Below are 56,126 nucleotides of genomic sequence, written 5' to 3'. Positions count from 1 at the left end.
CATCAGCGGGATGGTGAAGGTGCCGGTCGTCACGACGTTGGCGATGGACGAACCCGAAATCAGGCCGGTCGCGGCCGAACCGACGACGGCGGCCTTTGCCGGACCGCCGCGCAGGTGACCCAGCGCGCCGAAGGCCATCTTGATGAAGTAATTCCCTGCCCCGGCCTTATCCAGCAAAGCGCCGAACAGAACGAATAGGAACACGAATTTGGTCGAAACGCCCAGAGCGATGCCGAACACACCCTCAGACGTGATCCACATGTGGCTCATGGCCTTTTTCAGGCTGGCGCCCTTCCACCGGATCACTTCGGGCACCCACTCGGACGAGCCGAAGAACACATAGGCCAGGAAGATCGTCGCGATGATCGCCATGGCGGGGCCAAGCGCGCGACGCGCGGCTTCGAACAGCAGGATCAAGCCGCCGAGGGCGATCCATTTGTCGACATCATCCGCCAGACCGCCCGCATTGACGATCTTGTCATAGAAGAAATAGCCGTAAAGGGCGACACCGGCCCCCAGTACACCCATGATCCAATCCTGGATCGGAATGTAGTTTCGCGGACTGGATTTCAGCGCTGGATAAGCCGCGAAGGCCAGGAACAACGCGAAGGCCAAATGAAACTGACGCGCGTTGTTCACAACGCTGCCGGGCAGGACGTAGTTGGCAATCGGTGACGCCAGAACGACTTGAAAGATCGACCAGATCGCGGCCACGATCGCCAGGAACAAGCCGACATTTCCAGCCGGGTCCCGGGCACCCGCATCCGAGGATGCGACCAGTTCCTGTAGTTCTTCTTCGGATAACGGACGATTGCCCTGTTGATCAGCGCTCATCAAATGTCTCCCCGTCCAACGGCCGGTTTCCGGCGCAGCTTTGGTCTTTCCGGCGTCTCACCGGTTGAAAACGAGGCGCGAACAGCGCCTCGTTTCTGGACTTGAAGGTGGATTACTGGATCCAGCCTTTTTCCTTGTAGTACTTCTCGGCGCCCGGATGCAGCGGGGCCGACAGACCGTCCTTGATCATTTCCTCAGGCTTGAGGTTGGCAAAGGCCGGGTGCAGCTTTTTGAAGTCGTCGAAGTTCTCGAAAACCGAGCTGACAACCGCGTACACCGCATCGTCAGACACGTTTGCCGAAGTCACGAAGGTCGCGCCCACACCGAAGGTCTGAGTGTCAGCGTCCGAACCGCGATACATGCCGCCGGGGATGGTGGCCGTACGGTAGAACGAGTTGTCGGCAACCAGCTTGTCAACGGCTTCACCGCTGACGTTCACCAGAACCGAGTCGCACGCAGTGGTGGCTTCCTGGATCGAACCGGACGGGTGGCCGACGGTGTAGACCATCGCATCGATCTGGTTGTCACACAGCGCGGCCGACTGTTCTGCGGCCTTCAGCTCGGTTGCCAGTTCGAAGTCATCCGTGGTCCAGCCCAGGGCTTCCATCAGAACTTCCATGGTGCCGCGCTGACCGGAACCGGGGTTGCCGATATTGACGCGCTTGCCCTTCAGGTCTTCGAAGTTCTTGATACCGGAATCGGCACGGGCCACCACGGTAAACGGCTCGGGGTGAACAGAAAATACGGCGCGCAGCTCTTCGAACGGGCCGTTTTCCTCGAATTTCGAGGTGCCGTTGTAGGCATGGTACTGCCAGTCGGACTGGGCCACACCGAATTCCAGTTCGCCTTCGCGAATGGTGTTGATGTTGTAGACCGATCCACCCGTCGATTCGACCGAGCAACGCACGCCATGTTCTTTGCGGCCCTTGTTCACCAGGCGGCAGATCGCGCCACCGGTGGGATAGTACACGCCGGTCACACCGCCGGTGCCGATGGTGATGAATTCTTCGGCATAAGCCGCCGGAGCCATGAGGGCAGCGGTCACGACCGCGCCGAGGCTGAGCTTGCTTTTCTTGATCATTTAGGAACTCCCAAGATTCTTATTGTGGACGGAAGACAGGCCAAAGGCCCCTTGTCCGGGGGACGAGCCATTATGACAATCCGCATGAGCAGGCAACGGATGAGCTCAAATTTTCCCGAATTCTCCCAACAGTCACGATGGTTTGTTGCCAGTACCTCTGTTGTCAAGCGTTAAGCGCCCGACCCCGGCGTCGGGACGCACATATGACGTGGAACCCAAAAATTTCCCCGGCTTGACCCCGCAACAAGGGGTGTCGCACCGTGTTGACCGGTCTGTGGCGCGTCAAGTATGATCTCTCAGGTCGCTGAGTTCGAAGATTTCTTGTTTTCTGACAATCGGTTATTTGTTTTTTTCCTGTTCGTGTGAGTTCACAGCGTGATTGGTTATTCTTCATTGCAAAGCAAATCGTCATCAATCAGCGAGTTCCGCTGGCATTTGTTTCTGGCGCTGGTCTTCACGGTCGCCGCCGGTGAGATGTTTTTCGACACATATCGCGTCGTTTACTTCGGCGCGGTCTCTTTCGACGACTATTCCCACTACCTGCTGTATCTTCTGGATGAAGAGCGTGGCCGGGTTCCCCCTTCGCCGCATGTTTACCGCATAGGCTCGGTTATACTTGCGCTGCCGTTCTACAATCTGCCGTTCGTCTCGCTGTCCACCGGGTCAGGAGAAGTCTTTCTTCCTGACAGCGTTGCTGATGCCAAGGCATTGGCCGCGATGTGTGCCGCCAACGTCTTCTACCTGGTCCTGACGGCGCTTATGGTTTACGCCTATTTGCTGCGGCGTGTTGGAACCAATGCGCAGTGGGCATTCATCGGCGCCGCGTCAGTTCTGTTTCTGGGGCAGTTTCTGGCGCTGGAAGGCAATGACGGCATCTCGGTCTTTCCATTGACAGTGGCCCTTCTGTTGGCTGCCGAGAAGAAATGGAAGTGGTTTCTTCTTACCGTGTTTCTTGGCGCGTTCATCAATGAAAAGATCATCATCGTGACGCTGCTGATCTTTGGTCTGCGCGCATTGGCAATAATGTCCTTGCGCAGCGACGAGGCCAAGGTCACGGCCGCCCTGTTTTGCCTGTTCGTTGGATTTCTGGTTGTCATTACCGCATTTCCGTTTCCGGGCGTGAACGACAATCAGAGAGAGATTGGGCAATTCATCTCCAGCGCGCTGTCCACTCTAAAAGGCAGCACAAGTGTCAAAGGACTGTATCTGAACGTCTGGCCGTTGTTGGTTCTGACCGCCTGCTGGTGGATTGCCGTGACTGGTCAAGCTGAACATCAGGTCCTGCGGCGGACGGACGTTTTGGCGCTGCTGGCGTTTTTCTCGCTCATCGCCATGTTGAACGTACAGTTCAATATCGGTCGGCTGGTCATGTACTTCATGCCGTTTTTTGTCGTGGGCTGCATTCAGGCCCTCGCAGCCAGCGACAACTCGCGCGCTGCTACGTCCAGAGACGGCAATGAGTGACGAGGCCACCCGGCAACGCGAGGTCAGATGCTGAGCTTCTTGAACACCGGCTCGGGGATGTTTCGGATGATCGCCATGATCAGTTGCCAAATCGGCTTAACGTAGATCACGTTCCGACCGCGCTCGACCGCCCGGGCCGTTGCGGCGGCAACCTCGGACGGTTGCGCGGTCAGACGCTCGGGCAAGTCCATTCCTTCGGTCATCTGTGTGTCGACGAATCCTGGAAGAACCGTCACGACATGCACGCCTTTCTTGGCGAGCCGGTTGCGCAACCCGGACAGAAATGCGGTCAGGCCGGCCTTGGCTGATCCGTAAACATAATTGGTCGCCCGGCCCCGATCACCTGCCACGGAACTGACACCCACGATCGTGCCCGATCCGCGCTCTTCGAACCGGTTGGCAAAGGCTCCGAGGATCTGAGCCGGCCCTTCGAAGTTGCTACGCATCACCAGAGAAGCTGCGGCGGCGTCCTTTTCGTTCTCGGTCTGCTCGCCCATGTACCCGACAACGCATACAACGATACCCGGCAATTCAGGCAACGCATCGATGAACCCATCGAAGCTGTTGGCTTCCAGAACGTCGAACTCGTGCAACGTTGCCCCTACACCATAGCGCAGTTCGATATCGGCCTTGTCGGCCTCGAGCGTCTCAGCATTCCGGGCGGCCAGCTGGACCGGGTGGCCCCGCTCGGCAAACTCATGAGCGATGGCCTTGCCGATATCCGACCGGGCACCAAGAACGAGAACGTGTTCCATTGTCATATTTCAAGCCTTTCTGACTGGGCCGAGCGGAACCGGTCCCGCCACCCATTGACGTTGCGCGCCTCGCGGAATCGGGTCACGCGATCGTCTGATCTGTTCAAAGTATTGGCCGACATCCTGCTGTCTTTGGCCAGGTAGAACCGTCCACCATGTTCCAGGGTGATCCGATCCAGCTTGTCCATGAGAATGAGCGTTTTGTCGGAAATCGGGAAATCAAGCGCCAGCGTGTATCCCTCCATGGGGAAGGAAAACGGACTGTCTTGCGGTCCGAACCGTTTCAGCACGGACAAAAACGAACCCATGCCCTTGCCGGCGATAGCTTGCAAAAGCTCGGTCAGACCGGCACGTGAACGATGAATAGGCAACGCGCATTGAAACTGGGCAAACCCGCTGCGACCGTAGATACGGTTCCATCCCAATATGGCGTCCAGCGGATAAAAGAACGTATCCCAGTTCACCAGCTTGGTGTCGCCGTTTCGAACCCCCATCCAATAGTAACCGGCGTTGAATGCCCGAACCGTATGGCGGTTCAAGGCAAACGACGGCAGATCCATCGGCACGGATTTTTTGCGCTTGGTCGGGCAGATCAGGGGTTGCCTGGCATACCGCCCCGGCAGGTCCGAGACCGCAGCGTGTTCTCCCAGCATCACCAGAGACCGCCCCAGGTTTCGGCCAGTGGACAAGCAGTCGATCCACGCGACCGAGTATGTTGCATCCTGTGCGGCCTCGAATGCATTCATCGCATCCTGAAGGCTGGGTGCGGCTATGGTCTTTTGCTTGATCCAACCTGTCTCGACCGGCTGCAGCCGAACCGCGGCCCGTACGATGATCCCGGTAAGGCCCATGCCGCCCAAGGTGTGGTCGAACAATGCGCTGTTCGAGGCGCGGCTGCATCGGGTGATTTCCCCATCATCGCCCATGACCTCAACCCATTCGACGCAATGGCGGAAACTACCGACACGGTGGTGGTTCTTGCCATGAACATCTGCGGCGATGGCACCGCCGATCGTGACGAATTTGGTGCCCGGTGTAACGATCGGAAACCAACCCCGGGGCAGAAACGCTGCGATCACGTCGCCCAGCAGAACCCCCGCCTCGGCAACCAACACTCCGGTCTGGTTGTCGAAGGACACCATCCTGTTCAGATGCCGGGTGTGTACGGTTGTCGTGCGCCCAATTGCGCTGTCTCCATAGGCGCGCCCATTGCCGCGCGCGATCACATCTGGTCCTTCCCGCACGACCGATCGAAGGCTTTCGACGCTGCGCGGCGCGATCACGCTGGTCTCTAGAACGGGGTACCTGCCCCAGCCGGAAAGCCTCATGCCCGCGCCTCCGCCGAGCCGGCGTTGAATACGAAGCGCTTATCCAGATGGTACTTGATCACGTAACCCACTGTCAGCCCGATAACCGCGCCAACCTCGCGCATGAGATCGGTTTTCCAAACCACCCAAAAGGCCGTCTCGGTGCCCCAAAAAATTGCAGTGGTGACCACACCCATCGCCGTATACAGCGAAAATTTCTGACCATGGGCCTTCAGCCCCGTCTGCCGGTCATAGAAAATCCAGTGCTTGTCGAGGGTATACTTGACCACAAGGCCGACCAGAGTACCCGCAAACACTGCAGCCGCGAAGTACCAGCCACCCTCGCCAAGCGACAGGACTGCGCGCTGCGCGGTCAGGTTCAAGGCCATCGCCACGATGGCAAAGGCGGAATAGCGCAGAATCAATCCCTGAACCGTCACAGCATTGACCCCGCGACAACGAACAGCAGAATTATGGCAAAGCAAAGCAGGCTGACCGGGTCCTTGGCCGCATAGATCACGGGATCATCGTGCATGTTGCCACGATGCGTAATCATGACGGTCCGGGTGATCCAGAACAGCAGAACAGCACACACGCCCCACAGGGCCTGCGGGTAGGAGTAGAGCTGCACCACCACCGGCGAGCTGACATAGAGTGCCATAACCAGAACTGCGACATAACCCGCGCTGACGGCGATCATGGAGATAATCGGAAGGTCATCCACGTGATAGCCGCGCCCGGTTGCCGACAATTTACCGCGTGCCGCATAGTCCACCAACTCGGCCTGCCTTTTGACCGCCGCAAGCGACAGGAACAGAAACATCGAAAATGCCAGGAGCCAGACTGAAAGCTCCAACCCTGTTGCCGCTCCACCCGCCACGATCCGGGTCGTGTAAAGGCCGGCCAAGACACAGATGTCGATGACCAACTGGCGCTTAAGATACAATGAGTACCCGGTCGTCAGTGCATAATACGCCACCATCACCAGGAAAAACTCCAGCCCGACCATGGCCGCAATGACCGAGCCTGAAATCAGCAGACCGGCAGCCATCCACGTTCCAGACGAAATCGGAATGTTGCCCGAAGCAAACGGCCGCGCGCGTTTGCGCGGATGCGCCCGATCTGCTGCAAGGTCCAGCAAGTCATTCAGGACATAGACACTGGATGCGATCAGGCTGAACGATATGAAAGCCAGCAACGACAACCAAAACACCTGCCCCGTTAGTTGATGGGCCGCCAGCATCGGCAAAAAGACCAGAAGGTTCTTCATCCATTGATGCGGACGCAGCGCCTTGAGGTAGGACTTGGCGGTCACTTCGTGTGTGTGCAGATGCTCGACCTTGGGTGCAACCGCTTCCGCTTGTTTCGCCAGTCCCGGCCCCGCGTTCACGGAAACCGCCAGATTGGCCCTTCGCCACACCGCAAGGTCGGCGTGGGAATCGCCCATATAGGCGTATCCGCCCGGACCAAAGCGTTCGTCCAGAAACTCGGCCTTGTTTTCACCTTTCAGGTTCAGCGACCCGTCGGAACCATGAACCTCGTCAAAAATACCCAAATGGGCTCCGATGCTTTGGGCGATACCCTCATCCGAGGCCGTCACAAGGGCGGTCTTGCCGCCATCTGCGCGCCACTTCTCGATGTATTCCAACACCTTGGGATCATAGGGCAACGAGGTGACGTCAATTTCGGCCTCTGCGGCCAGGTAACGTTTCAATGAAGCGCGTCCCCCCAACAGAGCCGCAGCTGAGTGAAACGGGCTACGCCAGTTCCGTCCGAAAGCCGACCAAAAGCTTTCGTACAGCATGTCACTCTTCAAAAGAGTGCCATCCAGATCTACCACAAGGATTTTGCACATAAATCAACCAACTATAATCATTACCCGGGACGGGGAACTATGAGGTCCGTTATTGCAAAGCTCAAAAGGCATGGCAACTGCACAGCTGTGCCCGCCAACCCTTCTCGTCATAGCCTGCTTCGATATCACGTCAGTGCCTGTCACGGCTCATTGTTTCACCAATTTCTATGGCCAAATGATGGCGTCACGGCCTATCCCAGTGACGCTGTACCATAATCGCGTTCTTTCAATTATTTGAAAGCCCTTCACCCAATGCGGCCGCATTCATATTGCACGAGCTTCAAGGGTCATATCACTCTGGAATGTGCCCACTTCAGCGCCCAGTCGCGCGCGGATACGCTGTCAGAGACACCGTCCAACGGAGACACAGACAGCCTCTGCGTTGGCTATAGTTGCCGATTTGGAAACTCTACCGTTGCTCGTGATACCGCATCAGACAACGGTCCGGATCCCACTGTTCCGCGTAGAGTTTCCTCGCTCAATTCGAGGCTGGATGCTCGAGCTGAAGCCAGCCGAGCACGCGAGCTTTGACAGCTCAAACGCCCTGGGGACTATACGATAACGGTTGCGGTGGTGGTGCCCAAGGAGAGACTCGAACTCTCACGCCCGTGAAGGCGGGGGATTTTGAATCCCCTGCGTCTACCATTCCGCCACTTGGGCCACGCGCATTGAATTACCGCCCATCTTGCCGAACGTCCAGAGGCAAAAATCGGTCAATCGACGATCAGCCCGGGACAGATCGGTTGACGCCCCGTCGGACGCGTGGTTTGCCTCGTCATGACAAAGCTTGGGAACACGCGCTGATGCTGCAATCGCTTTATGATCGGACGATCCGACTGGCTGACCACCCACACGCACTGTGGGTGTTGGCATTTGTGGCATTCATCGAAAGCTCGGTCTTTCCGATTCCACCCGACGTGCTGATGATCCCGATGATTCTGGCACGCCCATCGCGGGCATGGCTGATTGCCACCGTTGCGCTTGTATTCTCGGTTCTGGGCGGCCTTTTGGGATACGCAATCGGCGCGTTCTTCTACGACAGCATCGGACAACCCATCCTCGAAGCGATGGGCAAGGGTCACGCGATGCAGGAGTTCAACCAGCGGTTCAACGATTTCGGGTTCTGGGCCGTTCTGACCGCCGGTGTCACGCCTTTCCCGTACAAGGTCATCACGATCATGTCCGGTTGGACGGGAATGCCACTGGGGACGTTCATCGCCACTTCGATTCTCGCCCGCGCTTTGCGGTTCTACATCGTCGCCGGGTTGCTTTGGGGCTTTGGCGAGCCTATCCGGGACTTCATCGAAAAACGGCTTGGGTTGATGTTCACTTTGTTCATCATTCTTCTGATCGGCGGATTTCTGGTGGTGAAATACATATGACGCGGAAACGGACACTCATTTTGCTGGCTGCGGGTGGGTCTGCAGCTTTGCTTCTTGCGGCTTGGGGGTTCCAGTATCTGGGCGGCATGGCCCCGTGTAAATTGTGCATCTGGCAACGCTACCCGCATGGTGCGGCTGTATTGCTCGGCGCGCTGGCCTTTGCACTTCCGGGCGTGCGCCTGCTGCCTCTCCTCGGCGCAGCCGCTGCCGCCGCCACGTCCGGTATCGGCGTCTATCACGCCGGGGTCGAGCGTGGTCTTTGGGAAGGTCCGTCCAGTTGCACATCGGGCAGTATCAGCGGCCTGTCTGCCGAGGAGCTGATGGAACAGATCATGGCGGCCCCGTTGGTGCGGTGCGATGATATCCCGTGGGAGATGTTCGGGTTGTCCATGGCCGGATGGAATGCTCTGCTATCCGCTGGGCTGGTTCTGGTCTGGCTGGCCGCCTGGCGCGCGCGTTGAACCTACTGGGCGTCCAGTTCTGCGTCCCAATACAGAAAGTCGATCCAGCTTTCGTGCAGGTGGTTCGGCGGAAACTTCCGTCCGATATTCTGCAGCATGCTGGCGTCAGGCTGCCGAGGTGGCTTGCGCAGGCTCATCCCGGCCTGACGCAGCGATTTCGACCCCTTGCGCAGATTGCACGGACTGCAGGCGGCCACCACGTTCTGCCAACTGGTGACACCCCCTGCCGCACGCGGCACGACGTGGTCGAAAGTCAGTTCGCCCCGGCTGCCGCAGTACTGGCAGCGGAACTCATCCCTCAGAAATAAATTAAAGCGCGTGAAGGCCACGCGCTTTCTGGGTTTCACATAGTCTTTCAGGACAACCACCGACGGTATTCGGATCACCGTACTCGGGCTGCGGACCACTTCGTCATACTCGGCGACGATATCAACCCGGTCCAGCCAGGCGGCCTTTATCGCCTCCTGCCAGGGCCACAGCGACAGCGGATAGTAGGAAAGCGGGCGATAATCGGCGTTCAAAACCAATGCCGGATGGTGCTTGAGGGCACCTGGCTCCCTGACAAATTCGGTCCTGAAATCTCCGTCCATGGCTGAATCGCTCCTCGCTCTCGGCTGCCTGTATGGGACACCAGAGCGGGGAGCACCCGCCCCGGTCTTAACTTAACTATATATCGTGTCAAAACTCTGACAAGTCCTGTTTTTCCACAACATCTCGGTAACGAACTACCCCGAATCCGTAACAATCACGTGACAGTTATCCACAGCTTGCGCAGGTCCGGAACTGAGAGTAAGGCGGAGCTCATGTCATGGTTCATCCGCTTCAACAAACCCTTTGACGTGCTGCCGCAGTTCACCGACCGGCAAAATGCCGAGTCGCCCCGCAGCACCCTGTCGGATTTCATCGACCTGCCGGGGGTCTATCCGGCCGGGCGGCTGGACCGTGACAGCGAGGGGTTGATGCTGCTGACCGACAATGGGCGGCTGCAATCCCAGATCTCGGACCCCAAGCACAAAATGCCCAAAACCTACTGGGTTCAGGTCGAAGGAATCCCGGATGCGGCGGCCATCCGGGCCCTGCGTGACGGGGTCGAGTTGAATGACGGCATGACCCGCCCAGCCAAGGCGCGGCTGATTGACGAACCCCAAGGCCTGTGGCCGCGCACGCCCCCGATCCGCGAACGCAAGTCGGTGCCGGATTGTTGGCTGGAACTAACACTGCGCGAGGGGCGCAACCGTCAGGTGCGCCGCATGACGGCCGCCGTGGGCCACCCCACCCTGCGCCTGATCCGCGCCCGGATCGGAGACTGGACCTTAGACGATCTCGCCCCCGGCAGCTGGGACAGCCTGCCGATGCCCGTTCTGGAAACCGCCCCCCAACGCAAGCGGGACCGGCGTCCGCGGCGGTGACTTTTTCAGCGATGTCCGTTATGATAGCGTCATGAAAGTAACAGCCGGAATCCCGTCGCCTTCGGGCATTCTCGAGGCCGCGCTGTATGTCGATGATCTGGACGCCGCCGAACGGTTCTATGGCGGGGTTCTGGGCTTGGAACGCATTCAGCGCGTCGAGAGCCGGCACGTGTTCTTCCGGGTCGGCACCTCCGTGTTGCTATTGTTCAACCCGGACCAGACGGAACAGCCTCCGACCAATCCTGACCTGCCGGTGCCGCCGCATGGTGCGCGCGGTCCGGGGCATGTGTGCCTCATCCTGACCAGCGACCAGATCGCGTCGATGCGCAAGCATCTGCTGGACTGGAACGTCCCGGTCGAGGCCGAATTCGACTGGCCCAACGGGGCTCGGTCGCTCTATGTACGCGATCCGGCCGGAAATTCGGTGGAGTTTGCGGAGGGGCACCTGTGGGGGTGACCCAGCCGCATTACAGGCTCAGCTTGTCCCGCATGAAGGCCAACGCGACGCCCAGCCCGTCGGGTGCGATACCGTGGCCAGTGCCCTTCATGATGTGGGCATAAACTTCCTTGAAGCCCGCGCGCTGCAGGGCCTCGGCGGCCTCGGGCAGCGATTGCGGCGGCACCACGTCATCGGCATCGCCATGGACCAGCAGCACCGGCATCCGGCTGACCACCTCGTCGGCCAGCAGGTCAGGCTCCAACAGGCGGCCGGAAAACGCGATCACGCCAGCCACCGGATCTTCGCGACGTGGGGCCACGTGCAGGCTCATCATGCTGCCCTGGGAAAAGCCGAACAGCACCACCTGCTCGGGCAGCACGTCTTCGTCCACCATCAGGGCGTCCAGGAAGGCGTTGAAATCCTCGACCGCCATTTCCATGCCGCGCCGGGCCTCCTCCTCGGACGAGCCGTCGATCCACGGGATCGGAAACCACTGGAAGCCGTTGGGCATGCCGGGGATCTGCTCGGGCGCGTCGGGGGCCACGAACAGCGTGTCGGGCAGGTGTTCGCCCAGAACATCCGCAAGGCCCAGCAGATCGGCCCCGTTGGCGCCATAGCCATGCACGAACACCACGACCGAGCGCGTGTCGCCCGAAACCGGCTCTTTGCGGAGCGCGTTCAAAACCCGTGTCATCTGATCCCTTCCCTATCCTTGGCCACGCGGTAATAGGCCCACAGAACCCGGGCTGCAACCGACCGCCACGGCGACCACGCCTCGGCCATCTGCCGCAACGCCTTGTCGGTCGGCCGATCCGGCAGGTCGTATAGCATCCGCGCGGCCTCCTGCAGGGCCAGATCACCCGGCGCGATCACATCCGCCCGCCCCAGCGAGAACATGGCATAGATCTCGGCCGTCCAAACCCCGATGCCCGGCACCTGTGTCAGGGTCGCAATGACCACGTCATCGGGCGCCTCGCGCAGGCTCTTGTAGTCGATCCGCGCCTCGGCCAGCGCCCGGGCATACCGGATTTTCTGACGGCTCAGCCCCACTGCGCGCAGATCGTCGTCGGTGGCCCATTTGATCTTGCGTGGCCCGGTCAGGCCCGCCTGCTGCATCCGCCTCCAGATCGCGTTGGCCGAGGCCACGCTGACCTGCTGGCTGACGATGGCGCTGAGCAGTTGCGCGAAGCCGTCGGGCCGACGGCGCAAGGGCAACGGGCTGGTCAGTTCGATTGCGTGCGCCATGCGTGGACAGGCGTCAGACAGCCACTCGGCCCCTTCCGCAACGCATTCTGGTGTCTCGATAATTCGACCAACGGTCATGGCGGCTCCGGGTGGCGGTTCGGGGCGCAGGTTAGGCTGCTTTGTCGCATATGCAACCCGCTTGTATGTCTGTCGGTTCGCCGATACCCATTTGCGCATGACGATGACCAGCACCGCCCCCGACGATACCCGCGCCAAGCGCAACGTTGCCGTTCTGGTGGCGGCGCAGGCGATTCTGGGCGCGCAGATGCCGATGATCTTCATCGTCGGTGGATTGGCGGGCCAGTCGCTGGCCAGCAACGCTTGCCTGGCCACGCTGCCGATTTCGTTGATCGTTCTGGGTTCGATGCTGGCGGCCACGCCGGTCTCGGCCATCATGCAGCGCTGGGGCCGCCGCGCTGGGTTCCTCGTCGGCGCCACCGCCGGAGCGGTGGGCGGCGCCGTGGGCGCCTATGGCCTGTACCTGGGGTCGTTTCCCGTGTTCCTGTTGGGCAGCCTGCTGACCGGCATCTACATGAGCGCACATGGCTTCTATCGCTTTGCCGCCGCCGATACCGCGTCGGACGCGTTCCGGCCCAAGGCGATCTCGTACGTCATGGCCGGCGGTCTGGCCGCGGCCATCATCGGGCCGCAGATCGTCAAACTGACCTCGCAGGCCTATGTCATTCCGTTCCTGGGCACCTATTTCGCGGTGATCGCGGTGAACGTCATCGGTTCGGTCCTGTTCCTGTTTCTGGACATTCCGACCCCCGACCGTCCGTCACAGGATGCACCCAAAGGCCGGTCGCGGCTCGAACTGCTGAAAACTCCGCGCATCGCCGTGGCCATCATCTGTGCCATGGTCTCATACGCGCTGATGAACCTGGTGATGACCTCGACGCCGCTGGCGGTCGTCGGCTGCGGCTTCTCCGAAGGTGATGCGGCGGATGTGGTCACCAGCCACGTTCTGGCGATGTATGTTCCCAGTTTCTTCACCGGCCATCTGATCGCCCGGTTCGGGGCCGAGAAGATGGTCGCCATCGGTTTGGCGGTTTTGGGCGGTGCGGGCGTTGTGGCTCTGCAAGGCGTTGAGATCGAGAACTTCTTTCTGGCCCTCGTGCTGCTTGGCATCGGCTGGAACTTCGGCTTCATCGGCGCCACCAGCATGCTGGCGGCCGAGCACGAGGTGCATGAACGCGGCCGAGTGCAGGGCCTGAACGACCTGCTGGTGTTCGGCGGCGTGACGATTGCGTCGTTGGCCTCGGGCGGATTGATGAACTGTTCGGGCGGATCCCCGGTCGAGGGATGGACCGCCGTCAACCTGGCGATGGTGCCGCTGCTGACCTTGGCGGGCGGCGCGCTGCTGTGGCTGGTGCTCAGACCCCGCGAGGCCAAACTCTCCTGATCACCACCGACCGGTCGAAGCCGTCCAGATCAGTGACACGCGTCGTCGGATTTCGCCCACGTTCAGCGCACCAGCAGCGACCCGACCGGGCTCAGCCAGCACATGACGCAGGACGCGGTCTGCCTGCCAGCCGACAAAAAGCGCAGGGCGCGCCTGATCCGAAACATCGGCCCGCCGTGCTCGGGCCGCGGCCATCCTGTCCAGCGCGCGCTCGGCCAACTGGCGCACCCCGTCCGGCGTCCCGTCCAACAGGGGAATGCGCCCGCGGGCTTCAAGCTCGGGGATGGCGCGGAACCAGTTCGCCACACCGACCGCATAGCCAAAATCGCGCAGGACCGTTTCGTCGGCGGCACCCAGGGCTTGCGCCGAGGCGACCATGAGCGACCCTGCGCTGTGGGTGAGGTAGGCCTCGAAGTGTTCCTCATCCTCGAACGGATCCCGGTAGATATCCCAACGCCTTACGGCCACGAATTCATCCAGAATCGCCGCCAGATGCGGGGACAGGACGCGCGACAGGGGCGTGACCACCTCGTGCCGCCGCACGGAGGGTCCTTCGGCGATCTCCTGCAGCGCGTCGCGCCACCATTGCAGGCGCATTTCCGCGATCATCGGCTCTTGGGTGACCCACGGCGCGCGGGCGACCTCGATGTTCATCGCATAGATCGGAAACAGCACGGCCCGCGCCGGCACCGGCGCCGCCATCGCGGCCATGAACCGATCGGGGTCGGCCCGGTGGACCAGCGCCGCGCAGGCCTTGACGTCGTCGTCGAAGGGCACGCTCACTCGGCCACCACCGATTGCGGGCTGCAATCGCGCACCAGCTTCCACTGGATCGCTTCCAGCAACGCCTCGAACGAAGCATCAACGATGTTCGCGCTGACCCCAACCGTGGACCAGCGCCGCCCCTGTCCGTCTTCGCTGTCGATGATGACGCGGGTCACGGCCTCGGTCCCGCCCTGGGTGATGCGTACCTTGAAGTCCACCAGATGCATATCGTCCAGGATGGGCGAGTACTGCCCCAGATCCTTGGCCAAAGCTTTGGCCAGCGCGTTCACCGGGCCACGGTCGCTGCCGTTTTCGTCCATCGACTCGCTGACCGACAGCTTCTTCTCGCCATCCACCTTCACCACGACGACCGCCTCGGACAGGCTGACCATCTGGTTGTACTTGTTCTTGCGCCGCTCGACCGTGACCTTGTAGCGCTTGACCTCGAAGAATTGCGGCAGCTGGCCCAGTTCATCGCGGGCCAGCAGCTCGAAACTGGCCTGCGCAGTGTCATAGGAATACCCCTCGGCCTCGCGCGCCTTGATCCGTTCCAGGATGCGCCCCAGCGCCGGGTCGCCCGACTCGACCTGCAACCCAGCCTCGGTCAGGCGTTTGCGCAGGTTCGACTGGCCCGCTTGGTTCGACATCGGAATGATCCGCGCATTGCCCACGGTGGCCGGATCGACATGTTCATAAGTCGACGGATCCTTGAGGATCGCGCTGGCGTGCAGCCCCGCCTTGTGCGCAAAGGCCGAGGCCCCGACATAGGCCGCCTGTTTGCTGGGCACCCGGTTCAGGACGTCGTCCAGCATGCGGCTGATGCGGGTCAGACCGGTCAGCGCGTCGCGGCTGACCCCGATCTCGAAGGCCGAGGCATAAGGCTCCTTCAACAGCAGCGTCGGGATCAGGGCGGTCAGGTTGGCGTTGCCGCAACGCTCACCCAGCCCGTTCAACGTGCCTTGGATCTGGCGCGCGCCGGCATCCACGGCCGCCAGGGAACAGGCCACGGCATTTTCGGTGTCGTTGTGGGTGTGGATGCCCAGCCGGTCGCCGGGAAAACCCGCCGCGATCAGCTCGGACACGATCCGCCCCACTTCGGCCGGCAGCGCGCCGCCATTGGTGTCGCACAACACTACCCAGCGGGCCCCGGCCTCCAGCGCCGCCTGGCAGACCTGCATGGCATAGGCGGGGTTGTCTTTGTAGCCGTCAAAGAAATGCTCGGCATCGAACAGCGCCTCGCGCCCCTGCCCCACGACGTGCGCGACAGAGGCGCGGACGTTCTCGACATTCTCCTCCAGCGAGATCCCCAGCGCGTCCGTCACGTGATAGTCATGCGACTTGCCCACCAGACAGACCGCCCGCGTGCCTGCGTTCATGACCGCGGCCAGCACGTCGTCATTCTCGGCCGAGCGCCCGGCCCGCTTGGTCATGCCAAAGGCGGTCAGGCGGGCGCGCGTCTTGGGCGTGGCGTCAAAAAACGCGCTGTCGGTGGGGTTCGCACCGGGCCAGCCGCCTTCGATATAGTCCACCCCCAAAGCATCCAGCGCCTGCGCGATCTGGACCTTTTCGGCGGTCGAGAACTGAACGCCCTGCGTCTGCTGCCCGTCGCGCAGCGTAGTGTCATAGAGGTACAGGCGTTCCTTAATCATCTTCTTGGCTCTCTGGTTATTCGGCAGGTGCCCTCTTAAACGGAGGATGAGGCTCGGTTTGGAGAACTCGTTCAGGTTTCCGCAAGCAACTCTTTGTAGTGAATTTCATAGCCCTCACGACTCTTTTTCATGCGTTCCAGAGTTTCAGCCCAATGATCGTTTCGAACTTTCGCAGCGTCCACATTCGAAAGATCGCCTGTAGCAGATCTGATGACGTTCACTCGCGACAATGTCGGCCGGAGCTCCCACTCAAAGCCATCCTTAGTATCGTTTAACGTGAACCCAAAGTACGGTAGGTCTTCGTCCCTCATCTTGTCTGCCCACTTAAACAGTAAGCCACCCTTTTCCTTGTCTCCGCTCTTCATCCACTCTCTGGCCTGAGCCTTAAATTGAGAACGAAGAAGCACCCAATTCTCAATCTCTTTTGCAAAAAAAGACTTATCTAGCTCTCGGTTTTGATCCCACCATGCACCCATTTCTGGAGTTAACAGACCCAACAACTGTGCCGACGCCAAAAAATTAGACAACAAGCCTCTACGCAAATTCACCGGTTCATTTGATGCATTTTGTTGACGGCTGATCTGTCGCTCAAGGCGGTGTAACTCGGCGATCGCACCCGCTGTATTCAGATCATCACTCAACGCAGCAACAACCGCAGGCGCCGCGCTGGGTGCGGGCTCGATGCCCGCAGTAAGCGCCCGCCACTTGCGCAACGTGGCCTCGGCCTCGCGCGCCTTCTTTTCTGTCCAGTCCATCGGCTTGCGATAGTGGGTCTGCAAGAAGACGAACCGGATCACCTCGCCCGGCACGCCCTGATCCAGCAGGTCATGCACCGTGAAGAAATTGCCCAGCGATTTGGACATCTTCTTGCCTTCGACCTGCAGCATCTCGTTATGCAGCCAATAGCGCGCGAATTCGCCATGGGGGCGGGCGCATTTGCTCTGGGCGATCTCGTTTTCGTGGTGCGGAAACATCAGGTCGTTGCCGCCGCCATGGATGTCGAAACTTTCGCCCAGCAACTCATAGCTCATGGCCGAGCATTCGATATGCCAGCCCGGACGACCCCGGCCCCAGGGCGACTCCCAACCCGGCAATTCATCGTCCGAGGGCTTCCACAGAACGAAATCCATCGGGTTCTTCTTGTAGGGCGCCACCTCGACCCGCGCGCCTGCGATCATGTCATCGACCGACCGGCCCGACAGCTTGCCATACTCGTCGCGCCAGCTGTCCACCGCGAACAGAACATGCCCCTCGGCCTCATAGGCGTGACCCTTGGCGATCAGATCCTCGATCATGGCGATCATCTGGTCGATATACCGCGTGGCCCGCGGCATCTGGTCGGGCTCCAGCGCCCCCAGCGCGCCCATGTCATGCAGGTACCAGCCGATCGTCTCGTCCGACCGCTCCTGCACCAACTGTTCGAGCGTTCCTTCGGCCCCGGCCTGCTTGCGCGCCAAGGCCGTCGCGTTGATCTTGTCATCAACGTCGGTGAAGTTGCGAACATAGGTCACATGCTCCGGCCCATAGACATGGCGCAGCAGGCGGTACAGCACGTCAAACACCACCACGGGCCGCGCGTTGCCCAGATGCGCCCGGTCATACACGGTGGGTCCGCAGACATACATCCGCACGTTGTCGGCATCGATCGGAACGAAATCTTCCTTCGTCCGGGTCCGCGTGTTGTGCAGTTTGATCGTCGTCATGCGTCTGGCTCCTGGATACAGCAATAGCGTGCGCGTTGACGCGGGCTTAGCAACTTGTCTCAGGGAAGAAAACGAAAGAAACCGGCCCGCGTGAAAGTTCAGCAGGGAATGCAGCAGATAATGATGCAGGTCTTCCGGTTCATGGCCCATCGCATAGCACGCCCGATCCCGCGCGCCAAGACTTCTGTTGCCTACCGGGGAAGCTGATTGACAAATCACCGCGGCTCTGACCCATTCGGCGGACTTGCTGTAACGGAGGCGCGCCATGAAACTTTCGCACCGCATCACGCACCTAAACGGAGGCGGTTCGGACGGGTGGGACGTGTTCTATCGTGCGCGCCGCATGATCGCCGAAGGCCAAGCCGTGACCGAGCTGACCATTGGCGAGCATGACATCCGCACCCACCCCTCGATCCTGGCCGAGATGGACCGGTCGGCGCGTGCGGGCCATACCGGATACGCCATGGTGCCGGGCACGGATCTGCTGCGCGATACCGTGGCCGCGCGGGTGCAGACCCGCACGGGTGTTCCCACCACGCGCCACAACGTGCTGATCACCCCGGGCGGACAGGCCGCGCTGTTCGCCGCGCATATGGCTGCGTGCGACCCGGGCGATGTGGGCCTCTATCTTGATCCGTTCTACGCCACCTACCCCGGTACGATCCGCGGAGCGGGCGCTGTCGCGCGCGCGGTTCAGACCCGGGCCGAGGACGCCTTTCAGCCTGACGCAGCCACGATCGCGGAACAGGCCGAGGGTGCCGCTTCGCTGCTGATCAACACGCCAAACAACCCGACCGGGGTCGTCTATTCCCGCGAGACCCTGACCGAGATTGCTGATCTGTGCCGCGAGCGCGACATCTGGCTGATCTCGGACGAGGTCTATGACACGCAGGTCTGGGAAGGCGCGCACCTGTCGCCCCGCGCCCTGCCCGGTATGGCCGACCGCACCCTGGTCGTGGGCTCGATGTCGAAATCCCATGCCATGACCGGATCGCGCTGCGGTTGGATCGTTGGCCCCGAAGAGGCCATCGAACACCTGATCAACCTTGCCACGCACACCACCTACGGGGTTCCGGGATTCATACAGGACGCTGCCAGTTATGCGCTGACCGCGGGGGACGAACTGGAAGAAGAGGTTGCGGCCCCCTTCCGCCGCCGCCGCGCCCGGGCGATGCAGGTTCTGGCCCGACAAAACACTGTGGGCCTGATCCCCGCACAAGGCGCGATGTACCTGATTCTGGACATCCGCGCGACGGGGCAAAGCGGCGAAGACTTCGCCAATGCGCTGCTGGACACCCACGCCATCGCGGTCATGCCCGGCGAAAGCTTCGGCCAAGCCGCCGCAGGGCATGTGCGCGTGGCCATGACCATTGATGATGACCGGTTCGCCGCCGCCCTCCAGACCCTATGCGGTTTCGCCGCCCGGCTTGCGGGTCAGACAGCGGCCGAGTGACCGAGACGGGTTTCGTTCAGAACCGGAAGGTCGTGCGCAGATTGAAGGTGTTGGTATCCAAATCGCCGCGCGACCGCGTGACATCGTTGAAATTCTGCCGCAAGGCTTCGCCGCTGATGATCAGCCGGTCGCCCAGAGGATAGGCTACGCCGATCCCGTAGACTGCCGCTGTGTCGCTGTCGCCCGAAGTATTCGCCCGCGCGGCACCCACCACGACGTAGCCCAAAGCGGGCCCAAACTCGTACCCGCCGCGCAGTTTCACGCGGGACACGCTGTCCAAACTGCCCTCCGAGGCGCCCAGGTCGAGATTCAGTCGATCATACTCCAACTCACCCCCGACGACGAAGCTGCCCAGATCCAGATCGTATCCGATATTCGCGCCGATGCTGCCCGAATTGCCTCCACTGCCGCCGGGGCCGTCCGCGTCGGTATAACCGAAGGTGAACCCGGCATAAGGTCCGGTCCAATCCTCGGCCAACGCCACCTGCGCCGCTGGAATCAGCAGGGCCGACAGCAAGGCGCGGATCAGTTTCATGCAGACCTCCGGTTTTCGTTCAGCACCCTTTGCGATTGCAACAGATGCGGTGATGTGCACCTCAATTTCACATGTGCTTTGGTGCCGTCAGATCAATTCAAGTCACGCAAATCTTAACAATAAGTAATGGAAGCATAACATATTTCGCCCTTTGCGTGAGGATTTCCTGCGGCGTTCATCGACGTTCCAAATTTTCGAGGCCAAAAGCGACATCGGTCGCAAACAGGACAGATTGCTTGCTCGGACCCTGACACCATTCGTCGCAGGAGTTGAGGACCACATGCCAAACGATATTTGGAAGATTTGCCTGATCAGCCGCACCATCGGTGCCGATCGGGGGCGTGCGGCACGAGGACGGCCGTGACGGGTTGAAGCTTCCCCCCTTTGACCTGACTTTCAATTTGGAATCCTCACCATGAACGACCAATCCCGCTCAACGTCCCGCAGTGGCGGCCGTGCCGCCCGTCGGGCCGCCCGTGCCGCGGCCCTGCCCGAACATCTGCGCCCCGTCCGCCCGGGGCTTGAGGGCGGCACCTACAAACCGCTCAGCCAACAGGACATGGAGCGTATTCACTCTGCCGCGCTCGATGCGCTCGAAACCATCGGTCTGGCCGACGCACCACCCAGCGGGATCGATTACCTGGTCAATGCCGGCTGTACGCTGGGCGATGACGGACGCATCCGTTTTCCCCGTGCGCTGGTCGAGGACACGATCGCCCGCGCCAACCGCTCGGTCACGCTGTACAGCCGCGACGGCAAAACCGATCTCGAACTGTCCGGCGGACGTGTTCATTATGGAACCGCCGGGGCAGCCGTCAGCATGGTCGACGCCCAGGGACGCAATTACCGCGACTCGACAGTGCAGGACTTGCACGATGCCGCGCGGATTTGCGAACAACTGGACAATATCCATTTCGTGCAGCGCCCCATGGTCTGCCGCGACATCACCGACAACCGCGAAATGGATCTGAACACGATTTATGCTTGTTGTTCTGGAACTTACAAGCATATCGGAACATCCTTCACAGACCCCAGCTATGTAGCTCCGGCCATGGAAATGCTGCATATGATCGCTGGCGGCGAGGACAAATGGCGTGAGCGGCCCTTCGTCTCGAACTCGAACTGCTTTGTCGTGCCACCGATGAAATTCGCGACCGAGAGCTGCCAGGTGATGGAAGAATGTATCAAGGCGGGGATGCCGGTCCTGTTGCTATCCGCTGGGATGGCGGGCGCCACGGCCCCGTCAACGGTGGCTGGTGCGATTGTCCAGGCTACGGCGGAATGCTTGGCCGGTCTGGTTTATGTAAACGCCGTAAGCCCAGGCGCTCCGGCGGTTTTTGGCACTTGGCCCTTTGGCCTTGATCTCAGGACCGGTGCGATGAGCGTCGGGTCTGGCGAGCAGGCCCTGTTGACGGCAGGCTGCGCCCAGATGCACAAATTCTATGACCTGCCCGGCGGCGCTGCAGCAGGTGCTTCGGACTCCAAACTGCCCGACATGCAAGCCGGATGGGAGCAGATGTGTTCCAACGTCATGGCCGGGCTGTCCGGCCTGAACATGGTCTACGAAGCAGCGGGCATGCACGCTTCGCTGCTGGGTTTCTGCTTTGAAAGCCTGATCCTTGGTGACGATCTGATCGGTCAGGCCCTGCGATGCGTTCGTGGGATCGAGGTCACGGACGACACGCTGGCGCTGGACCAGATCGCGTCGGTCTGTCTCGGTGGCCCGGGTCACTACCTGGGTACCGACGCAACACTCAGTCGTATGCAGGCTGACTATGTCTATCCGGCGCTTGGCGACCGGACCTCGCCCAAGGAATGGGCCGAGCTGGGCAAGCCGGACCTGGTCGAAAAGGCCACCGCACGCAAAGAAGAGATCCTTGGCGCTCCGTCTCCGGCGCGTTTCGATCCGGCGCTGGATGCGGGACTCAGAAGCAGGTTCAACATTCATTTGCCTGCATAACCAATTGAAAAGCAGCCCAGATCGCTCTGGGCTGCCTCGTGCTTCAAGCTGTTAACCGTTGCTGGGCGGCAGCAGACCGGCTTCTTGCGCGGCTGCGATTTCGGCCTCATCCAAAGCGCCGTCACCATTCGCGTCCAAAAGCGAGAACGCATCGGCATCCATGTCGGGCACAACGGCCTGAACCTCTTCGATGGTCAGAACACCGTCGCCATTTGCGTCAGCCGAGCTCTGCGCGAATGCAAGCGCAGGGAACCCGAGGGCAACTGCGGCCAGAACGGCCAGTTTCTGAGAGTTCATTGTCAGTCTCCTGATAGGGGGTTTGTGGTAGTCTGTCCGGACAGGCACACCAAACACCCGCTCAGCCGCACTGTCATCGGCCGAAGAGATTTTCCCGCAATTCGCGCCAATCCCTGCCCGTTTGGGCCATTTGGATTCGCAAGCTTTCGCTGCGCCAAGCCGTCCGCCAGCGCATCGGCACAACTTCCCTCATCGGTACCCCTGTTCCCGGCAATCCGCCGCTCAGCCTGACCGAGTCGCAAAAAAGAAAGGGGGCCGAAGCCCCCTGTCAGTTTTGCCTTCCAGGCTCAATTCGTTGACCGCCCGGTGTTTTTTGCCTGCGGCCTGGACTGCACATGGGACGAGCGCACCCGCCCCGTGAGAGAGTGGGAAGGACCGATATTCCGCCCCACCCTGTTCCCGGCCAGCACGGGCATGCCGGCCGAGTGGACCAGGGCGACCTAGGGTAAGTCTCAGGTTTTGCCCTGCTCCGAATTCGTCGGGACCGGAAGTCCGGGGGGAAATCCAGGTCCCTACACCCCGCCTGGCGGGGCGTTTGCCTTAGCTACACCCGCTGGTTGCCCCGCAGGTGTTGCATTTCATGCAGGTGCCGTTGCGCACCAGCGTGTAGTTTCCGCATTCGCCACAAGGGTCACCCTCGTATCCCTGCATTTTGGCTTTTGTCCGGGCATCCATCCCGGTGGCCGTTTCGGTGACGACAGTGGTTTCGCTCTTGGTTTCAAAGGTCACGGCCGCTTCGGACAGCCCGGTCGCTTCGGCAGCACCGTTGAACATCATCAGGTCCTGCGGCAAACGCTTGCGCAAATAACCGGTCGAGCTGATCTGTTTCAGCACCTCCAGGGATTTCGAAGCCGCGCTGTCGCTGATCTCCGAGACGTTCGATACACCCTCTTCCTCGCCACGACCCAGGTCGTCGAATGTTGCGCCCTCGGGCTTCACATGCGCCAGGTCGGTGCGATCGAGGTACGACACGGCCAGTTCGCGGAAGATGTAGTCGAGGATCGACGTGGCGTTTTTGATCGAGTCGTTGCCTTGAACCATCCCGGCGGGTTCGAACTTGGTGAAGGTGAAGGCGTCGACAAACTCTTCCAGCGGCACGCCATATTGCAGACCGACCGAGACGGCGATGGCGAAGTTGTTCATCATCGCTCGGAAGCCAGCGCCTTCCTTGTGCATGTCGATGAATATCTCGCCCAGTTGCCCATCTTCGAATTCGCCGGTGCGCAGATAGACTTTGTGCCCGCCCACGATCGCCTTTTGGGTATACCCCTTGCGACGGTGCGGCAGCTTTTCGCGGTGGCTGCGGATGATCTCTTTGACCACCACCTTCTCGACGACCTTCTCGGCCAATGTAACGGCCTTTTCCTGGATCGAGCCGCTTTCGAGGATTTCAGCCGCTTCGTCGTCATCCTCGACCAACGCCGCCGCCAGCGGCTGGCTGAGCTTGGACCCGTCGCGATACAGCGCGTTGGCCTTGACGCCCAGGCTCCAGGACAGCTCGTAGGCCTTCTGGCAATCTTCGATCGTGGCGTCATTGGGCATGTTGATCGTCTTGCTGATCGCGCCCGAGATGAAGCTTTGCGCCGCAGCCATCATGGTGATGTGGCTGTCAACACCCAGGAACCGCTTGCCCTTCTTGCCGCAGGGGTTGGCGCAGTCGAAGATCGAGTAGTGCTCGGGCTTCAGATGCGGGGCCCCTTCCAGGGTCATGGTGCCGCAGACATGGTCGTTGGCTGCATCGATATCCGCCTTGCTGAAGCCCAGATGGCGCAGCATGTCAAAGGTCGGATCGTTCAGCTTGCTAGCCGGGATGCCCAGAACACCGGTGCAGAAATCCTCGCCCAGCGTCCACTGGTTGAAGACGAACCGGATGTCGAACGCGCTTTCCAGCGCGGCATCGATCTTGGCCAGCTCGTTCGGGCCGAACCCGTGACCGGTCAGCGAGGTGTGGTTGATCCCCGGCGCGTTGCCCAAGGTGCCGTGACCCACCGCGTAGGACACGATCTCCTCGATCTGGGCCGAGGAATAGCCCAGCTTTTCCAGCGCCGACGGCACCGAGCGGTTGATGATCTTGAAGTAGCCGCCCCCGGCCAGTTTCTTGAACTTCACCAGCGCAAAGTCGGGCTCGATCCCGGTGGTGTCGCAGTCCATCACCAGACCGATCGTGCCGGTCGGCGCAATCACCGTGGCCTGCGCGTTGCGATAGCCGTTCTTCTCGCCCAAGCTCAACGCTTCGTCCCAGGCACTCATGGCCAGATCGACAAGGCGTTTGTCCGGACAGTTGGCGTGATCCAGCGGCACCGGCTTGACCGACAGCTTCTCATAGCCCTCGGTCACACCCTGCGCAGCGCGACGGTGGTTGCAGATGACCCGCAGCATATGCTCGGCGTTGCGCTTGTAGCCGGCGAACGGCCCCAGCTCTCCGGCGATCTCGGCCGAGGTGGCATAGGCAACGCCGGTCATGATCGCGGTCAGTGCGCCACAGATCGCACGACCCTCGTCCGAGTCGTAGCCGTAGCCCATGTTCATCAGCAGTCCGCCGATATTGGCATAACCCAGACCCAGCGTACGGAAGTCATAAGACAGCTGCGCGATCTCTTTCGACGGGAACTGCGCCATTGTTACCGAGATCTCGAGCGTCAGCGTCCAGAGACGGGCCGCGTGCATGTAGTCGGCCGCCTGGAACTCGCCATCTTTCAGGAAGGTCAACAGGTTCATCGAAGCCAGGTTGCAGGCCGTGTCATCCAGGAACATGTACTCTGAGCACGGGTTCGAGCCACGAATCTCGCCGTCTTCAGGGCAGGTGTGCCATTCATTGACCGTGTCGTGGAATTGAATGCCCGGATCGGCGCAGGCCCAGGCCGCGTGGCCGACTTTTTCCCACAGATCGCGTGCCTTGACCGTCCGGGCAACCTTGCCGTCGGTACGGTTGATCAGCTCCCAATCGGCATCTTTCTCTACCGCCTTCAGGAAAGCGTTGGTCACACGGATCGAGTTGTTCGAGTTCTGCCCCGAGACCGAGCTGTAGGCCTCAGAGTCCCAGTCGGTGTCATAGGTCGGGAACTCGATGCTGTCGTGGCCCTGCTTGGCATAATCCAGCACGCGCTTGATATAAGTCTCGGGGATCGCGACCTTTTTCGCTTCGCGGATCGCCGCTTTCAGCGCGTCGTTTTTCTTGGGGTCATAGGCGTCGTCCTGTGCGCCGTCCCAAGCGCGGATGGCCTCGAAAATGCCGTTCAGCATCTTCTCGTGCATCTTCGATCCAGCAACGATCGAGGCCACCTTCTGCTCTTCGATCACCTTCCATTCAATGAATTGCTCGATGTCAGGGTGATCTGCATCGACGATCACCATCTTTGCTGCTCGACGGGTTGTCCCGCCTGATTTGATCGCGCCAGCGGCGCGGTCGCCGATCTTGAGAAAGCCCATGAGGCCCGAGGACTTGCCGCCACCCGACAGCGCTTCGCCTTCTGCACGCAGATGGCTGAAGTTGGTCCCGGTACCCGAGCCGTATTTGAACAGGCGCGCCTCGCGCACCCACAGATCCATGATGCCGCCTTCGTTCACCAGGTCGTCATCGACCGACTGGATGAAGCACGCGTGCGGCTGCGGATGTTCATAGGCCGATTTCGACTTGGTCAGCTTACCGGTTTTGTAGTCCACATAGTGGTGACCTTGGGCCGGACCGTCGATCCCATAGGCCCAGTGCAGACCAGTGTTGAACCATTGCGGGCTGTTCGGCGCGGCGCGCTGGGTCGCCAGCATGTAGCGCATCTCGTCGAAATAGGCGCGCGCGTCTTCCTCGGTCGAGAAGTAACCGCCCTTCCAGCCCCAATAGGCCCACGCACCCGCCAGGCGGTCAAACACCTGCTTCGAAGACGTCTCGCCACCAAATTCGGCATCATCGGCCGGAACCGAGCGCCACAAAAACTCGGGCACGTCCTTCTCACGGACTTTTTTCAGTTTGCTGGGAACGCCGGCCTTGCGGAAATACTTCTGAGCGATCACGTCGCTGGCGACCTGGCTCCACCGAGAGGGGACCTCGATGTTATCAAGGCGGAACACGATCGTTCCATCCGGATTGCGGATCTCGGACGTGACGGACACGAAGTCCAACTCTGCGTATGCGTCCTGCCCTGCCTTGGTAAATGTTCTTTCAATCTTCATGTCCGCCGCCCTAGATCAATCAGCCCAAATTCGGTTGTCCGGCACCAATTCCGTTTTCTGGCGGGGTGCCGCCCGCCTTGACCGCCGATCAGGGACGCAAAGGACCTGGCGCTGCCTTTGGCAGCGCAAACCCGTTCGCACGGTTGCACATCAGTTTGGAGTGCTTTCCGACCCTCGCCCTGTGCCAACTCTGGCTATTCCTACCAGATTTAGTGGCAACTCACTCGGCCCATACAATCTGGCGTATCTACCCATAGTTGGTCAACGGCATTTTTTGGCTCCGAACCCAAACTTTTCTGTTGACCGCAAAACCACAGGATGGGCCGAGACAGAACGCGCCGATTCCTCCACAACGCTGTCCACAAAACCGTGCAGATCGGTCAAATCGGATTTTCTTTTTTCCCGGCCCGGTTACGAGAAAATGGTCACCTGCCCGCCCGTGCCCCATACTGGGAGGAGAATCACCAATCTTCGTGGCAGCGCAACGCGACGCATCACGACACACAAAAGACGGAGTGCGCCGTGAAAACCTCGATTATCCGTTTGTTTCCGGTCCTTACCTTGCTGGCCGCTTGCGCGACGCCCGAGCCGGAACAGTCTTCACGCAGCGCTCAGTTCGCCGAATACCCCGATCAATTGTTCAGCACGTTCGAGATCAGCTGCGAAGGTCCGGAGGAACGGTTCACGCGCCCCGAGCGCAGCAGTTTCGAGTGTCGTTCCTCTCTGCCACCGGAAACCACCGCGTTCTTGATCCTCAACTATGACGGTTACCCGCAGGACTTGCCCAAAGGGGTGCGCCGCATGTCTTCGACCCGCAATCAGGCCGGTTACCGGGTAGATGCCGAGTTGTTTTTCCTGGTCCCCCAGAAGGACGGAGCGACGATCAAGGTTCCTGTCGAAAGCTCGGTTCTGGATGATGAGTTGACACGGCTCTACCGTTATTTCGGTGGAACTCCGTTGTAAGGAAAGTGGTCGGGGCGGCGAGATTCGAACTCACGACCCCCTGTACCCAAAACAGGTGCGCTACCAGACTGCGCCACGCCCCGGACCGTGCGCCTTCCTAACGGTGTCATTCGGATTTGAAAAGCCCTAACAGGGCCAGATTGCAGAGCCTTGCGAAAAAATTTCGTGGCGCATGACCGTACCCGGTGCGATCGAGTAACGGGCGGCCAGTCCCGCATTCACCTCAAGAACCGCAAAGACCGAATCGCCGCCCTCGATTGGGGTCAGATCCCCCGGTACGGCGTCGGAATGAACACGGGTCACCACTCCAGTGCGATCCAGAAAGATCATGTCCAGCGGGATCAAGGTGTTCTTCATCCAGAATGCGACCGGCTGGGGCGGATCGAACACGAACAGCATCCCTTCGCCCTGAGGCATGCTTTCGCGGAACATCAAACCCTTTGCCCGCTCCTGCGGAGAAACGGCCAATTCGACCAGAAACCGGACCTGTGCCTTGTCATTGCGAAGGTCCACCCGGTCAGACCGGCATTCAGCAAAGGCGCCTTGTGACAGAAAAATACTCAGAAGAAGACCGGCCAGAATCCGCATCACGCGCAGCGCTCAGTCATTGAGCGCGGATTCCCACGCAAGCACTTGTGCGGCCATGCGGCCCCGCTTGCCGTCGATGACCCGCATCGCCAGCGCCTCGCCCGGCTGGAGATCGGCCAACCCGGACCGGCGCAGAACTTCGATATGCAGAAACACGTCCTCGCTGCGGCCGAAGACATTGGCAAAGCCGAAACCCTTGCTCTTGTCGAACCACTTGACGCGCGCGGCCTCGAGCGGCGCATGCGCGATCTCATTGGGATCCATTTCGGCGAAATCCGCCAGCATCACCGAGTCGGCGCGCTCGGGCGGATCGATGCTCACGACCTCAACCGCCTGAACCCCGCGATCGGTGCGGTGAGTCATGATCTCAATGCCCGCGCCATCAGCGACCGAGCTTTGCCCGAAGTTCCTCAGAACGTTCACGTGCAGCAGGATATCAGGGCCGCCATCGTCGGACACGACAAAGCCATACCCCTTTGCGGGGTCAAACCATTTTACGTGTCCACGAACGCGGTACATGCTGTTCAGGTCTTCTGGCACGGTGTTCCCATCACGAGATTCAAAGGGTCGTTAGGGGTCTGATGTGTATGGAAACGTCGGGCAAATTCAAGCTGAAAAAATTCAGACATTTCCGTGTGTTGCATTTCACGATACGCGAACGTCATGGATTCAACCTCTGTACGCTCCACTTTTGCTCGGACGGGTCGCGCCGCCAGCGGAACCTGTCGTGCAGCCGAAAGGCACCATCCGCCCAAAACTCGATTTCAACCGGCATCAGCCTGTAGCCACCCCAGAATTCGGGCCGCGGCGGGTTTGATCCCAGCTTTGCCGTCACCTTTGCAACTTCGGCCATCAGAGCAGCCCGGCTGCTCAGAGGTTCCGACTGTCGCGAAGCCCAGGCACCCAGCCGGCTTTTCAGCGAGCGTGACGCATAATATTCGTCGGCCAAAGGGCCGTCTTCTTTGGTGATTGTACCACGAACCCGGATCTGACGCCGCAGTGATTTCCAGTGCATAACAAAAGCGGCTTTGCCGGCCGCATCCAGCTCTTGGGCCTTGGCACTGTGATAGTTGGTATAGAAAACGAAGGAGTCCGCCTCGATATCCTTCAGCAACACCATCCGTGCGTTCGGCATACCATCGGGGTCCACGGTTGCCAGGGCAATCGCGTTCGGATCGTTCGGTTCCGTCTTTTCGGCTTCGGCCAACCAACGGGCCGCGATCACGAACGGATCGTCACCGGCAAAGATGCCGTTTCGCTCACTCATGTCCATCCCCTGGAACGAATTGAACATGACCCTACGGCGAGAACCCGCCCCGGGCAAGAGTGCATGGCCTTGATGCAGCGCAATCAATGGCATAAACCAACGCAACACATCGCGACGACAGGCGGAGAACCGAACATGTCAAATCAGTTGATGGCCGGCAAGCGCGGCCTCATCATGGGACTGGCCAATGACAAATCAATCGCATGGGGAATCGCCCGCGCCTTGTCCGAAGCCGGAGCCGAACTGGCTTTCTCTTATCAGGGGGATGCACTGAAAAAACGGGTCGACCCGTTGGCGGCCCAACTGGGTAGCGAGATCGTCCTGCCCTGTGACGTCAGCAACGAAGAGTCGATCGACGAGTTGTTCGCGGCACTGAAAGAGAAATGGGGCAAGCTGGATTTCGTAGTCCACGCCATTGGTTTCTCAGACAAGAACGAACTTCGTGGCCGCTATATCGACACGTCGCGCGCGAATTTCAAGCTGACGATGGACGTGTCGGTCTACTCTTTCACCGCAGTGATGCAACGCGCCGAAAAGCTGATGACCGACGGCGGCAGCGCCATCACCCTGACCTATTACGGCGCCGAGCAGGTCATGCCGCACTACAATGTCATGGGTGTGGCCAAGGCCGCGCTCGAGGCGTCGGTGAAATACCTGGCCGAGGACCTGGGCAAGGACAACATCCGCGTCAACGCGATCTCGGCCGGACCGATCAAAACCCTCGCCGCCAGCGGCATCGGCGACTTCCGCTACATCATGAAGTGGAACGAATACAACTCGCCCCTGCGCCGCAACGTGACCATCGATGACGTGGGCAAATCGGCCCTTTATCTTCTGTCCGACCTCAGCAGCGGCGTGACCGGTGAAAACCTGCACGTTGACTCGGGTTATCACATCGTAGGCATGAAAGCCGTCGACGCGCCGGACGTAGAAAAGGGATAAGACCATGAGCGCAAAGGACCGCCTGCCCCACGAAAAAGGCTTTCACATCAGCTGGGACCAGATTCACCGTGACTCGCGCGCGCTGGCCTGGCGTTTGGACGGTCAGGGCCCCGATGACGGTGCTTGGCGCGCCGTGGTGGCGATCACGCGCGGCGGCATGGCACCCGCGATGATCGTCAGCCGAGAGCTGGACATCCGCACCGTAGATACCATCAGCGTCAAATCCTATCACCATCAGGAACGTGGCGAGGCCGAGGTGCTCAAAGCCCCCGATGCCGATCTGATGGGGGATGGTGAGGGCGTGCTGATCATCGACGACCTGGTCGACAGCGGCAAGACGCTGGAACTGGTGCGCAAGATGTACCCCAAGGCCCATTTCGCCACGGTCTATGCCAAGCCCAAGGGCCGCCCAATGGTTGACACCTATATCACCGAGGTCAGCCAGGACACCTGGATCTTCTTCCCTTGGGATATGGCCCTGCAATACGTTGAGCCCTATCGCGGCACCGACTGATCCCACTTATCCACCACAAATCAGCAAGACCGGACACCCGATGACATTGACCCGCACCGCCGCCACCTTCGCCCCTCCGGTGATGGAGGCGCGGCGTTGGCTCGAAGGGGTCACGTTCTCGGAAGACCGCCCGCTGATCAATGTCAGCCAGGCGGCGCCGGTCGATCCGCCGCCTCTGGCGCTGCGGCAGGCGATGGCCGATTTCGCGATCAATCAGGACGCCGCACATCTCTACGGCCCGGTATTGGGCAACCCCGATCTGCGCACGGAGCTCGCGCGTGAGATCGGCGATCACTACGCTGCCGAGGTTCGGCCGGAGCAGACAGCCATCACCTCGGGATGCAATCAGGCCTTTGCCTCGGCCATCTCGGCGATCACCGATCAAGGGGATGAGGTCATCCTGCCAACACCCTGGTATTTCAACCATAAAATGTGGTTGGACATGGCCGGAGTGCGGGCGGTTGATCTGCCGACCGGGTCGGACCTACTGCCCGATCCGGAAAAGGCGCGCGCGCTGATCACCGAGCGCACGCGCGCGATCGCGTTGGTCACACCCAATAATCCGGGTGGGGTCGAATACCCGGCGGATCTGGTCCGTGCCTTCTATGACCTTGCGCAACAGCATGGCCTGCGCCTGCTGGTCGATGAAACCTATCGTGATTTCGACAGCCGCAGTGGCCCGCCGCACGCGCTGTTCCAGCAGTCCGACTGGGACCGGACGCTGGTGCATCTCTATTCCTTCTCGAAGGCCTACCGCCTAACCGGCCACCGGGTGGGCGCGATCGCCACCGGTGCGCCGCTGCTGGCCGAGGTCGAGAAGTTCCTCGACACCGTCGCCATATGCCCCGGACAAATGGGCCAGTTCGCGGCGCTGTGGGGGATGCAGAACCTGTCTCAATGGCTGGCCGGGGAACGCGCCGAGATTCTCGATCGCCGCGCCGCAATCACGCTGAACATGCCCCGCCTGACGGACAAGGGATGGCGGCTGCTGGGTCTCGGGGCCTACTTCGCCTATCTCGAACACCCGTTCGATATTCCGTCGGACATTCTGGCGCGCAGATTGGTCGCCGAGGCCGGCATTCTGCTGTTGCCGGGCACGATGTTCATGCCCGACCACGACCCGGCCGGGAAACGCCAGGTGCGCATTGCTTTTGCCAATCTGGACCGTGCCGGAATCGGGCTATTGTTCGACCGCTTGCAGGCTCTGTCCTTCTGAGCTTGCCCCCCGGCATCCCGCGTCGTATTCAGGGCCGCAACAGTCACGGCAGAACCCTGCCGCAAGATCCAAGAGGGCACTATGGCCGCAGGCATTAATAAACTCTCCAAAACCTTCGTCTGGATTCTCATGGGCATGCTGATGCTGGGTCTTGCCGGTTTTGGCGCCGTCAACCTCAGCGGAACGGTCCGCACAGTCGCCCAGGTCGGGGATGAGGACGTTTCGGTCGATGCCTATGTCCGCGAGCTGCAGCGCGAAATCCGCGCGGTCGAGGCGCAGACCGGTCAACCGATGCAGATGTCACAGGCTCGCGAGCTGGGGCTGGATCAGCGGGCCTTGGCGCGTCTGGTTTCGCTGGCAGCCCTGAACAACGAGGTCGCACGGCTGGGTGTTTCGATCGGTGATGCCAACCTGCAGAAGGAAATCGTCGGCATTCAGGCCTTTCAGGGCCCTGACGGATCTTTTGACCGCGAAGCCTACCGCTTCCAGCTGGAACAGATCGGCATGACCGAAACCGAGTTCGAGGAAGACCTGCGAAAGGAAACAGCACGGACAATTGTCCAAGGCGCGATGATGGACGGTGTTGAAATGCCCGCAATCATGACCAAAGCCTTGGCCGACTATGTTCTCGCTCGCCGCAGCTTTACCGTCGCAACTCTGTCGCCGGACGCTCTGACGACCCCGATCCCCGAGCCGACAGACGCCGAGATTCAAGCGTATTACGGCGCGAATACCGATCGGTTCACTCTGCCGCGCACCAAAAAGATCACCTACGCCGTTCTGTCGCCGGAGATGCTGCAGGATACGGTCGAAATCGACGAAGGCGCGCTCAAGCGTCTGTATGAGCAGCGCAAGGACCAGTATCAGCAACCCGAACGTCGTCTGGTTGAGCGGCTGGTCTACCCCTCGGAAGAAGAGGCGACTGCGGCGATGGCGCAGCTGGAAGTCGGCGGGGCGGATTTTGAGCAGCTGGTACGCGAACGCGAACTTGAACTGAGCAGCGTCGATCTGGGTGATGTGACCCGCGAAGATCTGGGCGAGGCCGCGGATGCCGTTTTTACCGCAGAGATTGATCAGGTCGTGGGTCCCCTGCCCTCGGTCTTTGGTCCGGCCCTGTTCCGGGTCAACGGATCGCTGGCCGAACAGAACGTGAGCTTTGAGGACGCCGAACCGGAACTGCGCGCAGAGCTGGCCGGCGAACGCGCCCGGCGCCTGATCGAAAGCCAGGCCGAAGATATCAACGACATGCTGGCCGGCGGCGCCACGCTGGAAGAGTTGGCCAACGAAACCGAAATGGAGCTTGGCAAGATTGACTGGACCCGCCAAAGCGACGACGGCATCGCCGCGTATGACGGCTTCCGCCAGGCCGCTCAGGCCGTCCGCGAAGATGATTTCCCGGAAATCGGATTCCTCGAGGATGGTTCGATCTTTGCCCTGCGGCTGGATGAGGTTCTGCCGCCGCGCCCCGAGCCGCTGGAGTCCGCTCGCGACCGCGTCGCCGCCGCATGGGTACAGGAACAGACGGCCAAGGCGCTTGAGGAACAGGCCAACGGCATCGTGACTCAATTGGCCGTCGACGGTGATTTCACGGCGACCGGTCTGCCATTCCGTGTCGAAAACGCGCTGACCCGTACCGCGTTTCTGGATAACGTACCGGCCGACTTCATGACCCAGATCTTTGAGATGGAGCCCAATGAGCTGCGCGTGATCGCGGGACCGGATGCGGCATTCATCGTTCGGCTGGACGAGGTTCTTCCGCCTGCGGAAACCGACGAACAGCGCCTGATGCAGGAAGCCGCTGCCGCTCAGCTGAACCAGGCACTGGCCCAAAACATCTTCGACATCTATGTGCGCGACGCTCAGACACGCGTGCGGCCGACCCTGGACCAGCGCGCGCTGAACGCGGTTCAGGCCAACTTCTGACCGGAACGAAAATGGCTCTGACACCCGATTTCGACAGCTTTGCCCGCGCCTACGAGGCCGGACAGAACCAAGTCGTTTATACCCGTCTGGCCGCGGATCTGGACACACCGGTTTCGCTGATGCTCAAGCTGACGGGCGCCCAGAAGGACGCCTTCGTCCTTGAATCGGTGACCGGAGGCGAAGTTCGCGGGCGGTATTCGATCATCGGGATGAAGCCGGATCTGATCTGGCGCTGTCGGGGCGAAACCTCGGAATTGAACCGTTCGGCGCGGTTTGATGCGGATGCGTTCGACGCGCAAGATGGCAACCCGATGGACAACCTGCGCGCGCTGCTCGCCGAAAGCGGCATCGACCTGCCCGATGACCTGCCCCAGGCTGCGGCCGGCCTGTTCGGTTATCTGGGATACGACATGGTGCGCCTTGTCGAACACCTGCCGGATGTGAACCCCGATCCTTTGGGCCTGCCGGATGCGATACTGCTGCGCCCGTCGGTGGTTGCGGTCCTGGACGGCGTGAAAGGCGAAGTCACCATTGTGTCTCCGGCCTGGGCCAGCGACGGGCAGTCAGCCAAGGCCGCCTACGCACAGGCGGCCGAGCGTGTGATGGACGCGGTGCGCGATTTGGAACGCGCAATGCCCTCGGAGTCTCGAGATCTTGGCGAGGCGCACGAGATCGCGCCGCCGGTATCCAACTTCACCAAGTCGGGCTACATGGAAGCCGTAGAAAAGGCCAAGGAGTACATCCGGGCTGGTGACATCTTCCAGGTGGTTCCGGCACAACGCTGGACACAAGATTTTCCGCTGCCGCCCTTTGCGCTGTATCGTTCATTGCGCCGCACGAATCCGTCGCCGTTCATGTTCTATTTCAACTTCGGTGGCTTTCAGGTGATCGGCGCCAGCCCCGAGATACTTGTGCGCGTGTTCGGCAACGAGGTGACCATCCGGCCGATCGCCGGAACACGTCCTCGCGGTGCCACCCCCGAAGAGGACAAGGCCAACGAGCTGGATTTGCTGGCCGACAAAAAGGAACTGGCCGAGCACCTCATGCTGCTGGACCTGGGCCGTAATGACACAGGTCGCGTGTCCAAGATCGGCACCGTCCGCCCGACCGAGGAATTCATCATCGAGCGCTACAGCCACGTGATGCACATCGTGTCGAACGTTGTGGGCGAGTTGGCCGACGACAAGGATGCCCTGGACGCCTTCTTTGCCGGGATGCCTGCGGGCACGGTGTCAGGCGCACCGAAGGTCCGGGCGATGCAAATCATCGACGAGTTGGAACCCGAAAAGCGCGGTGTCTACGGAGGCGGTGTCGGCTATTTCAGCGCCGGTGGCGACATGGACATGTGCATTGCGCTGCGTACAGCCATCGTGAAGGACCAGAAACTGTATATCCAGGCCGGCGGTGGTGTCGTCTATGACAGCGACCCCGAGGCCGAATATATGGAAACCGTGCACAAATCGAATGCGATCAGGCGGGCCGCGGCGGATGCGGCGCGGTTCACCGGATCCGGGAATTCATAAAAAAGGCGGCCAAACTGGCCGCCTTTTCTTCTTTTTCTACACTGATTACTGAATCTGGCTTTTCATCACCGCCGAGATCGGGGCCAGGGCAACTCGGTTGCCGCGATCCTCAAGGCCCCAGAGCAACAACGCCGAAATTGTCTCGGGCCGCAATCGGCCCAGCATCACAACCGCGCCTTCCTGCCCGGCCCGAAAAGCGGCCTGGTCCAGGAACCGGCGCATAACCGTTGGATCCTGACGCGCACCGTCGATGTCGCGGAACACCACACTGGATGGAATGCCGTTCCGCGCGGCCAACTTTTGGACGGTGTTCAACCCGTTGTCCTGCACGACCAGCCCACGGCCAGTTCCTGCCGCGATGGCAGCCACCTGATCGGCCAACTTTCGGTTGCCTTGTATCCCGGTGTTCACGCCCTCAAGCAGGCCAACGGTTTCAGGCAAGGTTTCAAGCCAGACCGCCAGCGAAACTTCGGCATCCTGCGCGCTGGCCGCCTTTGGCAGGTCGGTCAAGGCCAGAACCTCGAACCCAGCCTCGCGATAGCGCTTCATCTTCTCCGCCGCTTGCGGATCCGAAGGGCTGACCGCAAAGCTTAGGGGATACGGAAAATCCTTCAGCGCCTCGGCCCCGAACGCACCTTCGTCATCGATCAGGATGATCGACATCAGCGGTTTGGCATCCGGATTGTCAAAGGCAGCCGCATAAGCATCGATCGGCTTGCCGGGCATGCCCTCACCCTCTGCCGGCTGATCGGCCGGGGCATCATCACGTTCGGTCAGCGGGATCACGCGTTTGCCAGCAATCGAGGATGAGGCCGTTGCCTGTTCGCCGCCGATCTGGGGCAAGGCCGCGATCCGGGCCCGTTTGCGGGGCTGAGTGTCTTCGCCCCCCTCGACCGCGATCGGGCTGTCGCCGGTTCCGGTCGGTTGATCCGGCTCAGGCGTCGACGGCAGCGCGGCTGTTTCCGGCTCGGGGGGCGCTTCGGGTTCCGCATTTGCCGTGGTCTCTGGTTCGGCGGTCTCGGGCTCGACGGCCGTGACCTCTTGCGCCGGTGGCTGCGGTGCGGTCGGCGGCGTCGCGTCCACAGTGACAGGCTGGACCTCTTCGTCCGGGCTGGACGGAACCGGTCCGGGCGCCGGGGGCGCGGCTGGCGCGTCGGTCGTCACATCGACCGACGCGGCATCTCCTGCACCCGGGTGGTTCAGGCCTGCTACGGTGTCACCAACCTGCGGACGATCATCCGGCTCGGCCTGAATGCCATCCAGCCCAGTGGCCCCATCCGACGTATCGTCCAGCGCCTCAAGCGCTCGTGGTGCGATTTCGACAAGATCGGAATCCGGACCAGCGCCCTGCACTTCCGTATCCGCCTTGGGCAGATCGGCTTCCGCCGCGGCTGGCGCCGCTGTCTGAATATCCGGTTTGCTGCCAAGTGGCGTGTTCAGGGAAAGCACTGCGCCCAGAACCAACACAACGACCGCGCCGGCGATCATTCCACCGATAAATCCGCCCATCTGTTCTTGCCTCTCGTCTTTCATCCTGCCTCGGCAGCCCGTGCACCGTCTCTGCGGCACTCACCCGTCCGGTCGCCTTGTTGGGGTTGTCCCCTTGACGCTGCCGCACAAGCCTGAGCATGTATGTCCCAACACTATACCGTGGCGCGGGGCTGTATCGCCAGTCCGAATTGCCCAAACACAAGACAAGTGCCAAATGCTGCTGCTGATCGACAACTACGACTCGTTTACCTACAACCTTGTCCACTATTTGGGCGAATTGGGCGCGGAAATGGTCGTGCGCCGCAATGATGCGCTGGATGTGCAGGAAGCAATGGCCATGAACCCTGCCGGCATCTTGCTGAGCCCCGGCCCTTGTGATCCGGACCAGGCCGGGATCTGCCTCGCGCTGACCGAGGCAGCTGCGGAAACGCGCACGCCTTTGATGGGTGTATGTCTGGGTCACCAGACCATTGGTCAGGCCTTTGGCGGCAAGGTCGTGCGGTGCCACGAAATCGTGCACGGCAAAATGGGAACCATGCATCACACTGGCAAAGGCCTGTTCGCCGGCCTGCCGTCACCGTTTGAGGCGACCCGCTATCATTCACTGGTCGTCGATCGGGATACCCTGCCCGATTGCCTCGAAATCACGGCAGAGTTGGAAGACGGCACCATCATGGGCCTGCAACACAAAGAGCTGCCGATCCACGGTGTTCAATTCCACCCGGAATCGATCGCCTCGGAACACGGCCACGCGCTGCTGAAGAATTTCCTGAACGAAATGAAAGTCCCCGCATGAGTGACGCGCTGAAACCGCTGATCGGAGCTGCGGCCGATCGCGCCCTGACCCGTGCCGAAGCCGAACAGGCCTTTGAGATCCTGTTTGAGGGTCGCGCGACGCCCAGCCAGATCGGCGGTCTGTTGATGGCCATGCGGACGCGCGGCGAAACGGTCGAGGAATATGCCGCCGCCGCCGCCGTGATGCGCGCCAAATGCAACGCGGTCAAAGCACCAGCGGGCGCGATCGACATCGTGGGAACCGGCGGTGACGGGAAAGGCACGCTCAATATCTCGACCGCAACGGCCTTTGTCGTGGCTGGCGCGGGCGTGACCGTGGCCAAGCACGGAAACCGGAACCTCAGCTCGAAATCCGGGGCCGCCGATGCATTGGGACAGATGGGAATCAACGTGATGGTCGGGCCGCAAGTCGTTGAAAAGGCTTTGCAGTCCGTCGGCATCGGGTTCATGATGGCGCCCATGCATCACCCGGCCATCGCCCATGTCATGCCCACCCGGCAAGAGCTTGGCACCCGAACCATCTTCAACATCCTTGGCCCCCTGACCAACCCCGCCGGTGTCAAGCGGCAGCTGACCGGAGCCTTCAGCCGTGATCTGATCCGACCGATGGCGGAAACCCTTGGTCTGCTCGGGGCCGAGCACGCCTGGCTGGTACATGGCTCCGACGGAACCGACGAGTTGACGATTACTGGCATCAGCTGGGTCGCGTCGCTTGAGGACGGACGGGTGAAAGAGGTTGAACTGCATCCCGAAGATGCTGGCCTGCCGGTTCATCCCTTTGAAGATATTCTGGGCGGCACACCCGAGGAAAACGCCGTCGCCTTCCGCGCATTGCTGGATGGCGCGCCGTCGGCCTATCGGGATGCGGTCCTGCTGAACGCGGCTGCGGCCCTTGTGGTCGCCGAAGCTGCTCCAGACCTGAAAGAAGGCGTCGAAATGGCCGCCGAAAGCATCGACAGCGGCAAGGCGAAAGACAAGATTGCTGCTCTGGCACAACTCACACAGGAAGCCGCATGACCGAAACCGTTCTGGATAAGATCAAGGCCTACAAGCTAGAAGAAGTCGCCGCCGACAAAGCCAAAGTTTCCCTGGACGAGGTCGAGCAACAAGCCCGTGAGGCGTCTGAGACGCGCGGCTTTGTGGAGGCACTGCGCACGGCCAGTCGCCGCGGGTATGGTCTGATCGCCGAAATCAAGAAGGCAAGCCCGTCCAAGGGGTTGATCCGTGAGGATTTCGATCCGCCCGCGCTGGCAAAAGCCTATGAAGAAGGCGGCGCCGCCTGCCTTTCGGTTTTGACCGACACACCCAGCTTTCAAGGTTCCAAGGAATTCCTGACCGCGGCCCGGGCTGCATGCTCGCTTCCGGCACTGCGCAAGGACTTCATGTATGATCCCTATCAAGTGGTCGAAGCGCGTGCACTGGGCGCCGACTGTATCCTGATCATCATGGCATCGGTGGACGACCAGCAAGCCGCCGAACTGGAACAGACCGCGTTTGACTGGGACATGGATGTCCTGATCGAGGTACATGACGAGGCCGAGCTTGAGCGCGCGGCCGATCTCAAAAGCCCTCTCATCGGGATAAACAACCGCAATCTCAAGACATTCGAGACCTCGCTTGATACCACTCGACGCTTGTCCAAGCTGGTTCCCGCTGACCGCATGATCGTGTGCGAAAGCGGGCTGAACACCCCGGAAGACCTTGCGGATATCGCCCGCTATGGTGCCCGGTGTTTCCTGATCGGAGAAAGCCTCATGCGGCAGCAGGACGTCGCCGCCGCAACCCGTCACATCCTATCGAACCCGCTGGTGCCGGGGGTCATGTGATGCCCCTGACGCATTTTGACAGCGACGGCCAGGCCCATATGGTCGATGTATCGGACAAGGACACGACAAACCGGGTCGCCGTTGCCGCGGGCCACGTGAAAATGGCTCAACAAACCTTTGAAATCATTTCCGAAGGCCGCGCGAAGAAGGGCGACGTTCTGGGGGTTGCCCGGTTGGCCGGGATCATGGGAGCAAAGAAGACACCGGACCTGATACCGTTGTGCCATCCCCTGCCTGTCACCAAGGTGTCGGTCGACCTGACATTGGACCCGGACCTGCCCGGCGTGCAGATCGAAGCGACGGTCAAGACCACCGGTCAGACTGGTGTCGAGATGGAGGCCCTGACAGCCGTGTCTACCGCGGCGCTGACCGTCTATGACATGGCCAAAGCCGTCGACAAGGCAATGGAAATCGGGGGGATCCGCGTTCTGCTGAAAGATGGCGGTAAGTCAGGTCGTTACGAGGCGAAATGATAACGGTTGAAGAAGCCCGACAGCTGCTGTTCGGCCTGGTCGCCACCATGCCCGAAGAGCAGGTTGCGCTTGCTGACGCGGCCGGCCGAGTGCTGATGCGGGATGTCAAAGCCGAGCGGGACCAACCCCCGTTTGCCGCCTCTTCAATGGATGGATATGCGCTGAAGTCGGCCGAGGTTGAACGCCACGCGATGTTCAAGGTCATCGGTGAGGCCGCCGCTGGTCAGCGTTTCACGGGTACGGTTGGCCCGGGTCAGGCGGTTCGGATCTTCACCGGGGCGCCTGTCCCCGAGGGGGCAGATTTCGTCGTCATCCAGGAAGACACCGACCTGCGCGGCGATCTGTTGACGATCACGGAAGATCCCGGCCAAAAAACCAACATCCGACCGGCAGGCGTGGATTTTACCATCGGCGATACGCTTAGTGCACCGCGAGTTCTCTCGCCCGAAGATCTTGCATTGCTGGCGGCGATGAATGTTCCATTCGTCTCCGTGGCCACCAAACCCCAGATCGCGCTGATCGCCACGGGAAACGAGCTGGTCATGCCGGGCGAAGCTCCGGGACCTGACCAGATCATTGCCTCGAACTCGTTTGGCATCAAAGCGTTGCTCGAGAAGGCTGGCGCACATGTTCGCATGTTGCCAGTGGCACAAGACACACTGTCATCGCTGGAAACCGCGTTTGGCTTGGCCGAAGGCGCCGATCTGGTCGTGACAATTGGTGGAGCGTCGGTGGGTGACTACGACCTTGTGGCCGAAGCATCGCAACGGCTGGGGCTCGAACAATCCTTCTACAAGGTCCTGATGCGCCCCGGCAAGCCGCTGATGGCCGGGCGGCTGGGTGATGCGGCGATGATCGGGTTGCCCGGCAACCCAGTCAGCGCGATGGTTTGCGGATATCTCTTCCTGGTTCCCTTGGTCAAAAAAATGCTGGGCATCCAGACTGTTGATCCGATACTCCATCAGGCCATCCTGTCGAAGGCCCTGACACCAAACGGCCCGCGCGAGCACTATATGCGCGCTCGATTGGAAAGCGATGGGATACGCGCCTTCGAGGATCAGGACAGTTCGCTGCTCAGCGTTCTGGCGCGGTCGAACGCCTTGCTGATGCGCCCTCCAAACGATCCCGCGCGGGCTGCGGGGGAAACGGTGTCCTACCTGCCGATTTAGGTTCAGCCGGCAAATCCATTGACACAAAACGTGAACATGCGTAGAACAAAAGAAAACGCATGGGCAACGAGGTGTGAGCGATGCTGACCAAGAAGCAATTGGATTTGCTGGAATTCATCCACAAACGCGTTCAGGCGGACGGTGTTCCACCCAGCTTTGACGAAATGAAAACGGCGTTGGACCTGAGATCCAAATCCGGCATCCATCGGTTGATCACCGCGCTGGAAGAGCGTGGGTTCATTCGGCGTCTCGCCCACAGGGCGCGCGCGATCGAGATCGTGAAACTGCCTGAAAGCCTGGGAGGCGAGCCGACCGCCGGCTTCACGCCCCGCGTGATCGAAGGTGACAAGCCCAGCGTGCCCCGCCCCGCCAATGTCGAGCCTGTGTCGGTGGACGCTCTCGAACTTCCGGTGATGGGCAGAATTGCCGCCGGTGTTCCGATCGAGGCGATCAGCCACGTTTCCCATCATGTTGCGGTACCGGGCACGATGGTATCGGGCCGTGGCGAACACTATGCCCTTGAGGTGCGCGGAGATTCCATGATCGACGCCGGTATCAATGACGGGGACGTGGTCGTGATCCGCGAAACATCTTCGGCAGACAATGGCGACATTGTCGTGGCCTTGGTCGAAGACCAGGAAGCAACCCTCAAAAGGTTCTTCCGGCGCGGCCAGGCGATCGCGCTCGAGGCTGCCAACCCCGCCTACGAAACGCGGGTATTGCCCGAGGACAAGGTCAAGGTCCAAGGGCGTCTGGTCGGACTTATTCGGACTTACTGAAGCCGTCGGGCCGAGCCGATGACCAAAGGCGCGGCCCCGTCGCATCAGCGCTGCTGAACAGCTTTCCTTGGCGGATCGCAAGGCTTCCGGTCTTTCGCAGTCGGTCTGGATCAAAAACGGCGCAGTCACCAGTCAGCTTGATCGGCACAGCAGAGACCACGAGTTCGCCCGGGTGGCAAACGGTGACCTGCTGCGCCGCGCGCTTGCCCGTGATATGGACCAGCTGGAATTTCTCGAAAGGGTATCGCTGAACAAGATCTGGGGCCGATGGCCACCGGCCTGCAGCCTCCGGCTGGGTTGCTCCGTCTCCATCGTTTTCAAGCCAGACCGAAGCGACGAACCCAGCGCCTTTTTCCTTGCTCAACGCGCGGCCCTGCTCGGTCATCACCCCAACCAAACCACCTGAATCGGCGATCAGCACCTCGGGCCGCTGGCCTTGTCCCCAGAATACGGCGGCGAACGCCATCGGAAAAACTCCGACCCAGCGGCTGCGTCCCTGCCACAAAACGACCCACAGCGCACCCAAGGAAAACAGCGGCAGGACAAAACCGGGCGAGCTGGCAACAAAGCTCCGCGCACCATCCAGGCCGGACACCCAGTCCGAGACGGCCAGGATCCACGCCAGCCCGAAACCCATCACATGGATCGCCACGGTCTCGATCCCGAAAGGCGCGAGGATCGCTGCCAGAACCGCCGAGGGAACCACGATGGAACCCATAACCGGCACGGACAGGGTGTTGGCCAGCAAGCCGTAGTGCGAAACCATGTTGAAATGCGCCGCACCAATTGGGGCCGTCGCCAAACCAGCGACCGCCGAGGAGCACAGAAGCCCACCCACCGGGCGCAACCACTTGGGCACTCTTGGAACCTCGACGTCGCGAAGGGCACCGAAAACCGCGACCAGTGCTGTCGTGGCGGCAAAGGACATCTGAAAACCGGGGCTGAGCAATGATTCAGGGCGAAGAAACAGCACCAACAGCGCGGCAACCGCGACGGCCCGCAAGGATATGGCACGCCGATCGATCAAAACTGCCCCAAACAGAACCGATACCATCACGAAGGCGCGCTCGGTCGCGACATTGCCCCCAGAAAGCAACAGATAGAGCGTTGCGGCGATCAGCGCGCAGACCGCGGCAACTTTGCGGACCGGCCACCGCAACGCCAATGCAGACAAGGCCGCAAGCAGTATCCGGCAAGTCACAAAGACGAACCCCGTCAACAACCCCATATGCAGGCCTGAGATTGCAAGCAGATGGGCAAGATTCGACGCACGCAATTTGTCCAAAGCGTCGGCGCTGATGCCGCTGCGATCCCCGGTCGAAACAGCGGCGGCAAAGCCGCCGACATCACCTGGCAGCACTTCTCTCACTCTGTCGGAAATGGCCATGCGCACGGCAGCGACACGCACCCCGGCCTCAAAGCGGGCCGGAGCGGCGGTGACCACCGGCGTGCGCGCGTATCCGACCGCGCCCAAGCGCTGAAACCAGGCATGTCTGCGAAAATCAAAGCCGCCGGGCTCGACGGGACCTTGCGGCGGTGACAGATGGGCCGTCGTCATAACGCGTTGCCCTGGCACAATCGGTACATGGTCGCCATGCAACGAAAGTCGGATGCGCCGCGGGGCTTGGTCCGGCGGCACGTCCCCGATCCGCACCTGGTCCAGCGTAACCCGCAGCGCATCCGAAGCAGAGCGATCCAACGCCACGACCCTCCCCTCAACCGGGCCGTAATAGCGCCATTTCAAAACCGGCTCTGCAACCATGTGAGCGCGAGCACCCGCCAGGATGAACCCGACGGCGACCAGCGCCCCCCCTATTGCCAACGGAGCCCAGGCAGACGACATCCGGCGGCTGGCCCAAATGGCAAGCAGGACCAACCCGGACAGGCCCGAATAAATCCGCGCATCCGGCTCGAACCGGATTGCGAAATACAGGCCTATGCCGATGGCCAGACAAACCGGAGACCAAGGCAAAAGGTGCCCTCGCTGGTTTAGCAACGCACCTTCGACCCACGCCACAACACGCATGGTTGCCCCCGTCCTTGAGGCTCGTTAGACAGGCTCAACTCTACGCTCAACGCGGTTACCAAAAGGTTAATCACTACAATGTCCGATCAGGTCGTCACCCGATTTGCACCCTCGCCCACCGGCTATCTGCACATTGGCGGAGCCCGTACTGCGCTGTTCAATTGGCTCTACGCCCGCGGACGAGGCGGAAAGTTCCTACTGCGGATCGAAGATACGGACCGCGAACGGTCAACGCCCGAAGCGACCGAGGCAATCCTCAAGGGCATGAGCTGGCTCGGGCTCGACCACGACGGAGATGTCATCAGCCAGTTCGAGGGCGCAGCTCGTCACGCCGAAGTCGCCCACCAGCTGCTGGCAGAAGGCAAAGCATACAAGTGCTTTGCAACCCAGGAAGAGATCGCAGCCTTTCGTGAACAGGCCCGGGCCGAAGGCAAGTCGACCTTGTTCCGCAGCCCGTGGCGCGACGCCGATCCCAGCACCCACCCCGATCGCCCTTTCGTTGTGCGGATCAAGGCACCGCAGAATGGCACAACTGTCATCCGCGACAAGGTCCAGGGTGACGTGACCATCCGAAACGATCAGCTGGACGACATGGTCCTCCTGCGTTCGGACGGTACACCGGTCTATATGCTGGCGGTGGTCGTTGATGACCACGACATGGGTGTGACCCATGTCATTCGCGGCGACGACCACCTGAACAACGCGGCGCGGCAGATGATGATCTATGAAGCCATGGGCTGGAAGGTTCCGGTTTGGGCGCACATCCCGCTGATCCACGGCCCTGACGGCAAGAAACTCAGCAAGCGGCACGGCGCGTTGGGCGCGCAGGAGTATCAGGCCATGGGCTATCCTGCCGCCGGTATGCGAAACTACCTGGCGCGCCTGGGCTGGAGCCACGGGGACGACGAGTTCTTTACAGATGAACAGGCCAAGGAATGGTTCGACCTGGACGGAATCGGGAAAAGCCCGGCGCGGTTCGATCTGAAAAAGCTCGAGAACTTGTGCGGACAGCACATCGCCACATCCGAAGATGCTGCATTGCGGCATGAAATCGAAGAATATCTGGACGCCGCTGGCCTGCCTGCGCTGACAGGAACACAATCGGATGATTTGGAACGTGCGATGTATTGCCTCAAGGATCGGGCGCGTACATTTCCAGAACTCCTTGAAAAGGCGCATTTTGCACTGACCTCGCGGCCGATCCGGCGCGATGAGAAAGCAGAAAAGGCGCTGAGTTCTGTATCCGACGGTATACTGGATCAATTGACGCCGCAGCTGCAAAATGCTAGCTGGACCCGGAACGAACTGGAGGAGACCCTCAATTCGTTTGCCGAGGCAAACGGGTTGAAGTTCGGCAAGCTGGCTGGCCCCCTCAGGGCTGCGTTGGCGGGTCGGGCCGTCACACCTTCGGTTTTTGACATGATGCTCGTGCTGGGTCGGGATGAGACCATTGCACGGATTTCTGATGCAGCGGCATAGTCCTGACTTCACATTCGGGCAATGCTGCTCCGCTACGACCTGACTCGCGCAGCCTTGCGCGATCACCGCCCGTTTTGTCGGTCAGCGAGCCGGCATTCGTATGATTGAGGAAGGGAAAACATGACCGAGAGCAACAAGACAGCGACTCTGACCGTCCACGGAAAAACCTATGAGTTGCCGGTTCATTCGCCAACGGCAGGACCCGATGTAGTCGACATCCGCAAGCTCTATGGTCAGGCCGGCGTGTTCACCTACGACCCGGGTTTCACTTCGACCGCAAGCTGCGACAGCACCATCACCTATATCGACGGTGAAAAGGGTGAGTTGTTGCACCGTGGCTATCCGATCGACCAATTGGCCGAGAAATCGCACTTCCTCGAAGTTTGCTTCCTGCTGCTGTACGGATATCTGCCTAAGGCCGACGAGCTGGAACAGTTCGAATCCACCATCACCCACCACACGATGCTGCATGAGCAAATGCAGTATTTCTATCGCGGGTTCCGCCGAGACGCGCACCCGATGGCGATCATGGTGGGTGTCGTGGGCGCGATGTCTGCCTTCTACCATGACTCGACCGACATCTCGGATCCGCGCCAGCGCGAGATCGCGTCGCACCGCCTGATCGCCAAGATGCCCACCATCGCGGCCTGGGCCTACAAATACCATATCGGCCAGCCCTTCGTGTATCCGCGCAACGATCTGGACTATGCGTCGAACTTCCTGCGCATGTGTTTCGCGGTTCCGGCCGAGGATTACGAGGTGAACCCGATCCTCAGCCGCGCCATGGACCGGATTTTCACCCTGCACGCCGATCACGAACAGAACGCCTCGACTTCGACGGTGCGTCTGGCCTCGTCTTCGGGCGCAAACCCGTTCGCTTGTGTTGCAGCCGGTATCGCCTGCCTCTGGGGCCCTGCGCACGGCGGCGCCAACCAGGCCTGCCTGGAGATGCTGGAAGAGATCGGCAGCGTCGACCGCATTCCCGAGTTCATTGAACGTGCCAAGGACAAGAACGATCCGTTCCGCCTGATGGGCTTTGGCCACCGCGTGTACAAGAACTTCGACCCGCGCGCCAAAGTGATGAAGCAGTCGGCCGATGAGGTTCTGGACTTGCTGGGCATCGAGAACAACCCGAAACTGCAGGTCGCCAAGGCGCTTGAGAAACAGGCACTGGAAGATCCGTATTTCGTCGACAAGAAGCTGTTCCCGAACGTCGATTTCTACTCGGGCATCATCCTCGAGGCGATGGGTTTCCCGACCTCGATGTTCACCCCGATCTTCGCGCTGTCGCGCACCGTTGGCTGGGTCAGCCAGTGGAAAGAAATGATCGCCGATCCTCAGAACAAGATTGGCCGCCCGCGCCAGCTGTATCTGGGCGAAACTCTGCGCGACTACGTCGACATCGAAAACCGCTGAGACAGACAACAGGCCCCGCCATCGAGCGGGGTCTTTTCTTATTGGAACAGTGACAATTGATCCCCGGCCCGCGCAGGCCGGGCAAAGAGGTCGCAACGCAGTTTGGGAGTTGTGGTCGCCAAGCCAAGCCTCGCAATCGCAGACTTGAACCGCTTGGCGACCATTTCGGCGTAGACCCCCTCGCCGCGCATCCGATGCCCCCACCGCGGGTCGTAGTCCCTGCCCCCGTGCATTTCGCGCAACCGCGCCATGACCTTTTCGGCGCGACCGGGCTCGTGTTCGGACAACCACTCCTGCCACAGTTGCGAGACTTCGCGGGGCAACCGTAGCATGATCCAACTGGCCGCATCCGCGCCCGCGTCACGGCCCGCCTCCAACAACGCTTCAAGCTCGTGATCGGTCAGTCCCGGTATGATCGGGGACGTCATGACGCGAACGGGTATCCCGGCCTCGGTCAACTTTCGGATCATGAGCAGCCGGCGTCTTGGTGCAGGGGCACGCGGTTCCATCCGCCGCGACAGGCTATCATCCAACGTGGTCAGCGAGATGCCGACCCGGACCAGCCCAAGGGCGGCCATCGGAGCTAGAATATCGATGTCTCGTTCGATCAAAGCGCCCTTGGTCACGATCGCAACCGGGTGGTTGAAATCTCTCAGAACATCCAGGCAGGCCCTTGTGATCGAACGTGTTTTTTCGATCGGCTGATACGGGTCCGTATTTGTACCCAGCGCAATCGGCGCCACCTTGTACCGCGCGGACGAAAGCTCGCGTGCAAGCACATCCGGCGCGTTCGGACGTGCGATCAGACGCGTTTCGAAATCCAACCCGGCAGATAGACCGAGATATGCATGTGTGGGTCGGGCAAAGCAGTAGACGCAACCGTGTTCGCACCCGCGATATGGGTTGATCGACCGGTCAAATGGCAGATCCGGTGACTTGTTGTAGGTGATCAGAGACTTCGCGACCTCGTCCCGCACCGTGGTTCGCAAGGGAGGCAGAGGCTCGGGATCCTCCCAGCCGTCATCGACCGCTTCGTGCGCATACGCCTCGTACCGACCAGCGTCGTTCGATACGGCACCTCGCCCGGAATTAGTGTGGCGCAACGGCATATTTGTTTCCTTTTTGTTCTCGATACTCCTAGCATCTGCGGGTTTCCGCGGCAAGTCCGCCATCACAGTTGCCCGCCTTGTTCCAGGCACAGAACCCATGAATACCGCTCAGAAAGATCATGTGAAATTTGGCGTCGAGCGCGGCAAGATTTTCACCTATAGGTCGGTCTCGGAGCCGCCGAGGTCGCAATCGTCACAGTCTAACTGCGGCGAAATGGCCAAAACGGGAAAAACAGCCACCAAGGGCACAAGGCCCGCCAGCTCAGGGAAATGACCCATGTCCGATGAAGAAGACATCGTCCTGTCGGAACTCAACGACGACGAACTCGTCGAACAGATGTTTGATGACCTCTACGATGGCCTGAAGGAAGAGATCGAAGAAGGCGTGAACATCCTGCTGGAACGTGGATGGGCACCGTATGACATTCTGACCAAGGCGCTGGTCGGCGGTATGACCATCGTCGGACAGGATTTCCGCGACGGCATCCTGTTCGTGCCCGAAGTTCTGCTGGCCGCGAACGCGATGAAGGGCGGCATGGCCATCCTCAAGCCTCTGCTGGCGGAAACCGGCGCTCCGCGCGTCGGCAAGATGGTGATCGGTACCGTCAAGGGCGACATCCACGACATCGGCAAGAACCTCGTCTCGATGATGATGGAAGGCGCCGGCTTCGAGGTTGTCGATATCGGCATCAACAATCCGGTCGAAAACTACCTGGAAGCGCTGGAAACCGAGCAGCCTGATATCTTGGGCATGTCGGCCCTGCTGACGACGACCATGCCGTATATGAAAGTGGTCATCGACACGTTGGTCGAACAGGGCAAGCGTGACGATTACATCGTGCTGGTCGGCGGTGCCCCACTGAACGAAGAGTTCGGCAAGGCAATCGGCGCTGACGCCTATTGCCGGGACGCGGCGGTTGCGGTCGAAACCGCCAAGGAGTTCGTCTCGCGCAAGCACAACCAACTGGCGGGTTGATCCTGCACGCCTTGTTTTGTCAAAGCCGCCTGTCCGGGCGGCTTTTTCATTTCCGCGCCAGGGCAACACAACGAGATTGAAACTCGGGTGCCGAGTGTGTGATCCCAAAGGCCGCGAACTTGCATCCGGGGCTTTTTCGCAGTCATTTGACATTGGAACCTTGCGGAGGCGACACATGCCGCAGCATGACATACCTGACGACAAACGCCTGACGGAACAGGGGTTTGACGAAATGGATGCACGGCAAAGCATCCTGTTGATCGCCTGCGGTGCGTTGGCGCGCGAGATTCTGGACCTGAAGACACGCAACGGCTGGGACCACCTTGCACTGACGTGCCTGCCTGCCATCCTGCATGTCTATCCCGAACGGATCACTCAGGCCGTCGAGGATGCCGTCGCCAAGCATCGCGACCAGTATGACCGGATTTTTGTCGTCTATGCCGATTGCGGGACCGGCGGACTGTTGGAGCAGGCTTGTAAACGGCTGGGAGTCGAAATGGTGCGGGGGCCGCACTGCTATTCCTTCTTCGAGGGAAACGACAAATTCGCCGAACGCGGCGACGATGAGACTACGGCCTTTTACCTGACTGACTTTCTGGCCAGACAATTTGATGCGTTCGTCTGGAAGCCGCTGGGGCTGGATCGGCACCCGGAATTGCGCGACATGTATTTCGGAAATTACACCAAGCTGATCTACCAGGCGCAGACAGATGACCCCGAACTGACCCGTCGGGCACAGGAATGCGCGGATCGGATGGGGCTGGAGTTCGAACGCCGTTTCACCGGATATGGCGATCTCCAGACCACGCTGACAGACTGGGCCGGCGCGCGCCCCAAATCCTCATGATTGGCCCCCGAGTGGTGAAACTGTCTCAGGCGTTTTCGCGCGCTACGTCTCGGATTCGGTCGATCATCGCACGCACACCGTTCGACCGCTGGGCCGACAGATGTTCATTCAACCCCAATCGGGCAAGCTCGGCCGCGGCGTCGACCTTCTCCACTTCGGCAACGGGCAAACCGTTGTAAAGCGAGCGCAATACAGCAATCAGACCACGCACGATCAGCGCGTCGCTGTCGCCGTCAAACCGAAAAACACCATTTTCGATCACCGGATGAAGCCAGACCTGACTGGCGCAGCCATGGACTTTGGTTGCCGGCACCTTCAAGGCGTCATCCAGCGGAGCCATCGCCTTGCCCTGCTCGATCACGTGGCGGTACCGGTCTTCCCAGTCCTCAAGGAACTCGAAATCCTCGACAATCTCCTCAAAGGCAGGCGTGGCCATGAACGTGGGTCCTCTGGTTGCGGTTCTGGTTCTGACCTAAGTCGCCCGATGTCCGGTGTCCACCCCTATGGGCGGCTTTTCAAACGACCGAAAGTAGGCTACCCAGTGCGGGTAATACCTTGCAAAGCTTTGGGTCCATGCAAAAAACTGTTTCCGTCCTTCTTGTCGCCCTGTTGACCCTGTCCGCCTGCAGCAGCTGGCGCGATTCCCGGGCAAACCCGTCGAACTGGTTCGGGAACAGCACCCCTGCCCCGGTCGAGACATCGGCCAGCGACGCAGACGCGCTGGTACCGAAGCAAAGCTCGGGCCGGGGACTGTTCGCGCGCCCTGAACCCGAAGACACCAGCGTACCGATCACCACCATCACAGAGCTGCGGATCGAGCCGAACGCCTCGGGTGCCATTGTGGTCGCGCAAGGCACCGCCTTCCGCCAGGGCGCCTATGACGCAAAGCTCACCTTCGTCGAATCCGAGGAAAACCGGAAGAACGGCGTCATGGAGTTCGTTTTCCGCGTGAACTACCCGACCTATGCCACTGCACAGGGGCCCGAACGTACGCGTGAAGTGACCGATGCAGTCAATGTCAGCCGTCAGGACCTTGAAGGCATTCGTCTGATCCGCGTGGTCGGTCAGCAGAACGCCCTGGAATCGCGTCGGCGCTGAAATCAATCTTACAGGGGGACGACCTGAACAGTTTGCCCCTTCGCTGCCAAGGCAATCTCGCCTCTGCAAAGTTTGAGCGCGTCCTCGCCAAAGACCTCGAACCGCCAGCCGGACATCGCAGCAACGTCACGGTCCCCAGCCGCGATCTGATCCAGCTCCGAGCTGGTCGCGATGAGCTTGGCCGCGACCCCTGCGGTTTCCGTCTTTGACTTCAGCAAAACTCGCAGCAGGTCAGCCAGCGCAGGGTTCACCTTGATCTTGTCCCGGTTGTTGTCCACTTTGGGAAGATCCTCTGGCGGGCAATTCACACCTGCCTGCACGGCGGCCAGAATCCCGTCGGCGATGGCACCTTTCCGCGCTTCGCGCAGCAGCAAACGCGAGCCGCCCAGATCAGCATGCGTGCGTGGTTTGGTCGACGCCAGTTCGACCAGCGCATCATCCTTGAATACACGGCTTCGCGGCACGTTGTTTTGTTGGGCATATTCCTCACGGAACCGGGCAAGCTCCCGCACCACCGCAAGGAACTTGGCCGAGTTGGTCCGGGTCTTGACCCGCCGCCATGCCTCTTCGGGGCGGATGTCATAGGTTGCGGGATCGGTCAGAACGCGCAACTCCTCCGCTACCCAATGGCTGCGTTTGGACTTTTCCAGCTCGGCGGCCAGATGTTCATAGATTTTGCGCAGATGCGTCACATCCGCCAGCGCATAGGTCTGCTGCGCCTCACTCAGCGGGCGCCGCGACCAATCGGTAAACCGCGAGGTCTTGTCCAGACCCTGTTTGCAGATCTTGCGAACCAGCGTTTCATAGCCAACCTGTTCCCCGAAACCGCAAACCATCGCAGCGACCTGCGTATCGAAAAGCGGTTTGGGGAAAATGCCGGCTTCTACCCAGAAAATCTCAAGGTCCTGGCGGGCGGCATGGAACACTTTGACGACGTTTTCGTTTTGGAACAATTCGTAAAGCGGCTCCAGCGACAACCCGTCTGCCAGCGGATCGACCAATACCGCGTTGTCCTCGTCTTCAGAGGGCACAGCCAACTGCACCAGACATAGCTTGGAGTAGTAGGTCCGCTCGCGCAGGAATTCGGTGTCGACGGTCACATAGGGGTGTTGGGCGGCAGCCTTGCAGAAGTCAGCCAACTCTCGCGTGGTTTTGAGGGTCTTCATGCGCTTGCTATTCTTGCTCTTGCTCTGGTCATTGCCCGTTGGTTTCTTCTGCCCCGAGCGCTTGGCCAGACCATAGGCCGAATTGGCCGCTCATGTAAATCTCTGGCGCAAGATCAGGGGAGTAACACCGGTGCGCGATCGCCACGGGCAAAGCGCTCCAGAACCGCCGGATACAGCTTGTGTTCCCAGGCCAGCACCTTCCGAGCAAGCGAATCCGGGGTGTCGCCGGGTTCGACCGGAACTCGGGCTTGCCCCAGGATCGGCCCGTCATCCAACGCCGCGGTGACCTCGTGGACGGTGCAGCCGTGTTCGGCATCCCCGGCGGCGATGGCTCGGGCGTGGGTGTTGAGCCCTTTGTACTTGGGCAGCAGCGAGGGGTGGATATTCAGCATCCGCCCCTGAAAGCGGGACACGAAATCGCCAGTCAGCACGCGCATGAACCCCGCCAGGCAGACGATGTCTGGCTGCGCCTCGAGCAGCGGCTTGCACAGCTCGGCCTCAAATGCGGCGCGGTCACCACCGAACGGTCGGTGATCGACCACGGCTGTGGCAATCCCGCGATCCGCCGCCTTGGCCAAGCCGCCAGCATCTGCATTGTTCGACAGAACCAGACAGGGGAGCGCCGGATGGTCACCGGTCATGCTGTCGACCAGCGACACCATGTTCGACCCGCCCCCGGAAATCAGGATGGCGACGCGCTTGTGGCTCACAGCAGCTTGCCTGCGTAGCTGACGCCCGCCCCTTCGGTGACCGACCCGATGCGCGCGACGCTCTCGCCGGCATCCGACAGCAGGGCGGCCAAGTCATCGGCGCGGTCGGCGGCACAGACGACGATCATGCCGATTCCGCAGTTGAAAGTCTTGAGCATTTCCGACTCGGCGATGCCTCCGGTTTCCGCCATCCAGCGGAACACCGGCGGCAGATCCCAGGCGGTCAGGTCGATTTGCGCACCCAGATCGTCCGGCAGCACGCGCGGCAGGTTCTCGGTCAGCCCGCCGCCGGTGATATGCGCCAGCGCATGGACGCCACCGGCCCGGATCGCGGCCAGGGCGGGTTTGACGTAAAGCCGCGTGGGAGTCAGCAGCGCCTCTCCCAAAGGCCCGTCACAAAACGGTGAGCCCGCGTCCCATCCCAGGCCCGAGATCTGAACCAACTTGCGCACTAGCGAATAGCCGTTGGAATGCACCCCGTCCGAGGTCAGCCCCAGCAGAACACTCCCGGCCTGCACACCGGCGGGCAGATCGCTGCCGCGCTCCATCGCGCCGACGGCAAAGCCTGCCAAGTCGAAATCGCCATCCGGGTACATCCCCGGCATTTCGGCGGTCTCACCCCCGATCAAGGCACATCCCGAGCGGACACAGCCCTCGGCGATGCCCTCGATGATCCGCGCTGCGGTGTCGGTGTCCAGCTTGCCAGTTGCGAAATAGTCCAGGAAGAACAGCGGCTCGGCCCCCTGGCAGATCAGGTCGTTCACGCACATGGCCACCAGATCAATGCCCACGCCATCGACCACGCCGGTGTCGATCGCGATCCGCAGCTTGGTGCCGACGCCATCGGTTGCGCCCACCAGGATCGGGTCGGAATACCCTGCCCCTTTCAGGTCGAACAGCGCGCCGAACCCGCCAAGGCCGCTCATGACGCCGGGGCGGTTCGTACGCTTGGCGGCGGGCTTGATCCGGTCAACCAGGGCATTGCCCGCATCGATGTCCACACCCGCATCTGCATAGGTGATGCCGTTCTTGCCCGCTGTCATGGCCGTTCCCTCATGAATGCTTTCAGCGCGGGTTAGTCGATTGTGCGCCGCGTTGCAACGGTCAGGCTTGACGCGGCTGTTCTGCGTGGTACCCAAGCGCTCAGGCGGGCCTGTAGCTCAATTGGTTAGAGCAGAGCGCTCATAACGCTTTGGTTGGGGGTTCGAGTCCCTCCGGGCCTACCAAATACGGCCGAAATCACCGCCCAATGATGATGTCTGCGCACAAACCGCCCAAGCGTTCGCTTTGGCCCAGGCGCAAAACACCGCCGTGGACACGAGCGATATCTGCAACGATCGCCAGCCCGAGGCCCACCCCGCTGCCCTGATTCTGGTTCCGCGACGGGTCCAACCGGCTGAATGGCTTTACCGCCTCTGTCCGCTGCTCGGGCGGGATGCCGGGACCATCATCCTCAACCCGAATGCGCAGCGATTTGTCGGTCAGGGTCATGCTGACCATCGCGTGCGACCCGTAGCGCACCGCGTTGCCGATCAGGTTTTCCACGGCGCGGCGGATCGCAGTCGGACGCAGCATCACTGCGCCCTGCCCTTCGGGCGGCAGCAAATCGACACTTTGTCCGGCCCGTTGCGCATCATCCACGATCGAGCGCAAAAGCTCATCCGGACGAATCTCGACCTGCTCTCCCTCAGACGCGCCGCGCGAGAAATCAAGGAAGGCATCCAGGAGTGACTGCATCTCGTTCACGTCCTGAAGCAGCGGCTTGGCATCGTCCTCGGGCAGCATCGACAGGCCAAGCTTGAGCCGGGTCAGAGGCGTTCGCAGGTCATGGCTGACACCCGACAGCATCAAGGTCCGCTGCTCGATCTGCCGCTCGATCCGGGCACGCATGTCAAGAAACGCGCTACCGGCGGCCCGCACCTCGACGGCCCCTCCGGGGGTGAACGGCACGACCCGACCCCGTCCAAAAGCCTGCGCCGCAACGGCCAGCCGAGTGATCGGCCGCAACTGATTGCGCATGTACAAGAACGAAATCGAGGTCATGATCACCGCAAAGAACAGCATCGTGACGATCAACTGGTGCGGGGCGACCGTCGACAGTCGCCGGCGATCGAAGCCAAGCTCCAACACACCCAGATGGGTGTTCAAGAACAAAGTCGCGACCTGACTGTCCGGCAACGATACCGCCACGAGGTTTGGCAGCAGCTCTTGAAGATCAGCGTCGATCTGCGGCGCGATGAAATCATACCAGCGCCGCGGTTCAATCCTAGGCGTTTCGTTGATCCCCAGGAAGCGGGCCTGCATGTCCAGCACCCTCAGATCCGGGCGCAGCGCGGCCAGCGCCTGCTGTTGGGTTTCGGCACCCTGAATATCTTCCAGAACCAGCCGCACTTCGCGCGACGCCGCGCGGGTCATCTGACCGGTCACATCCTCGAGGTGTTCACGCACGAATGCCACCGACACCACCAACAGAACCACGATCACCGGCAGCACCAGAATCAGAGCCGCCCGGGCATACAAGCTGCGGGGCAAATAGGGTTTGAGCCAACGCGAGGACATGCGCTAAACCTAGCGGGCTGCCCCGCCAAGAGAAAGAGGCCAAGATGCTGCCAGCAGACGATTTCAACCCGAAACCGGGGATCCCTGTCGCCCTGCAGCCGGGCCTCAGGCTCTTGCTGGCCCCTAACCCGTCGCCGATGACCTATCTGGGGACAAATACATACCTCCTGGGCACCAGCGACCTTGCCGTAATCGACCCCGGACCGTTGAGCGACAGTCACATTCAAGCCATTCTGGATGCGCTGCAGCCCGGGCAAAAGATCAGCCATATCGTGGTCACCCACAGCCACTTGGACCATTCGCCGCTGGCTGCCCCGCTGTCAGAGCGGACAGGTGCCCCGATCTACGCCTTTGGCGGGCCACAGGCAGGGCGCAGCGCGGTCATGTCCCAAATGGCCGAGCAAGGCCTCGCCGGCGGCGGCGAGGGAATCGACACGGAATTCCGCCCGGACATCGAGTTGGCGGACGGCGACCGGCTCGAGGAGGACGGATGGGGCCTTGAGGTCATTCACACACCGGGCCATCTGGGCAATCACATCGCGCTGGCTTGGGGAGACGTGTGCTTCACCGCCGATCACGTAATGGGCTGGGCCAGTTCGCTGGTTTCGCCTCCGGATGGTGATCTGACAGACTTCATGAAGGCCTGCCACCGGCTACGCGCCCGCGACTGGTCCATCTTCCATGCCGGACACGGCGCGCCGATCACAGACCCCTCGGGAAGGCTTGACTGGTTGATCCGCCATCGGCTGGAACGCGAGGCACAAATCCTCGACGCGCTGGCCGAGCGCCCGGGCACAGCCCGGGATCTGGCCCAGCGGATCTATGTCGAAACACCGCCTGCCCTGCTTCCAGCGGCCGAGCGCAACGTTTTTGCCCATCTGGTGGACCTGACCGGAAAAGACCGCGTCGCCCCCCAAGGCGCCCTGTCGGTGCAGAGCAGTTTTCACCGCATCGCCTGAACGCGCAAAAAATTTACCCTGGGTGCTTTTCCCCTCTGGACGCCGAAAAACCGGATTGCTATACGCGCCTCAGTTCCGGCGTAGCTCAGCGGTAGAGCAGTTGACTGTTAATCAATTGGTCGTAGGTTCGATCCCTACCGCCGGAGCCA

At 60.9% G+C, this 56,126-nt stretch carries 52 protein-coding genes and 4 tRNA genes (1 of these 56 running past the window's edge); 28 read left to right on the top strand and 28 right to left on the bottom strand.

Annotated elements, in window-relative coordinates; genetic code table 11:
• Together AC2FNZ_RS07355 and AC2FNZ_RS07350 are read right to left on the bottom strand one after the other, a co-directional pair.
• Positions 1–834 carry the start of a TRAP transporter permease gene (locus AC2FNZ_RS07355; RefSeq protein WP_496840070.1) on the bottom strand. Its footprint begins 1,776 nt before the window's first position, so only the first 834 of its 2,610 coding nucleotides appear in the window; the start codon lies at positions 832–834; the stop codon falls past the left edge of the window.
• A gap of 112 nt (positions 835–946) precedes the next feature.
• Complete coding sequence (locus tag AC2FNZ_RS07350; protein WP_170338481.1) at positions 947–1,915, bottom strand: TAXI family TRAP transporter solute-binding subunit; 969 nt, start codon at positions 1,913–1,915, stop codon at positions 947–949.
• 393 nt (positions 1,916–2,308) lie between these two features.
• On the opposite strand from AC2FNZ_RS07350, the gene AC2FNZ_RS07345 reads away from it, so the two are divergent.
• Positions 2,309–3,379 (top strand): hypothetical protein, encoded by a 1,071-nt coding sequence (locus tag AC2FNZ_RS07345; RefSeq protein ID WP_496840069.1) that lies wholly within the window; start codon positions 2,309–2,311, stop codon positions 3,377–3,379.
• A 23-nt stretch (positions 3,380–3,402) separates the two neighbouring features.
• Here AC2FNZ_RS07345 and AC2FNZ_RS07340 read toward each other — a convergent pair whose 3' ends face one another.
• The 5 genes from AC2FNZ_RS07340 to AC2FNZ_RS07320 all read right to left on the bottom strand — a co-directional run bounded on the left by AC2FNZ_RS07340 (position 3,403) and on the right by AC2FNZ_RS07320 (position 7,956).
• Entirely contained in the window at positions 3,403–4,134 is a 732-nt protein-coding gene (locus AC2FNZ_RS07340) for an SDR family oxidoreductase (protein ID WP_254444175.1), read from the bottom strand.
• 2 nt (positions 4,135–4,136) lie between these two features.
• Positions 4,137–5,462 carry an FAD-binding oxidoreductase gene (locus AC2FNZ_RS07335; protein WP_170367159.1) on the bottom strand — a complete coding sequence of 442 codons (1,326 nt, stop codon included), beginning with the start codon at positions 5,460–5,462 and terminating at the stop codon, positions 4,137–4,139.
• Complete coding sequence (locus AC2FNZ_RS07330) at positions 5,459–5,881, bottom strand: GtrA family protein (RefSeq protein WP_496840068.1); 423 nt, start codon at positions 5,879–5,881, stop codon at positions 5,459–5,461. The genes AC2FNZ_RS07335 and AC2FNZ_RS07330 overlap by 4 nt, the downstream gene beginning before the upstream one ends.
• Positions 5,878–7,296 (bottom strand): UbiA family prenyltransferase, encoded by a 1,419-nt coding sequence (locus tag AC2FNZ_RS07325; protein ID WP_496840067.1) that lies wholly within the window; start codon positions 7,294–7,296, stop codon positions 5,878–5,880. Before AC2FNZ_RS07325 ends, AC2FNZ_RS07330 begins: the two co-directional genes overlap by 4 nt.
• A gap of 574 nt (positions 7,297–7,870) precedes the next feature.
• Positions 7,871–7,956, bottom strand: a tRNA-Leu gene (locus tag AC2FNZ_RS07320).
• Between the two features lie 143 nt (positions 7,957–8,099).
• On the opposite strand from AC2FNZ_RS07320, the gene AC2FNZ_RS07315 reads away from it, so the two are divergent.
• Entirely contained in the window at positions 8,100–8,678 is a 579-nt protein-coding gene (locus AC2FNZ_RS07315) for a YqaA family protein (RefSeq protein WP_093962156.1), read from the top strand.
• A complete protein-coding gene (locus tag AC2FNZ_RS07310; protein ID WP_093962157.1) occupies positions 8,675–9,139 on the top strand; it encodes a disulfide bond formation protein B in 465 nt (154 codons plus the stop codon). Before AC2FNZ_RS07315 ends, AC2FNZ_RS07310 begins: the two co-directional genes overlap by 4 nt.
• Before the next feature lie 2 nt (positions 9,140–9,141).
• On the opposite strand, the gene AC2FNZ_RS07305 is transcribed toward AC2FNZ_RS07310, so the two are convergent.
• Positions 9,142–9,729, bottom strand: a complete 588-nt coding sequence (locus tag AC2FNZ_RS07305) for an HNH endonuclease (RefSeq protein ID WP_093962158.1) — start codon at positions 9,727–9,729, stop codon at positions 9,142–9,144.
• Between the two features lie 213 nt (positions 9,730–9,942).
• On the opposite strand from AC2FNZ_RS07305, the gene AC2FNZ_RS07300 reads away from it, so the two are divergent.
• Both AC2FNZ_RS07300 and AC2FNZ_RS07295 read left to right on the top strand, forming a co-directional pair.
• The gene (locus AC2FNZ_RS07300; RefSeq protein WP_170390707.1) at positions 9,943–10,548 is read left to right on the top strand and encodes an rRNA large subunit pseudouridine synthase E; all 606 of its coding nucleotides are present in this window, start codon (positions 9,943–9,945) and stop codon (positions 10,546–10,548) included.
• Positions 10,549–10,579: 31 nt separating this feature from the next.
• Positions 10,580–11,005 (top strand): VOC family protein, encoded by a 426-nt coding sequence (locus AC2FNZ_RS07295; protein WP_496840065.1) that lies wholly within the window; start codon positions 10,580–10,582, stop codon positions 11,003–11,005.
• A 10-nt stretch (positions 11,006–11,015) separates the two neighbouring features.
• Here the strand turns inward: AC2FNZ_RS07295 and AC2FNZ_RS07290 are convergent, their stop codons facing one another.
• A complete protein-coding gene (locus tag AC2FNZ_RS07290; protein ID WP_170368478.1) occupies positions 11,016–11,681 on the bottom strand; it encodes an alpha/beta hydrolase in 666 nt (221 codons plus the stop codon).
• Entirely contained in the window at positions 11,678–12,310 is a 633-nt protein-coding gene (locus AC2FNZ_RS07285) for a DNA-3-methyladenine glycosylase family protein (protein ID WP_496840064.1), read from the bottom strand. Before AC2FNZ_RS07285 ends, AC2FNZ_RS07290 begins: the two co-directional genes overlap by 4 nt.
• A gap of 97 nt (positions 12,311–12,407) precedes the next feature.
• Between AC2FNZ_RS07285 and AC2FNZ_RS07280 the strand changes: the two genes are divergently transcribed.
• On the top strand, positions 12,408–13,634 hold the full coding sequence (locus AC2FNZ_RS07280; protein WP_496833250.1) for an MFS transporter: 1,227 nt from the start codon (positions 12,408–12,410) through the stop codon (positions 13,632–13,634).
• Here AC2FNZ_RS07280 and AC2FNZ_RS07275 read toward each other — a convergent pair whose 3' ends face one another.
• From AC2FNZ_RS07275 to cysS, 3 genes are all read right to left on the bottom strand, one after another.
• Complete coding sequence (locus AC2FNZ_RS07275; protein ID WP_496840203.1) at positions 13,635–14,411, bottom strand: squalene/phytoene synthase family protein; 777 nt, start codon at positions 14,409–14,411, stop codon at positions 13,635–13,637.
• Positions 14,412–14,413: 2 nt separating this feature from the next.
• On the bottom strand, positions 14,414–16,048 hold the full coding sequence (cimA, locus tag AC2FNZ_RS07270; protein ID WP_496840063.1) for a citramalate synthase: 1,635 nt from the start codon (positions 16,046–16,048) through the stop codon (positions 14,414–14,416).
• A gap of 71 nt (positions 16,049–16,119) precedes the next feature.
• Positions 16,120–17,751, bottom strand: coding sequence for a cysteine--tRNA ligase (gene cysS, locus AC2FNZ_RS07265; protein ID WP_496840062.1), 1,632 nt, complete (start codon positions 17,749–17,751; stop codon positions 16,120–16,122).
• A 265-nt stretch (positions 17,752–18,016) separates the two neighbouring features.
• Between cysS and AC2FNZ_RS07260 the strand changes: the two genes are divergently transcribed.
• A complete protein-coding gene (locus AC2FNZ_RS07260; RefSeq protein WP_496840061.1) occupies positions 18,017–19,204 on the top strand; it encodes a pyridoxal phosphate-dependent aminotransferase in 1,188 nt (395 codons plus the stop codon).
• Between the two features lie 16 nt (positions 19,205–19,220).
• On the opposite strand, the gene AC2FNZ_RS07255 is transcribed toward AC2FNZ_RS07260, so the two are convergent.
• Positions 19,221–19,739, bottom strand: a complete 519-nt coding sequence (locus AC2FNZ_RS07255) for an outer membrane protein (RefSeq protein ID WP_170338997.1) — start codon at positions 19,737–19,739, stop codon at positions 19,221–19,223.
• Positions 19,740–20,154: 415 nt separating this feature from the next.
• Between AC2FNZ_RS07255 and AC2FNZ_RS07250 the strand changes: the two genes are divergently transcribed.
• Positions 20,155–21,699, top strand: coding sequence for a trimethylamine methyltransferase family protein (locus AC2FNZ_RS07250; protein WP_496840060.1), 1,545 nt, complete (start codon positions 20,155–20,157; stop codon positions 21,697–21,699).
• A 51-nt stretch (positions 21,700–21,750) separates the two neighbouring features.
• Here the strand turns inward: AC2FNZ_RS07250 and AC2FNZ_RS07245 are convergent, their stop codons facing one another.
• Positions 21,751–21,996 (bottom strand): EF-hand domain-containing protein, encoded by a 246-nt coding sequence (locus AC2FNZ_RS07245; protein WP_093962168.1) that lies wholly within the window; start codon positions 21,994–21,996, stop codon positions 21,751–21,753.
• A gap of 540 nt (positions 21,997–22,536) precedes the next feature.
• A complete protein-coding gene (locus AC2FNZ_RS07240) occupies positions 22,537–26,163 on the bottom strand; it encodes a vitamin B12-dependent ribonucleotide reductase (RefSeq protein ID WP_496840058.1) in 3,627 nt (1,208 codons plus the stop codon).
• 522 nt (positions 26,164–26,685) lie between these two features.
• On the opposite strand from AC2FNZ_RS07240, the gene AC2FNZ_RS07235 reads away from it, so the two are divergent.
• On the top strand, positions 26,686–27,126 hold the full coding sequence (locus AC2FNZ_RS07235) for a hypothetical protein (RefSeq protein ID WP_093962170.1): 441 nt from the start codon (positions 26,686–26,688) through the stop codon (positions 27,124–27,126).
• Positions 27,127–27,132: 6 nt separating this feature from the next.
• On the opposite strand, the gene AC2FNZ_RS07230 is transcribed toward AC2FNZ_RS07235, so the two are convergent.
• The 4 genes from AC2FNZ_RS07230 to pdxH all read right to left on the bottom strand — a co-directional run bounded on the left by AC2FNZ_RS07230 (position 27,133) and on the right by pdxH (position 28,981).
• Positions 27,133–27,209 (bottom strand) — tRNA-Pro (locus AC2FNZ_RS07230).
• Between the two features lie 43 nt (positions 27,210–27,252).
• Positions 27,253–27,714, bottom strand: coding sequence for a DUF192 domain-containing protein (locus AC2FNZ_RS07225; protein ID WP_496833297.1), 462 nt, complete (start codon positions 27,712–27,714; stop codon positions 27,253–27,255).
• Between the two features lie 12 nt (positions 27,715–27,726).
• Positions 27,727–28,254: a cold-shock protein gene (locus AC2FNZ_RS07220; protein WP_093962172.1), complete on the bottom strand. Its 528-nt coding sequence runs from the start codon at positions 28,252–28,254 to the stop codon at positions 27,727–27,729.
• 121 nt (positions 28,255–28,375) lie between these two features.
• Positions 28,376–28,981, bottom strand: coding sequence for a pyridoxamine 5'-phosphate oxidase (gene pdxH / locus AC2FNZ_RS07215; protein ID WP_170363392.1), 606 nt, complete (start codon positions 28,979–28,981; stop codon positions 28,376–28,378).
• Positions 28,982–29,116: 135 nt separating this feature from the next.
• Here pdxH and fabI point away from each other — a divergent pair, with 135 nt between their 5' ends.
• The 5 genes from fabI to trpE all read left to right on the top strand — a co-directional run bounded on the left by fabI (position 29,117) and on the right by trpE (position 35,099).
• Positions 29,117–29,923 (top strand): enoyl-ACP reductase FabI, encoded by an 807-nt coding sequence (fabI, locus tag AC2FNZ_RS07210; RefSeq protein WP_496840057.1) that lies wholly within the window; start codon positions 29,117–29,119, stop codon positions 29,921–29,923.
• A 4-nt stretch (positions 29,924–29,927) separates the two neighbouring features.
• Complete coding sequence (gene gpt / locus AC2FNZ_RS07205) at positions 29,928–30,437, top strand: xanthine phosphoribosyltransferase (RefSeq protein WP_093962173.1); 510 nt, start codon at positions 29,928–29,930, stop codon at positions 30,435–30,437.
• 40 nt (positions 30,438–30,477) lie between these two features.
• Positions 30,478–31,653 carry an aminotransferase gene (locus AC2FNZ_RS07200; RefSeq protein WP_496840055.1) on the top strand — a complete coding sequence of 392 codons (1,176 nt, stop codon included), beginning with the start codon at positions 30,478–30,480 and terminating at the stop codon, positions 31,651–31,653.
• An 81-nt stretch (positions 31,654–31,734) separates the two neighbouring features.
• Positions 31,735–33,576 (top strand): peptidyl-prolyl cis-trans isomerase, encoded by a 1,842-nt coding sequence (locus AC2FNZ_RS07195; protein ID WP_496840054.1) that lies wholly within the window; start codon positions 31,735–31,737, stop codon positions 33,574–33,576.
• An 11-nt stretch (positions 33,577–33,587) separates the two neighbouring features.
• Positions 33,588–35,099, top strand: a complete 1,512-nt coding sequence (gene trpE, locus AC2FNZ_RS07190; RefSeq protein ID WP_496840053.1) for an anthranilate synthase component I — start codon at positions 33,588–33,590, stop codon at positions 35,097–35,099.
• 45 nt (positions 35,100–35,144) lie between these two features.
• Here the strand turns inward: trpE and AC2FNZ_RS07185 are convergent, their stop codons facing one another.
• On the bottom strand, positions 35,145–36,608 hold the full coding sequence (locus tag AC2FNZ_RS07185; protein ID WP_496840052.1) for a divergent polysaccharide deacetylase family protein: 1,464 nt from the start codon (positions 36,606–36,608) through the stop codon (positions 35,145–35,147).
• A 196-nt stretch (positions 36,609–36,804) separates the two neighbouring features.
• Here AC2FNZ_RS07185 and AC2FNZ_RS07180 point away from each other — a divergent pair, with 196 nt between their 5' ends.
• From AC2FNZ_RS07180 to lexA, 6 genes are all read left to right on the top strand, one after another.
• Positions 36,805–37,386 (top strand): anthranilate synthase component II, encoded by a 582-nt coding sequence (locus tag AC2FNZ_RS07180; RefSeq protein WP_170338975.1) that lies wholly within the window; start codon positions 36,805–36,807, stop codon positions 37,384–37,386.
• Positions 37,383–38,402, top strand: a complete 1,020-nt coding sequence (gene trpD, locus AC2FNZ_RS07175; protein ID WP_496840051.1) for an anthranilate phosphoribosyltransferase — start codon at positions 37,383–37,385, stop codon at positions 38,400–38,402. The genes AC2FNZ_RS07180 and trpD overlap by 4 nt, the downstream gene beginning before the upstream one ends.
• Positions 38,399–39,211 (top strand): indole-3-glycerol phosphate synthase TrpC, encoded by an 813-nt coding sequence (trpC, locus tag AC2FNZ_RS07170; protein WP_496840050.1) that lies wholly within the window; start codon positions 38,399–38,401, stop codon positions 39,209–39,211. The genes trpD and trpC overlap by 4 nt, the downstream gene beginning before the upstream one ends.
• Complete coding sequence (gene moaC, locus AC2FNZ_RS07165; protein ID WP_093962181.1) at positions 39,211–39,684, top strand: cyclic pyranopterin monophosphate synthase MoaC; 474 nt, start codon at positions 39,211–39,213, stop codon at positions 39,682–39,684. Before trpC ends, moaC begins: the two co-directional genes overlap by 1 nt.
• The gene (locus AC2FNZ_RS07160) at positions 39,681–40,853 is read left to right on the top strand and encodes a molybdopterin molybdotransferase MoeA (RefSeq protein WP_496840049.1); all 1,173 of its coding nucleotides are present in this window, start codon (positions 39,681–39,683) and stop codon (positions 40,851–40,853) included. Before moaC ends, AC2FNZ_RS07160 begins: the two co-directional genes overlap by 4 nt.
• A gap of 80 nt (positions 40,854–40,933) precedes the next feature.
• Positions 40,934–41,632, top strand: coding sequence for a transcriptional repressor LexA (gene lexA, locus AC2FNZ_RS07155; RefSeq protein ID WP_093962183.1), 699 nt, complete (start codon positions 40,934–40,936; stop codon positions 41,630–41,632).
• On the opposite strand, the gene AC2FNZ_RS07150 is transcribed toward lexA, so the two are convergent.
• Positions 41,616–43,658 carry a ComEC/Rec2 family competence protein gene (locus AC2FNZ_RS07150; protein ID WP_496840047.1) on the bottom strand — a complete coding sequence of 681 codons (2,043 nt, stop codon included), beginning with the start codon at positions 43,656–43,658 and terminating at the stop codon, positions 41,616–41,618. The genes lexA and AC2FNZ_RS07150 overlap by 17 nt on opposite strands.
• A 78-nt stretch (positions 43,659–43,736) precedes the next feature.
• Between AC2FNZ_RS07150 and gltX the strand changes: the two genes are divergently transcribed.
• Together gltX and gltA are read left to right on the top strand one after the other, a co-directional pair.
• Positions 43,737–45,137 carry a glutamate--tRNA ligase gene (gene gltX / locus AC2FNZ_RS07145; RefSeq protein ID WP_496840046.1) on the top strand — a complete coding sequence of 467 codons (1,401 nt, stop codon included), beginning with the start codon at positions 43,737–43,739 and terminating at the stop codon, positions 45,135–45,137.
• 120 nt (positions 45,138–45,257) lie between these two features.
• Positions 45,258–46,553 carry a citrate synthase gene (gene gltA, locus AC2FNZ_RS07140; RefSeq protein ID WP_093962186.1) on the top strand — a complete coding sequence of 432 codons (1,296 nt, stop codon included), beginning with the start codon at positions 45,258–45,260 and terminating at the stop codon, positions 46,551–46,553.
• 38 nt (positions 46,554–46,591) lie between these two features.
• On the opposite strand, the gene AC2FNZ_RS07135 is transcribed toward gltA, so the two are convergent.
• A complete protein-coding gene (locus AC2FNZ_RS07135) occupies positions 46,592–47,662 on the bottom strand; it encodes a PA0069 family radical SAM protein (RefSeq protein ID WP_496840045.1) in 1,071 nt (356 codons plus the stop codon).
• A gap of 277 nt (positions 47,663–47,939) precedes the next feature.
• Here AC2FNZ_RS07135 and AC2FNZ_RS07130 point away from each other — a divergent pair, with 277 nt between their 5' ends.
• Together AC2FNZ_RS07130 and AC2FNZ_RS07125 are read left to right on the top strand one after the other, a co-directional pair.
• Positions 47,940–48,638 carry a corrinoid protein gene (locus tag AC2FNZ_RS07130; protein WP_093962188.1) on the top strand — a complete coding sequence of 233 codons (699 nt, stop codon included), beginning with the start codon at positions 47,940–47,942 and terminating at the stop codon, positions 48,636–48,638.
• A 175-nt stretch (positions 48,639–48,813) separates the two neighbouring features.
• Positions 48,814–49,485, top strand: coding sequence for a DUF1638 domain-containing protein (locus AC2FNZ_RS07125; RefSeq protein ID WP_496840044.1), 672 nt, complete (start codon positions 48,814–48,816; stop codon positions 49,483–49,485).
• A gap of 25 nt (positions 49,486–49,510) precedes the next feature.
• Here AC2FNZ_RS07125 and AC2FNZ_RS07120 read toward each other — a convergent pair whose 3' ends face one another.
• The gene (locus AC2FNZ_RS07120) at positions 49,511–49,921 is read right to left on the bottom strand and encodes a SufE family protein (RefSeq protein WP_170368495.1); all 411 of its coding nucleotides are present in this window, start codon (positions 49,919–49,921) and stop codon (positions 49,511–49,513) included.
• A gap of 137 nt (positions 49,922–50,058) precedes the next feature.
• Here AC2FNZ_RS07120 and AC2FNZ_RS07115 point away from each other — a divergent pair, with 137 nt between their 5' ends.
• Positions 50,059–50,583 (top strand): hypothetical protein, encoded by a 525-nt coding sequence (locus AC2FNZ_RS07115; RefSeq protein WP_170338953.1) that lies wholly within the window; start codon positions 50,059–50,061, stop codon positions 50,581–50,583.
• An 8-nt stretch (positions 50,584–50,591) separates the two neighbouring features.
• Here AC2FNZ_RS07115 and rnd read toward each other — a convergent pair whose 3' ends face one another.
• The 3 genes from rnd to purM form a co-directional block, all read right to left on the bottom strand.
• A complete protein-coding gene (gene rnd, locus AC2FNZ_RS07110) occupies positions 50,592–51,749 on the bottom strand; it encodes a ribonuclease D (RefSeq protein ID WP_496840043.1) in 1,158 nt (385 codons plus the stop codon).
• A 113-nt stretch (positions 51,750–51,862) separates the two neighbouring features.
• Positions 51,863–52,459, bottom strand: coding sequence for a phosphoribosylglycinamide formyltransferase (purN, locus tag AC2FNZ_RS07105; protein ID WP_170586837.1), 597 nt, complete (start codon positions 52,457–52,459; stop codon positions 51,863–51,865).
• Positions 52,456–53,502: a phosphoribosylformylglycinamidine cyclo-ligase gene (gene purM / locus AC2FNZ_RS07100; protein ID WP_496840042.1), complete on the bottom strand. Its 1,047-nt coding sequence runs from the start codon at positions 53,500–53,502 to the stop codon at positions 52,456–52,458. Before purM ends, purN begins: the two co-directional genes overlap by 4 nt.
• 106 nt (positions 53,503–53,608) lie before the next feature.
• Here purM and AC2FNZ_RS07095 point away from each other — a divergent pair.
• Positions 53,609–53,685 (top strand) — tRNA-Ile (locus AC2FNZ_RS07095).
• Between the two features lie 13 nt (positions 53,686–53,698).
• Here AC2FNZ_RS07095 and AC2FNZ_RS07090 read toward each other — a convergent pair.
• Entirely contained in the window at positions 53,699–55,018 is a 1,320-nt protein-coding gene (locus AC2FNZ_RS07090; protein ID WP_496840041.1) for an ATP-binding protein, read from the bottom strand.
• Positions 55,019–55,062: 44 nt separating this feature from the next.
• Here AC2FNZ_RS07090 and AC2FNZ_RS07085 point away from each other — a divergent pair, with 44 nt between their 5' ends.
• On the top strand, positions 55,063–55,977 hold the full coding sequence (locus tag AC2FNZ_RS07085; RefSeq protein WP_496840039.1) for an MBL fold metallo-hydrolase: 915 nt from the start codon (positions 55,063–55,065) through the stop codon (positions 55,975–55,977).
• Between the two features lie 74 nt (positions 55,978–56,051).
• A tRNA-Asn gene (locus AC2FNZ_RS07080) sits at positions 56,052–56,126 on the top strand.

This window comes from Ruegeria sp. SAZA006, from assembly GCF_059613465.1.
This window is presented reverse-complemented; position numbering and strand designations above follow the sequence as displayed.

Bases quoted from the DNA above. Each gene is read 5' to 3' on its own strand.
- AC2FNZ_RS07350 (WP_170338481.1), bottom strand. From the start codon at position 1,915: ATGATCAAGAAAAGCAAGCTCAGCCTCGGCGCGGTCGTGACCGCTGCC.
- AC2FNZ_RS07340 (WP_254444175.1), bottom strand. From the start codon at position 4,134: ATGGAACACGTTCTCGTTCTTGGTGCCCGGTCGGATATCGGCAAGGCC.
- AC2FNZ_RS07335 (WP_170367159.1), bottom strand. From the start codon at position 5,462: ATGAGGCTTTCCGGCTGGGGCAGGTACCCCGTTCTAGAGACCAGCGTG.
- AC2FNZ_RS07325 (WP_496840067.1), bottom strand. From the start codon at position 7,296: ATGTGCAAAATCCTTGTGGTAGATCTGGATGGCACTCTTTTGAAGAGT.
- AC2FNZ_RS07315 (WP_093962156.1), top strand. From the start codon at position 8,100: ATGCTGCAATCGCTTTATGATCGGACGATCCGACTGGCTGACCACCCA.
- AC2FNZ_RS07310 (WP_093962157.1), top strand. From the start codon at position 8,675: ATGACGCGGAAACGGACACTCATTTTGCTGGCTGCGGGTGGGTCTGCA.
- AC2FNZ_RS07305 (WP_093962158.1), bottom strand. From the start codon at position 9,729: ATGGACGGAGATTTCAGGACCGAATTTGTCAGGGAGCCAGGTGCCCTC.
- AC2FNZ_RS07300 (WP_170390707.1), top strand. From the start codon at position 9,943: ATGTCATGGTTCATCCGCTTCAACAAACCCTTTGACGTGCTGCCGCAG.
- AC2FNZ_RS07295 (WP_496840065.1), top strand. From the start codon at position 10,580: ATGAAAGTAACAGCCGGAATCCCGTCGCCTTCGGGCATTCTCGAGGCC.
- AC2FNZ_RS07290 (WP_170368478.1), bottom strand. From the start codon at position 11,681: ATGACACGGGTTTTGAACGCGCTCCGCAAAGAGCCGGTTTCGGGCGAC.
- AC2FNZ_RS07285 (WP_496840064.1), bottom strand. From the start codon at position 12,310: ATGACCGTTGGTCGAATTATCGAGACACCAGAATGCGTTGCGGAAGGG.
- AC2FNZ_RS07280 (WP_496833250.1), top strand. From the start codon at position 12,408: ATGACGATGACCAGCACCGCCCCCGACGATACCCGCGCCAAGCGCAAC.
- cimA (WP_496840063.1), bottom strand. From the start codon at position 16,048: ATGATTAAGGAACGCCTGTACCTCTATGACACTACGCTGCGCGACGGG.
- cysS (WP_496840062.1), bottom strand. From the start codon at position 17,751: ATGACGACGATCAAACTGCACAACACGCGGACCCGGACGAAGGAAGAT.
- AC2FNZ_RS07260 (WP_496840061.1), top strand. From the start codon at position 18,017: ATGAAACTTTCGCACCGCATCACGCACCTAAACGGAGGCGGTTCGGAC.
- AC2FNZ_RS07255 (WP_170338997.1), bottom strand. From the start codon at position 19,739: ATGAAACTGATCCGCGCCTTGCTGTCGGCCCTGCTGATTCCAGCGGCG.
- AC2FNZ_RS07250 (WP_496840060.1), top strand. From the start codon at position 20,155: ATGAACGACCAATCCCGCTCAACGTCCCGCAGTGGCGGCCGTGCCGCC.
- AC2FNZ_RS07245 (WP_093962168.1), bottom strand. From the start codon at position 21,996: ATGAACTCTCAGAAACTGGCCGTTCTGGCCGCAGTTGCCCTCGGGTTC.
- AC2FNZ_RS07240 (WP_496840058.1), bottom strand. From the start codon at position 26,163: ATGAAGATTGAAAGAACATTTACCAAGGCAGGGCAGGACGCATACGCA.
- AC2FNZ_RS07225 (WP_496833297.1), bottom strand. From the start codon at position 27,714: ATGCGGATTCTGGCCGGTCTTCTTCTGAGTATTTTTCTGTCACAAGGC.
- pdxH (WP_170363392.1), bottom strand. From the start codon at position 28,981: ATGAGTGAGCGAAACGGCATCTTTGCCGGTGACGATCCGTTCGTGATC.
- fabI (WP_496840057.1), top strand. From the start codon at position 29,117: ATGTCAAATCAGTTGATGGCCGGCAAGCGCGGCCTCATCATGGGACTG.
- gpt (WP_093962173.1), top strand. From the start codon at position 29,928: ATGAGCGCAAAGGACCGCCTGCCCCACGAAAAAGGCTTTCACATCAGC.
- AC2FNZ_RS07200 (WP_496840055.1), top strand. From the start codon at position 30,478: ATGACATTGACCCGCACCGCCGCCACCTTCGCCCCTCCGGTGATGGAG.
- AC2FNZ_RS07195 (WP_496840054.1), top strand. From the start codon at position 31,735: ATGGCCGCAGGCATTAATAAACTCTCCAAAACCTTCGTCTGGATTCTC.
- trpE (WP_496840053.1), top strand. From the start codon at position 33,588: ATGGCTCTGACACCCGATTTCGACAGCTTTGCCCGCGCCTACGAGGCC.
- AC2FNZ_RS07185 (WP_496840052.1), bottom strand. From the start codon at position 36,608: ATGGGCGGATTTATCGGTGGAATGATCGCCGGCGCGGTCGTTGTGTTG.
- AC2FNZ_RS07180 (WP_170338975.1), top strand. From the start codon at position 36,805: ATGCTGCTGCTGATCGACAACTACGACTCGTTTACCTACAACCTTGTC.
- trpD (WP_496840051.1), top strand. From the start codon at position 37,383: ATGAGTGACGCGCTGAAACCGCTGATCGGAGCTGCGGCCGATCGCGCC.
- trpC (WP_496840050.1), top strand. From the start codon at position 38,399: ATGACCGAAACCGTTCTGGATAAGATCAAGGCCTACAAGCTAGAAGAA.
- moaC (WP_093962181.1), top strand. From the start codon at position 39,211: ATGCCCCTGACGCATTTTGACAGCGACGGCCAGGCCCATATGGTCGAT.
- AC2FNZ_RS07160 (WP_496840049.1), top strand. From the start codon at position 39,681: ATGATAACGGTTGAAGAAGCCCGACAGCTGCTGTTCGGCCTGGTCGCC.
- lexA (WP_093962183.1), top strand. From the start codon at position 40,934: ATGCTGACCAAGAAGCAATTGGATTTGCTGGAATTCATCCACAAACGC.
- AC2FNZ_RS07150 (WP_496840047.1), bottom strand. From the start codon at position 43,658: ATGCGTGTTGTGGCGTGGGTCGAAGGTGCGTTGCTAAACCAGCGAGGG.
- gltX (WP_496840046.1), top strand. From the start codon at position 43,737: ATGTCCGATCAGGTCGTCACCCGATTTGCACCCTCGCCCACCGGCTAT.
- gltA (WP_093962186.1), top strand. From the start codon at position 45,258: ATGACCGAGAGCAACAAGACAGCGACTCTGACCGTCCACGGAAAAACC.
- AC2FNZ_RS07135 (WP_496840045.1), bottom strand. From the start codon at position 47,662: ATGCCGTTGCGCCACACTAATTCCGGGCGAGGTGCCGTATCGAACGAC.
- AC2FNZ_RS07130 (WP_093962188.1), top strand. From the start codon at position 47,940: ATGTCCGATGAAGAAGACATCGTCCTGTCGGAACTCAACGACGACGAA.
- AC2FNZ_RS07125 (WP_496840044.1), top strand. From the start codon at position 48,814: ATGCCGCAGCATGACATACCTGACGACAAACGCCTGACGGAACAGGGG.
- AC2FNZ_RS07120 (WP_170368495.1), bottom strand. From the start codon at position 49,921: ATGGCCACGCCTGCCTTTGAGGAGATTGTCGAGGATTTCGAGTTCCTT.
- AC2FNZ_RS07115 (WP_170338953.1), top strand. From the start codon at position 50,059: ATGCAAAAAACTGTTTCCGTCCTTCTTGTCGCCCTGTTGACCCTGTCC.
- rnd (WP_496840043.1), bottom strand. From the start codon at position 51,749: ATGAAGACCCTCAAAACCACGCGAGAGTTGGCTGACTTCTGCAAGGCT.
- purM (WP_496840042.1), bottom strand. From the start codon at position 53,502: ATGACAGCGGGCAAGAACGGCATCACCTATGCAGATGCGGGTGTGGAC.
- AC2FNZ_RS07090 (WP_496840041.1), bottom strand. From the start codon at position 55,018: ATGTCCTCGCGTTGGCTCAAACCCTATTTGCCCCGCAGCTTGTATGCC.
- AC2FNZ_RS07085 (WP_496840039.1), top strand. From the start codon at position 55,063: ATGCTGCCAGCAGACGATTTCAACCCGAAACCGGGGATCCCTGTCGCC.